The sequence below is a fragment of the Corynebacterium sp. ACRPE genome (assembly GCF_022347435.1).
Classification (GTDB): domain Bacteria; phylum Actinomycetota; class Actinomycetes; order Mycobacteriales; family Mycobacteriaceae; genus Corynebacterium; species Corynebacterium tuberculostearicum_D.
The window spans coordinates 1-41,162 of sequence record NZ_JAKRNA010000019.1 but is presented as its reverse complement, the minus strand read 5'-3'; the positions used below and the strand labels follow the sequence as shown (position 1 = coordinate 41,162).

The 41,162-nt window shown below is 59.3% G+C and carries 38 protein-coding genes and 3 pseudogenes; 26 read left to right on the top strand and 15 right to left on the bottom strand.

Annotated elements, in window-relative coordinates; all coding sequences use genetic code 11:
* Positions 1 to 758: 758 nt before the first annotated feature.
* The 4 genes from MHY13_RS09300 to MHY13_RS09285 all read right to left on the bottom strand — a co-directional run bounded on the left by MHY13_RS09300 (position 759) and on the right by MHY13_RS09285 (position 3,889).
* Positions 759 to 1,337 carry an LURP-one-related/scramblase family protein gene (locus tag MHY13_RS09300; protein ID WP_239282949.1) on the bottom strand — a complete coding sequence of 193 codons (579 nt, stop codon included), beginning with the start codon at positions 1,335 to 1,337 and terminating at the stop codon, positions 759 to 761.
* Between the two features lie 28 nt (positions 1,338 to 1,365).
* Complete coding sequence (locus MHY13_RS09295; RefSeq protein WP_239282948.1) at positions 1,366 to 2,562, bottom strand: HNH endonuclease signature motif containing protein; 1,197 nt, start codon at positions 2,560 to 2,562, stop codon at positions 1,366 to 1,368.
* Positions 2,563 to 2,657: 95 nt separating this feature from the next.
* The gene (locus MHY13_RS09290) at positions 2,658 to 3,458 is read right to left on the bottom strand and encodes a PrsW family intramembrane metalloprotease (RefSeq protein ID WP_239282947.1); all 801 of its coding nucleotides are present in this window, start codon (positions 3,456 to 3,458) and stop codon (positions 2,658 to 2,660) included.
* The gene (locus tag MHY13_RS09285; RefSeq protein WP_239282946.1) at positions 3,455 to 3,889 is read right to left on the bottom strand and encodes a hypothetical protein; all 435 of its coding nucleotides are present in this window, start codon (positions 3,887 to 3,889) and stop codon (positions 3,455 to 3,457) included. The genes MHY13_RS09290 and MHY13_RS09285 overlap by 4 nt, the downstream gene beginning before the upstream one ends.
* Positions 3,890 to 4,007: 118 nt before the next feature.
* Between MHY13_RS09285 and MHY13_RS09280 the strand changes: the two genes are divergently transcribed.
* The 3 genes from MHY13_RS09280 to MHY13_RS09270 are packed head-to-tail and all read left to right on the top strand — an operon-like array spanning position 4,008 to position 5,495.
* Positions 4,008 to 4,373, top strand: coding sequence for a heme transporter (locus MHY13_RS09280; protein WP_204610588.1), 366 nt, complete (start codon positions 4,008 to 4,010; stop codon positions 4,371 to 4,373).
* Positions 4,373 to 5,212, top strand: a complete 840-nt coding sequence (locus tag MHY13_RS09275; RefSeq protein ID WP_204610586.1) for a hypothetical protein — start codon at positions 4,373 to 4,375, stop codon at positions 5,210 to 5,212. Before MHY13_RS09280 ends, MHY13_RS09275 begins: the two co-directional genes overlap by 1 nt.
* Entirely contained in the window at positions 5,190 to 5,495 is a 306-nt protein-coding gene (locus tag MHY13_RS09270) for a CHY zinc finger protein (protein WP_204610585.1), read from the top strand. Before MHY13_RS09275 ends, MHY13_RS09270 begins: the two co-directional genes overlap by 23 nt.
* 22 nt (positions 5,496 to 5,517) lie before the next feature.
* Here the strand turns inward: MHY13_RS09270 and MHY13_RS09265 are convergent, their stop codons facing one another.
* Together MHY13_RS09265 and MHY13_RS09260 are read right to left on the bottom strand one after the other, a co-directional pair.
* Complete coding sequence (locus MHY13_RS09265) at positions 5,518 to 6,078, bottom strand: hypothetical protein (RefSeq protein WP_239279309.1); 561 nt, start codon at positions 6,076 to 6,078, stop codon at positions 5,518 to 5,520.
* A 22-nt stretch (positions 6,079 to 6,100) separates the two neighbouring features.
* The gene (locus MHY13_RS09260; protein ID WP_239282945.1) at positions 6,101 to 7,411 is read right to left on the bottom strand and encodes a M20/M25/M40 family metallo-hydrolase; all 1,311 of its coding nucleotides are present in this window, start codon (positions 7,409 to 7,411) and stop codon (positions 6,101 to 6,103) included.
* 78 nt (positions 7,412 to 7,489) lie between these two features.
* Between MHY13_RS09260 and bioB the strand changes: the two genes are divergently transcribed.
* From bioB to MHY13_RS09245, 3 genes are read left to right on the top strand one after another with little or no spacing between them, the layout of a single operon-like run.
* Positions 7,490 to 8,470 carry a biotin synthase BioB gene (gene bioB / locus MHY13_RS09255; RefSeq protein WP_005326317.1) on the top strand — a complete coding sequence of 327 codons (981 nt, stop codon included), beginning with the start codon at positions 7,490 to 7,492 and terminating at the stop codon, positions 8,468 to 8,470.
* The gene (locus tag MHY13_RS09250) at positions 8,470 to 8,742 is read left to right on the top strand and encodes a hypothetical protein (protein ID WP_239282944.1); all 273 of its coding nucleotides are present in this window, start codon (positions 8,470 to 8,472) and stop codon (positions 8,740 to 8,742) included. Before bioB ends, MHY13_RS09250 begins: the two co-directional genes overlap by 1 nt.
* Positions 8,743 to 8,752: 10 nt before the next feature.
* Positions 8,753 to 9,676, top strand: a complete 924-nt coding sequence (locus MHY13_RS09245) for a Sir2 family NAD-dependent protein deacetylase (RefSeq protein WP_239282943.1) — start codon at positions 8,753 to 8,755, stop codon at positions 9,674 to 9,676.
* Here MHY13_RS09245 and MHY13_RS09240 read toward each other — a convergent pair whose 3' ends face one another.
* Entirely contained in the window at positions 9,677 to 10,666 is a 990-nt protein-coding gene (locus MHY13_RS09240; protein WP_239282942.1) for a triacylglycerol lipase, read from the bottom strand.
* A gap of 301 nt (positions 10,667 to 10,967) precedes the next feature.
* Here MHY13_RS09240 and MHY13_RS09235 point away from each other — a divergent pair, with 301 nt between their 5' ends.
* The 8 genes from MHY13_RS09235 to MHY13_RS09200 all read left to right on the top strand — a co-directional run bounded on the left by MHY13_RS09235 (position 10,968) and on the right by MHY13_RS09200 (position 18,218).
* On the top strand, positions 10,968 to 11,273 hold the full coding sequence (locus MHY13_RS09235) for a helix-turn-helix transcriptional regulator (protein WP_239282941.1): 306 nt from the start codon (positions 10,968 to 10,970) through the stop codon (positions 11,271 to 11,273).
* Positions 11,266 to 12,414 (top strand): MFS transporter, encoded by a 1,149-nt coding sequence (locus tag MHY13_RS09230; protein WP_239282940.1) that lies wholly within the window; start codon positions 11,266 to 11,268, stop codon positions 12,412 to 12,414. Before MHY13_RS09235 ends, MHY13_RS09230 begins: the two co-directional genes overlap by 8 nt.
* 478 nt (positions 12,415 to 12,892) lie before the next feature.
* Positions 12,893 to 14,296 carry an AMP nucleosidase gene (amn, locus tag MHY13_RS09225; protein WP_239236572.1) on the top strand — a complete coding sequence of 468 codons (1,404 nt, stop codon included), beginning with the start codon at positions 12,893 to 12,895 and terminating at the stop codon, positions 14,294 to 14,296.
* Between the two features lie 73 nt (positions 14,297 to 14,369).
* Entirely contained in the window at positions 14,370 to 14,882 is a 513-nt protein-coding gene (locus MHY13_RS09220) for a phosphoribosyltransferase (RefSeq protein WP_204610574.1), read from the top strand.
* A gap of 21 nt (positions 14,883 to 14,903) precedes the next feature.
* Entirely contained in the window at positions 14,904 to 16,385 is a 1,482-nt protein-coding gene (locus MHY13_RS09215) for a SulP family inorganic anion transporter (RefSeq protein ID WP_239282939.1), read from the top strand.
* A 286-nt stretch (positions 16,386 to 16,671) separates the two neighbouring features.
* Entirely contained in the window at positions 16,672 to 17,172 is a 501-nt protein-coding gene (locus tag MHY13_RS09210; RefSeq protein WP_179387230.1) for a ferritin, read from the top strand.
* Positions 17,173 to 17,254: 82 nt separating this feature from the next.
* Positions 17,255 to 17,608 (top strand): hypothetical protein, encoded by a 354-nt coding sequence (locus MHY13_RS09205; protein ID WP_204610572.1) that lies wholly within the window; start codon positions 17,255 to 17,257, stop codon positions 17,606 to 17,608.
* 13 nt (positions 17,609 to 17,621) lie between these two features.
* Positions 17,622 to 18,218, top strand: coding sequence for an HAD-IA family hydrolase (locus MHY13_RS09200; protein ID WP_204610571.1), 597 nt, complete (start codon positions 17,622 to 17,624; stop codon positions 18,216 to 18,218).
* Here the strand turns inward: MHY13_RS09200 and MHY13_RS09195 are convergent.
* Positions 18,201 to 19,334 (bottom strand): ROK family transcriptional regulator, encoded by a 1,134-nt coding sequence (locus MHY13_RS09195; RefSeq protein WP_239282938.1) that lies wholly within the window; start codon positions 19,332 to 19,334, stop codon positions 18,201 to 18,203. The two genes, MHY13_RS09200 and MHY13_RS09195, sit on opposite strands and share 18 nt — an antisense overlap.
* Before the next feature lie 108 nt (positions 19,335 to 19,442).
* Between MHY13_RS09195 and MHY13_RS09190 the strand changes: the two genes are divergently transcribed.
* Positions 19,443 to 20,012, top strand: coding sequence for a TIGR00730 family Rossman fold protein (locus MHY13_RS09190; protein ID WP_239194666.1), 570 nt, complete (start codon positions 19,443 to 19,445; stop codon positions 20,010 to 20,012).
* Positions 20,013 to 20,081: 69 nt separating this feature from the next.
* The gene (locus MHY13_RS09185; protein ID WP_204610566.1) at positions 20,082 to 21,752 is read left to right on the top strand and encodes a DUF885 domain-containing protein; all 1,671 of its coding nucleotides are present in this window, start codon (positions 20,082 to 20,084) and stop codon (positions 21,750 to 21,752) included.
* On the opposite strand, the gene MHY13_RS09180 is transcribed toward MHY13_RS09185, so the two are convergent.
* Positions 21,749 to 22,840, bottom strand: coding sequence for an AbrB family transcriptional regulator (locus MHY13_RS09180; RefSeq protein WP_204610564.1), 1,092 nt, complete (start codon positions 22,838 to 22,840; stop codon positions 21,749 to 21,751). The two genes, MHY13_RS09185 and MHY13_RS09180, sit on opposite strands and share 4 nt — an antisense overlap.
* Positions 22,841 to 22,953: 113 nt before the next feature.
* Between MHY13_RS09180 and MHY13_RS09175 the strand changes: the two genes are divergently transcribed.
* Positions 22,954 to 23,724 (top strand): TSUP family transporter, encoded by a 771-nt coding sequence (locus MHY13_RS09175; RefSeq protein ID WP_204610562.1) that lies wholly within the window; start codon positions 22,954 to 22,956, stop codon positions 23,722 to 23,724.
* Here MHY13_RS09175 and MHY13_RS09170 read toward each other — a convergent pair whose 3' ends face one another.
* Together MHY13_RS09170 and MHY13_RS09165 are read right to left on the bottom strand one after the other, a co-directional pair.
* Complete coding sequence (locus MHY13_RS09170; RefSeq protein WP_204610560.1) at positions 23,725 to 25,992, bottom strand: ATP-dependent RNA helicase; 2,268 nt, start codon at positions 25,990 to 25,992, stop codon at positions 23,725 to 23,727. It abuts the gene before it with no gap.
* The gene (locus tag MHY13_RS09165) at positions 25,993 to 26,658 is read right to left on the bottom strand and encodes a sugar O-acetyltransferase (protein ID WP_204610558.1); all 666 of its coding nucleotides are present in this window, start codon (positions 26,656 to 26,658) and stop codon (positions 25,993 to 25,995) included. It abuts the gene before it with no gap.
* Between the two features lie 184 nt (positions 26,659 to 26,842).
* Here MHY13_RS09165 and MHY13_RS09160 point away from each other — a divergent pair, with 184 nt between their 5' ends.
* Complete coding sequence (locus tag MHY13_RS09160; protein ID WP_239282937.1) at positions 26,843 to 27,160, top strand: hypothetical protein; 318 nt, start codon at positions 26,843 to 26,845, stop codon at positions 27,158 to 27,160.
* 94 nt (positions 27,161 to 27,254) lie between these two features.
* Here the strand turns inward: MHY13_RS09160 and MHY13_RS09155 are convergent, their stop codons facing one another.
* A complete protein-coding gene (locus MHY13_RS09155; RefSeq protein ID WP_239282950.1) occupies positions 27,255 to 27,464 on the bottom strand; it encodes an ASCH domain-containing protein in 210 nt (69 codons plus the stop codon).
* A gap of 91 nt (positions 27,465 to 27,555) precedes the next feature.
* Positions 27,556 to 28,750 (bottom strand): annotated as a pseudogene (locus MHY13_RS09150) (IS3 family transposase).
* 683 nt (positions 28,751 to 29,433) lie between these two features.
* On the opposite strand from MHY13_RS09150, the gene MHY13_RS12295 reads away from it, so the two are divergent.
* The 3 genes and pseudogenes from MHY13_RS12295 to MHY13_RS12290 all read left to right on the top strand — a co-directional run.
* Positions 29,434 to 29,679, top strand: coding sequence for a transposase (locus MHY13_RS12295; RefSeq protein ID WP_367398080.1), 246 nt, complete (start codon positions 29,434 to 29,436; stop codon positions 29,677 to 29,679).
* Positions 29,651 to 30,046: an IS3 family transposase gene (locus MHY13_RS09145; RefSeq protein ID WP_239282936.1), complete on the top strand. Its 396-nt coding sequence runs from the start codon at positions 29,651 to 29,653 to the stop codon at positions 30,044 to 30,046. The genes MHY13_RS12295 and MHY13_RS09145 overlap by 29 nt, the downstream gene beginning before the upstream one ends.
* 12 nt (positions 30,047 to 30,058) lie before the next feature.
* A pseudogene (locus MHY13_RS12290) lies at positions 30,059 to 30,535 on the top strand (IS3 family transposase); the annotation flags it as partial.
* 83 nt (positions 30,536 to 30,618) lie between these two features.
* On the opposite strand, the gene MHY13_RS09140 reads toward MHY13_RS12290, so the two are convergent.
* Both MHY13_RS09140 and srtB read right to left on the bottom strand, forming a co-directional pair.
* Entirely contained in the window at positions 30,619 to 30,813 is a 195-nt protein-coding gene (locus tag MHY13_RS09140; RefSeq protein WP_239282935.1) for a hypothetical protein, read from the bottom strand.
* A gap of 39 nt (positions 30,814 to 30,852) precedes the next feature.
* Positions 30,853 to 31,842, bottom strand: a complete 990-nt coding sequence (gene srtB, locus MHY13_RS09135; RefSeq protein ID WP_239282934.1) for a class B sortase SrtB — start codon at positions 31,840 to 31,842, stop codon at positions 30,853 to 30,855.
* Positions 31,843 to 32,372: 530 nt separating this feature from the next.
* Between srtB and MHY13_RS09130 the strand changes: the two genes are divergently transcribed.
* The 5 genes and pseudogenes from MHY13_RS09130 (at position 32,373) to MHY13_RS09110 (ending at position 40,512) form a co-directional block, all read left to right on the top strand.
* Positions 32,373 to 33,995, top strand: a complete 1,623-nt coding sequence (locus MHY13_RS09130; RefSeq protein WP_239282933.1) for a SpaH/EbpB family LPXTG-anchored major pilin — start codon at positions 32,373 to 32,375, stop codon at positions 33,993 to 33,995.
* 99 nt (positions 33,996 to 34,094) lie between these two features.
* On the top strand, positions 34,095 to 35,033 hold the full coding sequence (locus tag MHY13_RS09125) for a class C sortase (protein WP_239282932.1): 939 nt from the start codon (positions 34,095 to 34,097) through the stop codon (positions 35,031 to 35,033).
* Entirely contained in the window at positions 35,026 to 35,871 is an 846-nt protein-coding gene (locus MHY13_RS09120) for an adhesin (protein WP_239230898.1), read from the top strand. Before MHY13_RS09125 ends, MHY13_RS09120 begins: the two co-directional genes overlap by 8 nt.
* Positions 35,872 to 35,876: 5 nt before the next feature.
* Positions 35,877 to 38,993, top strand: coding sequence for a SpaA isopeptide-forming pilin-related protein (locus tag MHY13_RS09115; protein WP_239282931.1), 3,117 nt, complete (start codon positions 35,877 to 35,879; stop codon positions 38,991 to 38,993).
* Between the two features lie 305 nt (positions 38,994 to 39,298).
* Positions 39,299 to 40,512: pseudogene (locus MHY13_RS09110) on the top strand (IS3 family transposase).
* Positions 40,513 to 41,162 lie beyond the last annotated feature (650 nt).

Sequence of the window (41,162 nt, the reverse complement as noted above, 5' to 3'; positions counted from 1 at the left end):
ACAACCAGGAGATCGCCGCGTGAATACCCTCACCCCTTATCCCCGAGATGGCCCCTAAACCACCGCCATGAAACTAACCCCAGATTCGAAAACAGATACACCACTACCCAGGACTTGACCGCTGAATTGTCAGAATCTTGCAAGCTAACTATTGGGACAATCGTTCCATTACTAATTTGTAGTTCACTTGCCGCCGCAACAGACTCAGAGGAAGCGCAAGATGAGGCGTCCTGCGTTGCGTTTCGTCTATTTCGGTATTTTTTAAGAGACTGAATTGAGAGTGGAAAGGAAATGGAAGAGTTTACGGTCGGGGCTAGAGCAGCGGCATGCAGAGCTTGCAGTGAATGCTGCTCGTCTGTGGTGTGACATGGTGCTTACAACTTACAGTTCTGAAACCGCACCTTGGCGTTCCGAGGAGCCGGAAGAATAAGACTGTCAATCCAGTTGCGGAATGTCGACCGATAAACCTCTGGGAGATTTTATAAAACAAATGTTCTAATGCTCGTCTGGTCCTGCTGGCGAGTTTTTCATGTCCACAGTATGTGCTAGATAAGGGAAGGAAACGGTTTAGCGGTGATTCTGTGGCCTAATTTGCGGCCGATTGAAGCGCCTTAGTAGCGGAATTAATACTCGGGAGATTCCATATCCGCAGCTCGGGAGACACTTTTTGAAAAGCCATGCTGAGCTGCCATCGTGAACATCACACCACCAAGACCGGAGATGGAAATACTTTTCCACTCCGGTTCTTTTTGTGTGTCCTAGTCGCTATTCTTTTGCTTGGTGCGCAGCATATCCATGCTCATCACGGCGCCGATGATGGCGGCGTGATGTTGCTCATTGAGGCCCGGCGTGATGCGCAGGCGGTACGTGTTTTTGCCCATGAAGAAATTGCCCATGCCAGTCCATTCGTTAGAGACGTCAGCAAGCAGGCGATCTTCTGAGGTGATGGAAAGGTTCCAATCCCAGAAGTCGCCGTGAATTTCGACGTCGGCAAAACCCTCCATGGTCAAGTCCAACTTTGTCTTGAGCATGGAGAAACGCTTGGTAATGACGGCCATGGGCTTTTCGATTCCCGGCAAGTGCACCTCGTAGGTATCCCGCAGAAAATTCGGCGGGTCCGAAATCGTCATGCCCGTCTGTAGCGGGTTGCCTTCAGCATCTGTGAGTGCGACCTCCAAGCTGCGAGAGGATTTAAACACCATGTCTTTGAGGCTGGTGGACTGAAGGATGGTGCCCACAGGAGTGCCGTCTAGATCGGTGATCATGAACTGATCGTTGAGGAAGGACTTAGTCTGGGTAATTACGAGCTCATCTAGCGTGAACAAATTTTGCGTCATACCAGCCACTGTAGGGAAGCTGGTGGTTTTATTCCTCCTCCCTAGGGGTGGTTTTCTGCTGGCGCATGAGTTCTTGCGCCTCTTCATATGCTCGGGCGCGGTGGGCAGTCATGGTTTGGGCGAAGGTCTGCACCCAGTTCTTGTTCTTCTGCGCCAATGGGCCAGAGGGTTCGGTGGTGGTCCAGGTGCCGTCCTCAAAAAGCCAGATGATGTCGCGCGTATGTGGGTCCATGACATAAAAGGCTCGGCCATCGGTTTTCACGTTGTGGTGGTGCTGGCATAAGCAGGCGAGGTTTGCCGGGGTGGTCGGCCCGCCGTCCGCGTGGTTGATGCGGTGGTCCTTCTGGCAGGCGGATGCCGGGCGGTTGCAGCCGGGGTAGCGGCAGGTGCCGTCGAAACCTTCCAGGTACGCGGCCATGGCGGCGGGAGTGACATAGCCCTTGACCTCGTGGTTAGGGTCCATCTCCCGGATTTTAGTGTAGGGCAGCGCATTGGAGCGCGCCGGGTCGAGCCAGCCCACCGACTCAATGAACGCCGGGGAATTGGGCACGTCGGTGGCCTTGTAGGCGTTGAGGATGATCTCGGGGGCTTGGGTGCGGCCGGTGAGGAGTGCAACGGCGGCGTCGGCAAGCGAGCAATCTAGCTCCAGCGCGGTCTGCCGGACGCACTTATCGACGCTCGCGATAACCGCCGGGTCCGCACTCAAAGTCACCGCCGAGGTGTTATCGCCCCAATTTTCCATGGTGTAGCGCGGCTGTGTAGGGCCCTGGGTGACGGCCAATGTGTCATCGGCGAGGTTGATGAGCTCGTTGAGTTTGCGCTTGATCTGTGCCTGCGTACGCATGGTCTGGTTCGGCCGGGTAGGGGTGAGGTAGTCGGTAAGCTGCTCATCGATGCGCGCCACTACCTCCGGTGTGGGGTTACCCAAGCGGTTGAGGGACTTATTGATGGCAATAATCCGGTCGAGGTCTAAATGATAGAGGCGGTGCTGTAAGGCCTGCAGCTCAGGCAGCTCCTCCAAGCGGTGCAGCGCCATGAGGATATGGCCGATCCGGCCTTCGTTAACGCCGGTAGTGCGGTAGAGGGATTGGGTAACTAATTCGAAATCAGAATCGAGATCCGGGACTTGGCTCACCCAGAACTCGTACTCCGCCTTTCGCATCTCAAAGGCTAAGCGTGTGGTGGGGTCGGTGGTGTTGGTCGTGGAAAAGTAGGGTTCTTCCATGGCGCATAGTACCTAAATTATCGTGTGAACTGGTGTACGATTCACACCTTATAACACCCCTCGGACACGAGCCTTTTTCTCCACATTGAACCAGCTCAGGAGCTATATTCCGGATCTTTAGTGGGGAGGGAATTTTCGCTGCTTTGTGCCGCGTATTTCTTGTCCTGCTTGCGTATGAATCGCAGACCCCAGATAATAAGCGCCCACGTGATGAGGACGATAACGAGGAAGGTCGCCGGCCATTCACCCACAATCATGGTCGCGCCATTGAACAAGGTATGCAGGGCGATAGCGGCCAGCCAGAATCCGGCCACCTGCCAGTAGCCGTGGCGCGCGCCCACATAGAGCTTGCCGACGCCCCACGCCGCAACCCCCGTATACAGCGCATGGCCAAAGGCGCCAGTGAAGATTCGCCCGGTACCAGTAATGAGCACGCCCCAGAGATCGCCGTCCAGGTCATCGATGGCCGCGTTCAGGATGAACGGCACGTTTTCCATGGCATCGAAGCCTAGGCCTACCGCCATGCCGATCGCGGCGGCCTGGTAGGGATGTCGCACGTTTCCAAAGGCCGCAATAATAATGACGACGCCGAGGAGCTTGATGGTTTCCTCCGGAAGCGGCGAGTAAAAGGCCGCGTCCAGGTAGGTAAGCCCCAGCTTGTCTGAGATCCCCACCATTTGGTCGTTGAGGCTTACCACCACCGGCTGGGCGAGCGCACCCCATAGGATGCCCTGCCGCATCGGCCGCGGCCTAAACCACCAGAATCCCAGTCCAAGCGTCAAGCCAGCGCAGATGAGCGCACCGATGAGCCCCACCTCGGTAAAACGGCGATCAACAAAGAAAAAGCCGGAAACTACCAGACCGAAAGCGATAGATAGCCAATATAGATTCTTCATGCCTTTTCTACCTCCTGGGCGAGTTCTTCAGCGCGCGGTCCGCGCAGGGAGAGGAACGAGGTGGGGCCATCGCCCTCGATGCTGATGGCTACGAGGTCGCCATCGCTAAGCGTGCGCTTATCCCCGTCGCGGTCGATATCTCCTTCCGGCATGGCCGTACCTTCACCCATTGCCCGGAGGTACCGGCGGGTGGCTTGGTCCTTGTCCTGTACGCCGACCTCTTTAGCGCGGATCTGGGTGCCGTCACAGTCCCAGCGCGGCTCGGCAGTGGTGGAGCCATCTTCTTCGAGGCAGGACAAACCGGGGATGCGAGCCGAGCCGGCCTGCACCTCAGAGGTGGGGTTGTCATACATGTCTGGCAGGAGCGCATTGGTGCCGTAGATGGCACCAAATATCACGCCCGCCGCGAGGATGAGTGGTGTGCTTTTCATACACTCAACGCTAGGTATGCCCTGCTCAGCGCGGTATCCTCCGCGGGGAGGATTAAGCCGGACATAGGGAGGATTTCTCCCCCATAAGTTCTGCCAAGCCCTGTGATAGGTTGGGTGCGTGTTTGAGGAGCTAGCGGAAGAAGCAGAAGCAAAGGACGAGCCCACCCGCGTGTGGTGGCAGTGGTGGGCACCCGTCGCCATGGCCGCGGTCTTTGTTGGCCTTCCGCCCGCGGTCTATCACCTAGTCTCCGGCGTAGTTCTGCTCATCCTCATGGCCGTGCTGACGGTGGTCATTGCTCTTGCCGACGGCGCCACCTTCCGCGCCTCCTGGACCATCTTTAGCGTGGCAGGGTTGGCCTATTTTGCCGCCATGTCCCTGTACTTCAACGAAGGCACCTGGATATACCTCCCGGTATTTGTTTTCCTGGCATGGGCCGCGAGCAGGCTGGGCGCCGTGGTGGGCTCTAAGGCAGGGAAGAGTTAATGGAAACGTGGCGCCTAGAGCACCCCGAAGTGGGCACCATCGAGGTGCAGCGCGGGTATGATGCCGAGTTCGCGGAGATGGGCCAGTGGCCTAAGAAAGCGAAGGACTTCACCCCGGTTCCAGGCGATGCCACCCTGCCGGAACGCCTCCGGCTCTGGCGGAAGAACCCGAGCCCACGCTTGCAGATTGTGGTGAACGGTCAGGTACGCAGCCGCCACGATCGGCCGCGTGCGGGCCGCTATTCACTTAAGAAGAAGATCGAAAAAGACCTCACCCTGCTCGAGAACTCCGCCCCGCGAACCAAGCCTTACCTAGATATCCAAGCCTCCCCCTTTGGCGAGCTCCTCGACGTCTACTACCGCAATGGGGAGGAGGCAGTCGCCCTCGATCCCCCGGCCGGCTCCGTGGGGGAAAAGCGCCGCCACGCCATGGAGGAAAGCTCCTTTAAACGGGTGCTGTATCCGCTTTTGGGTGGCTTGGGAAAGTCCGGCTGGGCCATTGGCGTGATCGTGCTAGGCCCGATCATCAGCCGCATTTTGTCCCGATTGCTGCCGGATTGGGAGCTGCCGGAGATTAACCTGCCGGATATCGCGCTCCCGGTGCCGGAGTTTCCGCAGATAGAGCTGCCGGTGCCGAATCTCGACTTCAACATCGACATCGATCTGCCCGACTGGCTCGTATTCCTCATGGATTACAGCAAGGTGTGGGTGCCGATCATCATTGCCATTGTGGTGGGCATTCAGGCAGTGCGCAATGCCAAAAAGTCTGAAGAAAAGAAGCACCAGTGGCAGCAGAATGGCGCGTATGCTGACGGCCATGAAGATTCACGGCGCGATTGATGCGGAGGGCCGGTGCAAGCATTGGCATTCCCCGCTGGACGTGGTGGCCAATAAGTGCGCCACCTGCGGGAAGTATTTTGCCTGCGCGCTGTGCCATGCCGAGCTCACTGAGCATGAGTTTGGGCCCATGCTTGTCGACGCCCCCTCGGTCCTCTGCGGCGCTTGCCGCACCGAAATGAACTATCACGCCTATTCCGCCGCGCCTGCCTGTCCCTACTGCGGGCATAAATTTAATCCCGGCTGCAGTGCGCATGCCGGGATCTATTTTCAGCTAGACCGCTAAGCGGTCCGGCCAAGTCAGTGTCTTAGAAGGAAGACAGCTGCTGCAGCTGCTGGATCTGCGGGATCTGTGGCAGCTGGAACTGGGATACGGCGTTCTGGGCAATCTTGGCCGCGTCCGGGATGCGGAAGGTCTGGCCCAGGAAGGGGACGTCGACAGTCGGCTGGCCAGGGATGGTGCCCAGCTCGATGACCTTGGCGTTCTTGGCTGGCGCTGGGGCAGGGGCCGGTGCCGGCTTTGGCGCAGGAGCATTGCCGCGCTGGCCGCCGGTGTTGACCGGCTTGCCCTGACCGGTGGTGCCGTTTAGGCCGCAGCGGGCAATGGCCTCATCCATGCGGCCGATGGCGCCGCGGACTTCGTTGCCGCGTGGGTGCACGGTGGCAACGGCGAGGGCCTGGGACTTCTTCTGGTTGTAGTCAGCGGAGTTGGTCCAGTATTGCTGTGCCTGGGAGCAGGAAATCTGGCCGGCAGGCATCTTGTCGAGGAGATTATCAACGGCGTCGGCATGGGCAGCGGCAGGGGCGGCAAGGGTTACGGTCAGGGCGGTAGCTGCAGATAGCAGCGCGGACTTACGTGCAAAGCTCATGCCAGACATCTTGCCACATTTGTTACGCCTGTGACAGGCCTAGGAAGCGATTGACCAGGCTGCGGTAGGCACGCACGGTGAGCTCGAGGTCCTCTAGGTAGAGGTGCTCGTCGTGGCTGTGCAGCTGCGAATTGGCACTAGCCATATCGCGGCCCTCGGCGTGCATGGCAAAGCCATAGGCATTGCCGCCCTTGCGGCGGGCGAAGCGCAGATCGGAGCCGCCGGTGGCGTGAACTGGGACAACGTCCTTGTCGGGGAAGAATTCCTTGGAGGTGGCCTCAATGGCGCGCCAGAGCTCGGTATCGGTGGAAGATTGCGTGGCATCTTCGGTGATGAGGTGCTCGATTTCTACCTCATCGGCTATGTCCCCGAGGGCGCTGCGCAGGAAGTCATCCAGATCCTCCTGGGTCTGGCCGGGGAAGGGGCGCACATCCATTTCCAGGTAAGCGTGCGAAGGCAGCACATTGATGGCGCCGCCCGCGCGCAGGACGGTCTCGGCGATGGTGGTGTGGCTAAAGGCGTGGGCGTAGGCGTCGAGGTTGCCGAACTTGGAGTAGTCACCCGTGCCGTCGATAAGCTCCTGCTCCGTCTGGGGATCAAACTTGAAGGTGCGCACGAAGCCCTCCCAGATCTCATTGGAGGCCGTGGGCGGCTCAGCGGTGGCGATGCGGCGAGCGACCTCACCGATCTTCACGATGGCAAAGTCCTTGCCATAAGGCGTGGAGCCATGGCCAGCATCGCCATGTACGTGCAGTCGGCGCTGGCCAGCGCCCTTTTCTCCCACGTTGAAGCCCACCGCGCCGGGCAGGTGGCTGCCGCCGGTCTCAGACAGGCAGTTCTTCCACGAAAAGGCATCGGGGTGGTTCTCGGACATAAAGCGCACGCCAAGGCCGCCGCGGGCCTCTTCATCGGCCATGCCGACGAAGGCGAGGGTGCCGCCCGTGTTACCGGTGCGGGCGACCTCGCGCGTGACGGCGGCCATGGTGGCGGTAATAAAGAGCATGTCTACGGAACCGCGGCCGTAGAGCTTGCCGTCCTCGATGAGGGCCTCAAAAGGCGGCTTGGTCCACTTCGGCTCGTCTACGGGGACGACGTCCGTATGGCCCATGAGGGTGAGCGGTTCCTTGTCCGGATCGCCGGGGACGGTCACCACGATGGAGACGCGGCCCGGGTGGGACTCGAAGCGCTCAATCTGCACGTCTTCGCCCGCGAAGAATTTTTCCAGGCTATCCGCATTGCGTACCTCGTGGCCGGAATCCGGGGTGAGGTCATTAACGCAGGCATTGCGGATAAGCTCTTGGAGGAGGGAGAGGGTGTCATCATAAAGCGTCATGCCCCCGAGGGTAGTTCCGCACAGATTTATATGTGGTTTTAACCAAAGTTGAACGCCGTTCAAGTATGGTTTACCACCATGAGCATCGTTGACATCGCCCGTGAGAAAGCCCTGGAGCAAGGCAAAGGCCTCAACCAGGAAGAGCTACTGCAGGTATTGCAGGTTCCGGATTCCCAGCTGGAGGAGATCGCCGATATTGCCCACCAGACCCGCCTGAAGTGGTGCGGCCCGGACGTATCGGTGGAAGGCATTATCTCCATTAAGACCGGCGGCTGCCCAGAAGATTGCCACTTCTGTTCCCAGTCCGGCCTTTTTGAGTCCCCGGTGCGCGCCGTGCGCCTGAACATCCCGGAGCTGGTGGAGGCGGCGCAGAAGACCGCTAAGTCCGGCGCCACCGAGTTCTGCATCGTGGCCGCAGTGAAGTCCCCGGACGATCGCCTGCTGGACCAGGTGGGCGAGGCGATTGCCGCAATTAATGACGCCGTCGATATCGAGATTTCTTGCTCGCTGGGCACCCTGACCCGCGAGCAGGCGCAGCGCCTGAAGGATATGGGCGCGCAGCGCTATAACCACAACCTGGAGACCTCCCGCTCCTTCTTCCCTAATGTGGTCACCACCCACACCTGGGAGGAGCGCAAGCAGACCCTCGACTACGTGCGCGAGGTGGGCATGGAGGTCTGCTGCGGCGGCATCATCGGCATGGGCGAGTCCCTGGAGCAGCGCGCCGAGTTCGCCGCGCAGCTGGCAGAGATTGATCCGTGCGAGGTACCGATGAACTTCCTTGATCCGCGCCCGGGCACCCCCTTCGCGGATCGCCCGCTGGTTCCCTTGGGTGAAGGCCTGCGCGCCGTGGCGGCGTTCCGCCTGGCCATGCCGTCTACCACCTTGCGCTTTGCTGGTGGCCGCGAGCTTTCGCTTGGCGACGACGGCACTGAGCGCGGCCTGCTCGGCGGCATCAACGCCATTATCGCCGGCAACTACCTGACTACCCTGGGCCAGCAGATTGAAAAGGATGTGGATATGTTGCACCGCATCGACCTGCCGATTAAGGCCCTGTAGTGCCTGGTTTATCCGAGCCAACATCCGAATTGGCTGCAGCCGTTCTTTCTGGGGACGAGCCGATTTTCCATCCGAATACCGGCAAGCCGATCGAAGAGGTCTTCACGCTGCACCCCGCGGCTGCAGCCGGCCTCGACGTGCCGCGCTACTGCCAGATCTGTGGCCGCCGCATGGTGGCCCAGGTGCGCCCCGATGGCTGGCACACTAAGTGCTCGCGCCACGGGGAGCTGGATTCGGAGTGGCTTTATGTAGAGCACCTGCCCGAAAGCTAGCATCGGGGGCATGGATCCCGCCGTCTCCCTTGCCCACCAGTCTGCGCTGCGTTCGATCGCCCGAGTGGTCGAAGAATCGGCGCCGCATACGGAGGAAGGCAAGGCCTTAGGGGACGTGGTCAAGCAGCTGCGCGAGGGCCCCGTAATGGTGCTGACCGGGGCTGGGGTATCTACGGACTCGGGCGTGCCGGACTATCGGGGGCCGCGCGGCTCGCTCAGTAGGCACCGGCCGATGACCTATCAGGAATTTCGGCATGACCCAGCCGCAAGCCATAGGTATTGGGCCCGCAGCTTTGTGGGGTGGCGGGTCATGGATTCCGCGGTGCCGAATCGCACGCACTACGCGCTCGTGGAGCTGGAGCGCGCCGGGCTGGTCAATGGTGTGGTTACGCAAAACGTGGATGGCCTGCATAAACAGGCGGGAACCGCGAACCTGGTGGCGCTGCATGGCGATATGGAAACCGTGGTGTGCTTGATGTGCGGGCACCGGGAGGCGCGGCCGCACTTCGACGCGCGCCTAGCTGCAGCGAACCTGGGGTACCTGGAACGCCTCGTCGTGGAAGCGGATCAGGTGAACCCGGACGGTGACGTGACGCTCGCTGAAGCAGACGTGGCAGCCTTCCGCATGGCAGGGTGTGAGCGCTGTGGTTCTGCATTGTTGAAGCCGGACGTCGTCTACTTTGGCGAGCCCGTGCCGGCCGAGCGCCGCGATGCTGCTTTTGCACTGCTGGGCCAGGCGCGCTCGCTCGTGGTGGCCGGCTCTTCGCTGGCGGTTATGAGCGGGTACCGCTTTGTGTTGGAGGCAAAGAAGCAGGGCAAGCGCGTGGCCGTCATCAATGGCGGGCCCGGTCGGGGTGATCAGAAAGTGGATACGCTGTGGCGCACCCAGGTGGGACCGGCCTTTGACGCGGTGCTGGATGAGCTGGGGCTATAACTAGCGCGGGATGCTCTCCACCAGTTCCAAAATGGTGCGCACGATCGCACGGACGCGCTTATCCATCGGCATATCCTCATGCATGACGATTGCGAGGCGGTCGAAGTCTTGGACATAAATATTGCGGACCGTGCCCTCTGCGACGCCGCGGGGGTCGAGAAAGCAGGTCTCGGGCGGGACAACGACGGCGTCGGACCGCGTGGCAATGCAGGTATAGCTCACGCCGGATTCCAGATCGCCGTCCCGGTTGGTTTCGCGCAGAGCCTCACTGCCGACGACCTGGTCCATGCCCGCCGGCCCAAACCAGCCATCAATGATGGAGCGCAGGACCGCCTCTTGGCGCGGGGTGCGGATGAGGCGGCTGGCGATGCCGCCATAAGTGGTGCCGTGATTCGGCGCGCTAATGCACATCAGGTGCAGGACATTTTCTGCCCCGCCCTCCATACGCATCCAATAACGGGCAAGCAGCCCGCCTTGGGAGTGGCCGATGAGAATAACCTTGTCTGCGCCGGTGGCTGCGCGGACGGTGTCGATATAAGCGCCAAGTTGGCGTGCGGATTCCGCGAGCGGCTGGGTAGCGCGGTGCCCATAATCAGGGGCGAAGACGGCCCAGCCGTCTTGGCGCAGTTCATTGCCGAGGATTTGCCATACGCCTTTGGTATCGCAGGTGCCGTGGATGAGGATGACCGGCCAAGGCCGCTCCGCAGTAGGACGCGCGCCCCAGTCATCTTCGAAGACGCCGCGCGGCTTGATTCGTGCGCCGAGGGGCAGGGTGGCGGCGGCATCAGCATCGAGCGCGGTATCGCCTGGGCTGGTCTTGCCCTTCTGGGCTTTGATGAGGTCCGCGATTTCGGCCGCGACCTCCTCGCGCAGTGCCGTGGCCTCGGCAGGGGAGGCGACGCCGCGACGCGGGGAATCGGTCAATTCCTTCTCGTTGGCACGCCAGAATTTGCGGAGTTGCTCGGAAATAGTGGATTTCAACTCAGCCATGGTTCCGGATTGTACTCGTTATTGCAGGTTAACTGCGCTTTTGCCAGGGGTGAAGAAATTTATGGGCAAACCCTTGACCATCCTACGAAAGGTTTATAAACTTAGGCTTGCCTAATCACGGGCGGTGCTTGCAGGAGGGTGCGCTCCACTCCCTCCTTGGGTGCCGAGAGATTAGTCATGGGGAGAAGGCCCGCTGATGTGCAGTCGGCGGGCCTTCGTTTATGCAAGAAATCTTGCACGAATATCTCGAATGGCTTAGTGTGGCTAATCGTTCAAGAATTCTTGCACGATTGGAGTTGGAATGAGCCCCCGAAATTATGAGCATCCGGCCACCGAGGATTTAGAATTCGTCCGTGTATTGGCTGCAGTAAGTGATCCCATCCGGTTGGAAATGGTCAAGCGCTTAGCGGACGGCGAGGAGCACGATAGCTTGACGCTTGCTGACGACCTGCCTCGGTCGACCCTGACTTACCACACTCGGCAGCTGCGTGAAGCCGGTGTGACGTGGACAAGAAGCCAGGGGCGCACTTGTGTCATCTCTTTGCGCCGAGACGATCTAGACGAGTGCTTTCCAGGTTTGCTCGACATGGTGATTTCTAATGCTTAAACAGCTATGGCCGTTAGTTTTGGGCAGCGTAGCACTCGGGTTGGATGCGTATGTTATTGCTGGGCTGCTGCCTCAGATTGCCGAAGACTTGGGTGCAAGTGGCAGCGTGATTGGCCTAGGTGTTACCGCTTTTACCGGTGCTTACGCAGTATGCGGCCCACTATTATCGGGTAGGGCGGGCAAGGATCCGCGAAATGGACTGCTGGGCGCTATTGCTGTGTTTTCTCTGGCCAATGTTGTGACCGCTGTATCCCCTACGGTGGGTGTTTTTATAGTCTCGCGGTTGATTGCAGGTGCGGCAGCAGGAATCTATTCGCCATTGTCCGCAGCGGTAGCGGGCATGTCGGTCACAGCGGAGCGTCGCGGACGTGCGCTGTCATTGGTGCTAGCCGGTTTGGCGGTGGGAACTGTTGCGGGTGTACCAGCGGGACTGGGAGTGGCCAAGGAGTTAGGCTGGCGGGCTGCCATTGCATTGGTATCGGTGGTTGGCATGGCGGCGTTGGCAGGTATAGCGATACGTAAAACGAGTGCTGTACCAGCTGTGCCTTCTTCCTCGCTAGGGCAGCGACTCCGAATCATTGGTCGGGTGGATAATTTTCTAACGGTCTTGGTTACTTTCTTCGTGGGAGTCGGTTCGCTGGGACTGTATACCTATATTTCCGTGGTGCTCGAACGAGTGCAGGTAGACACCATTCCTGGTATGTGGATTTGGGGAATTGGCGGTGCAGTTGGTGCATTTGGAATCGGGCGGGTGCTCGATAAGGTAGATAGTTCTCGCAAGCTAACGACCATAATCATTGTTTTGCTTGCTGCTGATTTTGCAATGTTGTTGCTATTTCCCTCGAGCCGCATGGTGGCACTGGTGTGTCTTTTTGTATGGGGGCTTTTGGGATGGTCTTCCATGGCGCCGCAACAGCATTCGCTGCTCAGTGCAAATCCTGATGAAGGTGCGACTGCCGTTGCTGCTAATGCGTCCGCGAATTATCTGGGTTCGGCTGTTGGCTCCGCAGTAGGTGGCCTATTTTTGCCCTCCTACACGGGAATCTTATTGGGGGCGCTATTCGTAGTCTTAGTAGGAATCGTCTGCAGTATCGGAGTGGGAGCCTTGTCTTTCCCTAAGCCTAGGGACAATGAGAATTAGGAATCTCACGGATCAAAGGCAGGATGCCTGTGTCGGCAGAGGCGCATATACTTCTCGTGGTGCAGTGTGCCGATAGGGTCCGGCGGACCGCAGTTCTTTGCGAGTTAACCGTGGCAATCTGCTTGCCGAATACGGGGTTCGAACTTCATGGCCTCTGAAATGACGTTCGTATCGACGATGGTCATGGGAACTCATAGTCCGCGCCTCATCATCGCGTGGTGGGAGGTGAATCTCAGCAGGGGCTTCGCGGGAGTTCTCATGGAGCGCTACCCCAAACCTTCTTCGGTGGAATTGTATCGCTGACTACCGTACGCACTTCTGCCTCCATGTAACGGATATCGTTTTGGTTCGTTGGCTTTCGTGCGCCTTTCTTTTTGGCAATGGTATCAGCAGCCATATTGCCGAAGCCTTGAGGAAAAGAAGGAATGAAAAGCGCAGACCGCTGCCGTGCTGCTAAGTCCCCGCTACACTCACGTCTATGACCGACCTGCAGCATGTCCACTCCGTTGATGAGGCGGTAAACCGCCTGATTGAGCTCTATGAGAATTCCTGCAAGCTTGCGCGCAAGACGCTGGAATCAGGAAACCTGGATGACTATCGCTACGTGGTTTATCCGAAGGTCACGGTGGATATCCGCAAGTGGCAGCCTATCGATCGTTCCGAGCCCTTCGGCTACGTCAACGAGGCTGGCAAGTACTCGGCGGTAATTTCCAAGCCGCACATTATTCGGGACTACCTGCACGAGCAGCTCACCCGCTTGGCGGGCAATTATCCTTGCGATATCTTTGTTGGCCAGTCGGACCAGCGCATCCCGCCGGAATACATCAAGGACACCGCCACGGCCCCGCAGGAACGCGGGCCCATTCCGCGGCCCACGTTGGATGAGGTCAACGATGCGATCATTGATGGCGAATGGGATGCCTTCCATGGCGAGGAAAAGCCGCTATTCCACTTTGGCGCCCAGCGCTTCGATATCGCCTGTGCGCGCATCGAGCATTACACCGGTATCGAGGTCGATACGGTGCAGAAATACATTCTGTTTACTAACTACGCGATGCACACCACCGAGTTTGTGAAGTTTGGTCTGCGTGAGCTGACCAAGGAAGACTCGCGCTATACCGCCTTGGTGCTGCCCAATGGTGAGACCATCCACCCCAACGATGCGGTGGACCTTGATGTGGACGGTTTAACGTTGACCTCCCGGTACCAGATGCCCCGCTTTGACCTAATTACTGCCGGCGGCGATGGCATCACGATGATCAATATCGGCGTAGGCCCCTCGAATGCAAAGACCATTACGGATTGCTTGGCGGTGCTGCGCCCGGAGGCATGGATCATGATTGGGCACTGCGCCGGCATGGACGGCCGCATGCGCATCGGTGACCTGATTTTGGGCAATGCCTATCAGCGCAATGACCACATCTTGGATCAGAAGGTTGCGGCGACCTCGCCCATCCCGGCGATTCCGGAGGTACAGCGCATGCTCGAGTCCGCGGTAAAGGCGGTATACGGCGACGATAATTCGCTCATGCGCACTGGCACGGTGCTCTCCACCGATGATCGCAACTGGGAGTGGCGTACCAATCGGGATCTGTGGGAGTGGTTGCGCACCTCCACCGCGGTGGCAGTGGATATGGAATCGTGCACGCTTGCGGCCAATGGCTACCGCTACCGCGTTCCTTATGGCACGCTGCTGTCGGTCTCTGACCTGCCGCTGCATGCGGTGCCGAAGCTGCCGGCGCAGGCGCAGGCCTTCTACTCCAATTCGAAGGAAGCTCACGTGATGTGCGCGGTGCGCGCCATGGAGCATCTGGCCGAGAATCCGGAGCGCTTGCGCACCCGCAAGCTGCGCCGGACTTTGGGCGAGGTTCCATTCCGGTAGCTGCCTTTCCTTTGGCAGGCATCGCTCGTTAAACTACAAAGAAAGCCCATGACGCAAAAGGAGCCACACAATCGTGACTGAAAATTGGATCCACCCGGACCGGGAAAACCTCACCTGGGAGGTCTTCGGCGAGGCGAGCCGTAACCTGTCGGAACAGATTGTGGAATCTGGCTGGTTCCCAGACCTTATCGTGGGCGTCGCCCGCGGCGGCCTGATCCCAGCCGGTGCTATCGGTTATGCCATCGGTGTCAAGGCCATGGGCGCTATCAATGTGGAGTTCTACACTGACATCGGCCAGACCTTGGATGAGCCTGTAATTCTTTCCCCGCAGCTGGATACGGATTCGCTAAAGGGCAAGAAGGTCCTGGTTGTCGATGACGTCGCGGACTCCGGCAAGACCCTCGATCTGGCGGTTAACCTGCTCAAGGAAACCGCAGATGATGTGCGCTCGGCCGTCATTTACACCAAGCCGAAGACCATTTTTGAGCCGGACTTCTCGTGGAAGAAGACCGATCAGTGGATCAACTTCGCGTGGTCCGTGCTGCCCGTGATCACCGCGGATGGCTCGTTTAAGGAAGGCTCCTAAAGTCCACTAGGATGTGCAGGCGTGATTAAAGAACAGCCTGCTCCTACCGGCGTCATCGCCAGTTTCCGCTATGCATTTTCCTCGCCTGCGCGCCTGCGCAAGGAGGTCTTCGGCGGACTAGCGGTGGCGCTTGCTTTGATCCCGGAGGTCTTAAGCTTTTCCATCCTCGCAGGGTTGGATCCGCGGGTGGGATTGTTTTCCTCCGTGGTGATGGTCATGTCCATCGCCTTTACTGGCGGCAGGCCGGCGATGATTTCCGCCGCGGCCGGTGCGGTGGCACTGGTGGTCTCTCCGCTCGCGCATGAGCATGGGCATGACTATGTGGTCGCTGCAGTGCTCTTGGCGGGAATCATGCAGGTGGTATTGGCCGCGGTAGGTGTGGCCAAGCTCATGCGCTTTATCCCGCGCTCGGTGATGACGGGATTTGTGAATGCGTTGGGCATCATGATGTTTACTACGCAGCTGCCGCACCTTATAGATGTGCCGTGGATGGTGTATCTGCTGGTGGCCATTGGCCTGGCTATCATGCTGGGGCTACCGCGGTTGACCACGGTGATTCCCGCCCCGCTGATCACCATTCTGGTGGTCAGCATCATTGCGGTGGCGGCTGGGTGGAAGGTGCCCGATGTGGCGGACCAGGGCGAGCTGCCCACCACGCTGCCGGGGCTTTTCGTGCCGGATATTCCGTGGAACCTAGATACCCTGCAGCTTATTGCTCCGTATGCCTTTGGCATGGCCTTGGTGGGCCTGATGGAATCGCTGCTGACGGCCAAGCTGGTCGATGACATTACGGATACCCACTCCGATAAGACGCGCGAGTCCTTTGGCCAGGGCGTGGGCAATATCCTCGCCGCGGCCATTGGCGGCATGGGTGTGTGCGCCATGATTGGCCAGACCATCATCGGTGTGAAGGCATCCCAGGCGCGCACGCGCTTGTCGACGTTCCTCGCGGGCGTCTTCCTCCTCATCCTCTGCCTGCTCTTTGGCGAGACCGTCGGCCGCATTCCGATGGCCGCGCTGGTGGCGGTGATGATCATCGTGGCCGCAACGACGGTGGATTGGCATTCGGTTCACCCGCGCACGCTTAAGCTCATGCCGCTATCAGAAACGCTCGTGATGCTGGTGACGGTGGTAGGAACGCTGGCCACGCATAACTTGGCGGTGGGCGTGGTGCTCGGCGTGGTGGCAGCCTCGATCGGCTTTGCCCGCCGCGTGGCCCACCTGGTGGAGGTGAAGCACGTAGGCGATGCCGAGTATGCGGTGCGCGGCCAGCTTTTCTTCGCCTCCTCCAATGACTTGGTCTACGCCTTTGACTACACGCTGGATACCCAGCGCGTGGTTATTGATATGTGCAAGGCGGAGGTCTGGGATGCTTCTACCGTGGCGACGCTGGATGCGGTACAGAAGAAGTACGCCGAGCGTGGCATTGAGGTGGAGTTCCGTGGCTTGGGAGGCGCGAGTGCACAGCGCCTGCATCGCCTGAGTGGCCGCCTGGGTGATTAAAGTCACACTCGCACCCTAGCGTGCGGCGGCTTAAACCTTAGCCGCCGAAGTGGCCGCGGGGTTCGCGTAGGTATAAGTGCGGGGTATCCGCGATGACCTCGCGTTCTTAGGGCAACTTTGCCCGCGCTTGGGCGCTAGCTTTGTCTTGGCTAACTTAGGTTATCCAATCTAAAAAAGCATAATGACGTGCAAGTTTACTTAAGTAGGCCTTGCTGGATCGCGGGAGAATCTTCGGTAGTGTGGTGCTTAGCACTAATTAATTTCCCCACACAGAAAGGTTTTTACGATGGACGAGAAGCTGCAAACCCTGTTGAATGACCAGGTTATTAGCGAATACGGCGCTTCCATGGTCTACACCCAGCTGGCCTTCGAGATGGATAACCTCTCCTTCCCGGGCATGCGTGATTGGTTCATGGGCCAGGCTGCGGAGGAGCGCGAGCACGCCGAGAAGATTGCGGACCACTTGCTCTCCCGCGGTTACCGCGTAGAGCTCAATGACATCCCGGTTGGCTCCGTCAAGGCCGCTAACCCGCAGGATGCCTTCCAGGCTTCCCTCGAGCACGAGCAGAAGGTGTCCGAGGAGATCCGCACCATCGCCCGCGCGGCGCTAGACGCACAGGATCTGGAATCCCGCCAGCTCGTTGACTGGTTCCTGAGCGAGCAGGTGGAGGAAGAAGCTACCGTTTCTGAGATTCTGGACCAGATCAAGCTGGTGGGCAATGACGGCTCTGGTCTGCTGCGCATCGATGAGCGCCTGGCTGGCCGCCCCGATGGCGGCGCTGCCTAAGCGCGCGTGGGTGAATAACAAACCCATCAAGATTTAGCTCAATCCTCCCATGGCACTGCGGTGCGGTGGGAGGATTGTTTCTATGTCAACGCAACGCAAGGCTTCGTGCGCCATAACCCTGTTAGTTCTGGCGCTCTTTCTCATCGTGGGAGCGGCAATCATGTCCACGCACATGGCCTTGGGGGTATTTCTGACCACTGCGGCGCTGATGCTCGGCCCATTCGCCGGGCTCGCCCTGCTGGTTTATGGCGTCGCCGGAAAGCGTGGGGTAGTCACGCGCTCGCTCTACAGCCTCGGCGGCATGCTGCTCCTCGGTGCCATCGGCGGCATCTTCGCTCTGTCCATGGACCAGGCTCCTGCGATGCTGCCTCTCTTTGTCGCTGGTGCGGGCGTGGGGATCGTAGCCGTGCTGACCCAAGCGCCGAAACGCGCCTAAACTGGCCCCCGTTATGCCCAAACTCCTCTTTGATATGTACGGCGTGCTCATGCGCCCGGCCACCCCAGAAAGCCATGCGGACTTGGAGCGCCTCCTCGCGCCGCCAGATGCAGAGGCGATGTGGGAGGCCTACGGGTTTTATCGGCCAGACTACGATGCCGGCATCTTTAGCGATAGCCACTACTGGAACGAGGTAGCGGCCCGCGCCGGGCTAGGGGAGGTTCCCGTCGCGGAGGCGGTAGCGTGCGAAAACAGCGGCCTACTGGAGGCGGATCCGGAGATGGTGGCGCTGGTCAAGGGCCTTATCGGGGAAGGCTATAGCGTGGGCATCTTGTCCAATATCCCCACCACGCTGGCGGGCCAGGTGCGAAAGAAGCAGCCGTGGCTCGAGGACTGCGCGGCGGTGACGTTTAGCTGCGATATTGGCGTGGCCAAGCCGCACCCAGAAGCCTATCGCGTGGCCGTGGATGCGCTCGCCGCGCAGCCGAAGGATACGCACTTTTTTGATGACCGCATCGACTACGTGGAAGGCGCGAACTACTGCGGGCTCAACGCCCACCTCTTCCGCGGCATCGACTCGGTACGCGAGGTGCTAAGCGTGCTGGAGTGAGCGGCCCAAATCCAGCGGCTGGCGCAGTAGCTGATCGGTGGCCACGGTGCGGGCTACCGCGCGGACAATCTCCTTATGGCCGGGGATCATGCGCAGCTGCAACTCTTCGCCCGCAGAGGCGCGGACGGTGGCGGCGAATTGCTTGGGGGCCTTCGGGTCGTCGGTAAACGCGCCGCCGGCGATAACCACGGTGGCCGGGGAGTGGGCCTTGACCAGTTCCGCGGTGATGGCGCCCAACTGGCGGGCGCGCTCGTCCAAAATGGCGCGGACGGCGGGGTGGGAGTCGGCTGCCTGGGCGGCGTCGGCAAGCGAGGCTGCCTCCACGCCCTCATGGCGTATCGCCTCCAGGATGTGCTGGGTGGCCAGCAGGTGCTCGGACGCGCCGTGGCCCAGCAGCTCGGAGTGAGTCGCAGGCACGGGAATAATGGGGCTGACCTCGTCCTCTACGGAGAGGGCGGAGCCGATGGAATCGTCCGCGAAGAGCACCAGGACGCGCTCGCTGGTGCCAATCTCGGCCGCCTGGGTTTCGGAGCCGAGGATGGCCGGGATGACGGAGGAGACCACCACGGGTACGCCGAACTGGAAGCGCAGGCGCTCGGCAATGTCCACGCCGTGCCAATTGAGATTTTCCGCGGTGACCAGGCCGTTATCATCCACGGTGCCGGAGGTGGTCACGCCGAGGGAGACCAAGCGGTGGTTCAGGTTGGTCATCATGCGGTTGATGCCGGCCATGATGTGCTCGAGGAAGTCATCCTCGCTGAGGTTAGCCACCGGGGTGGTCAATTCCTCTTCGCTCAACGTGCGGCCCTTGATGTCATAGAGGCCGATGTAGGTCTGTTTGGTGCCCACGGAAATGCCGCCGAGCGCCCAGTCATTATCGGCCGCCTCGAGCGGAACGGTGGGCCGGCCGCGCCCGCGGGACTGGGTGAGGTCGGTGCGTTCCTGGATGAGGCCCGCGTTGAGTAGGGAAGTAGTAGCGCGCGTGATGGTGGGCTGGGAAAGTCCGGTGGCTTCCACCAGCTCGCTCCGGGTGATGATCGGGTTCAGGCGCACCAAATGAAGGCACTTTGCGGCCGGTGTGCGGGGGCGCGTGAACACTGGGCCAGGTTTGATCATAAAAAGAAGTATAAATATTCCAGACTGCTTTGTCTAATCTCATAAACTCACCATGTACCGAATGGTCTAAAGGTGGTGGTGGGCGCGCAGATATCTATGCTGGAGAGCATGCAGTCAGTAGCGGTTTATTGTGGTTCAGCAACAGGAAACTCGCCGGCCTATACGCAGGCGGCACAGGAATTGGGCGCGGAGCTGGCCCGACGCGGCCTGACTCTGGTTTACGGCGGCGGCAATATCGGCCTGATGCGCGAGGTGGCAGAGGCCTGCCTGGCCGCCGGCGGCACTGTCACCGGCGTGATGCCGCAGTCGCTGGTGGACCTGGAGATTTCCCACCCCGGCCTGACCACCCTCGAGGTGGTCGGCTCCATGGCTGAGCGCAAGACCCGCATGGAGCAGCTTGCTGATGCCTATATTTGCCTCCCCGGCGGCGTGGGCACCCTCGAAGAGCTCACCGAGGTGCTCACCTTGCAGCAGCTGGGCCACATCCGCGGCCCGGTAGGCCTTGTTAATACGGAGGACTTTTGGCGCCCGTTCTATGCCATGTACGCCGCCATGGCCGAGTCCGGCTTCATCCTGCCGCGTTTTGTCGACGCCTTGGTGATGGAGGAGAAACCGCAGGATATCCTGGATAAATTCAGCGGCTGGAGCTACCCCGGAACAAAGTGGGACAACGATTAGTTAACAAGTTCGCAACTTCAGCCCGCCCGGGTGGCCTATAGGCGATACTTAGGGATAGACTTCCTCGTTATGAGTTCTGAGCAGACCGCTAAGCGCCAGCCCTCTCTACTGGACGCTTCGTGCGATAACTTCGTTCACGACCTAGCCGAGCTTTCCCCCACCGATGCCACCGCGTGGGGCATTGACGGCTACGAGGGCGAATTGCAGGATTTCTCCCCCGAGTACTTCACCGCCATCGCAGACCGCACCCGCGAAATGGTCGCGGACCTGGATGCCCTGGATGACACCACCGATGAGTCCGATGATGAGGATGACTTTGATGACGTGGACTATGTCACCGCGGCCGTCCTGCGCGATCGCCTCTGCCTTGACCTCGATCTGCACCACCACAGCGAGGATGTACGCTGCCTGAATAACATCGCCTCCCCGGTGCAGACCATCCGCGATACCCTGCTGCTCATGCCGCAGGATACGGACGAGGACCGCGATGCCATCCGCTCCCGCCTGTCCAAGGTGAAGACCTCCCTGGCCGGATACCGCAGCTCCTTGGAGGAGGCGGCCTCCCACGGCATGGTGGCACCGCACCGCCAGATCTCTGAGGTCATTGTGCAGTGCGAGCGGCTTGCCGACGCCGACTCGATGCTCGAGTCCCTCGGCCTCGACGCCGACTCCGCCGAGGTGCAGCAGGCCAAGGAGGCCTTTGGCGAGTTCTCCGATTGGCTCTCCAATGAACTGCAGCCCCAGGCGCCCACCAAGGACGCCGTGGGCCGCGAGCGCTACGAGCGTTTTTCCAAGCTCTTTGTGGGCGATGCCGTCGACCTCGACGAGGCCTATGAGTGGGGCCTGGACCAGGTGCGTAGCCTGCGCGCGGAGCAGGAAAAGATCGCCCACGAGCTCTACGGCTCTGAGTGCTCGGTGCGCTCGGCGATGCGCAAGCTCAACCACGAGGACCGCTACACCCTGCGCGGCACCGATGCGCTGGTGGAGTGGATGCAGTCCACCGCCGATGGCGTCATTGCCGAGCTCAACGGCAAGGAATTCGATATTCCGGAGGAAGTAGAAGAGATCGAGTGCTGCATCGATCCAGCCGGCACCGGCGGCATCTTCTATACTCCGCCGAGCGATGACTTCTCCCGCCCGGGCCGCATGTGGTGGTCCGTGCCAGAGGGCCAGGACACCTTCCACACCTGGCAGGAGCTGACCACCGTCCACCACGAGGGCGTGCCAGGCCACCACCTGCAGCTCGGCTCCGCGCTGGTGCAAGAAGATCTCAATCTGTGGCGCCGCGCGGTGACGTGGAACTCTGGTCATGGCGAGGGTTGGGCGCTCTACGCCGAACAGCTCATGGCCGAGCTGGGCTACATGGACGATCCGGGCTTCCGCATGGGCATGTTGGATGCGCAGCGCCTGCGCGCCGCCCGCGTGGTCGTGGACATCGGATTGCACTTGGGCAAGCAGTTGCCGGATTGCTCGACGTCCGGCGTGTGGGACAAGGCGCACGTGAAGACCTTCATGCGTGAGAACACCGCTATGGATGATGCGAACCTCAACTTTGAGGTCAATCGCTACCTCGGCTGGCCGGGCCAGGCGCCGTCCTATGCATTGGGGCAGCGCCTGTGGCAGGAGACCCGCGCCGCGGCCGAGAAGCAGGGCATGAGCGCGCGCGAGTTCCACTCCGAGGCCCTCGCCCTTGGCTCCGTGCCGATGTCCGTCCTGCGCGAGGCCGTCTTGGACAACTAGCGGCGCAGCAGCCGCTGGGCCAGCCGCAGCAGCTGTGGCAAATAACCAGCGACGACGAGCACCCCGATGAGACGGGTGAGCTGTACCGCGATGACCGCTGGGCCCGCCCCGCCCTCCGCTGAGAGAGCGAGCACCGTTTCCAGCGCGCCGGGGCTGGTGGCCAGGTAGGCCTCAAAGTAGGTGATGTGCAGCCACATGGTCAGCGGCCAGGCGGTGGCCGCGCAGATGCCGATGATGACCACGATGAAAAGAACCGTGGCAGGCAATTGCTTGGCAAAGGCCTTGAGCGCGGGCAGCGAAAGCCCGCCACCGCAGACCCAGCCGATGGACAAAAACGCCATCACTTTAAAGGCGTAGAGCGGCTCGAGCGTGTGACCCTCCGGCAACACGAAAGAGGCTAGAACCGTCAGCAGTAAGGGGCCGAGCACCGCGGCGGCGGGGAGATGGAGGAACTTGCCTACCTTTTCTCCTATGCAAGCAATGACAACCACTAGGGCAACTATCCACCACGTGGTTTCCCCGTCGACTGAAAGATCTGCCCCCTCGCCGGCGGGCGTGTCCAATAAGACGACCACGGCGGGTAGCGATACCGAGACTACTAAGAGGCGCAGGTATTGGGCGAGGGCGACGTAGCGGAAGTCGGCACCGAGTTCGTCGGCAAGCGCGGGCATCAGCGAGGCACCACCGGGCAACATGGACAAAATTCCTGTCTCTGAGGACACATCGCGCGGCTGCGCGCGGTGTAAGAGTTGGCCGCCGATAACGCCTACCATCAGTGTGACAAAGGACATCGTCAGGGCGGCAGGCAGGAAGCCAAGCAATTGGCCCACCGGCACCACGGTCAGCGGGATCGCAGCCATTATGCCGATAAATCCACGCGACATGCTATAAAAACTGCGGTTCACGCGCAGATCTTCCCCAGTAAAAAGCGCCATGGCGCCGGAGGAGAGGATCGCTGCCAAGATCCAAGCCGCAGGTACGTGCCACATGCTAAAAAGCCAGCCCAGTACGACCGATGCCGGAACAACAATGGCCCACCGTGCCACGGTATGGGCACTAAGCCCGGTGCCTTCCTGCTGTGCGGCCATGCGAGCCTCCTAGTTCTGCTGCGACAAAAGTATAGTGCCTCTTTCTGCTCTACTACGGAGAGGGCGGTAGACGGGTTATCACCTTACATCATTCAAGATTTATGATCGGGGGCATGGAAATCGATGTGGTGCAGTGGATAATTCTCTTCTTTGGTACCGCGGCCGCGGGGTGGGTCGATGCGGTCATTGGTGGTGGCGGATTGATCCTGATCCCGATGCTGCTGGCGGTCCTGCCGGGCCTTGCTCCGGCCGCCGCTTTGGGCACTAGCAAGCTCGCCGCGGTAACCGGCACCGGCTCGGCAGCTGTGACCCTTGCGCGCAAGGTGAAGCTGGACAAGGCAGAAATGGCGCGCTTCATCCTTATCGCGCTGGTCTGCTCCGGGTTGGGGGCCAGCGTGGCCTCGAGCCTCGATAAAGACATCATGCGCCCCATCATCATCGTGCTCATGGTGGCCGTGGGCGTCTTCGTTGCCTTCAAGCCAGATTTTGGCAGTAGCGACTCGGCCGGTACCCGTGGTGGTTGGCGGACCGTCGTGGTCTTGGTGCTCTCCGGCATCATTTCCTTTTATGATGGCATCTTCGGTCCGGGTACCGGAATGTTTTTGATCATGGCCTTCACCTCTATTTTTGCGCAGAATTTCTTGACCTCTGCGGCCATGGCCAAGGTAGTCAATACCGCTACCAACTTAGGTGCGCTTATCGTATTTATTATTGGCGGGCACGTGTGGTGGACGCTCGGCATTGTGCTCGGCGTAGCCAATATCGCCGGCGCACTTCTCGGCGCTCGTACCGTACTTGGTGGCGGTGCCAAATTCATCCGCTACGCCTTGCTTACCCTGGTCGTGGTCATGAGCTGCTACCTGGGCTGGCAGCAGTGGGGTTAGCTACATCCGGTTTTTAGTGCGCGCGGTAGCAACGGCATTCCACGGATCCTCGGGCCATGGGTGCTTGGGGTAGCGCCCGCGCATATCGGCGCGCACACCGGCATAAGGGCCGGACCAGAAGCTGGCAAGATCATCGGTTACCGCGAGCGGGCGGCCGGCGGGGGAGAGCAGGTGGAATTGCACACGGTGGCCGCAGTATTCGGGGGATTCGGCCAAGCCGAAGCATTCCTGCAGCTTGATGTGGACCACGGGGCGATCGCCGGACCAATCGATGGCGGCATCACGGCCGGAGGGAACCGGAAGGCGCTCGGGAGCGAGATCGTCCAGATGGGTGGCTTCCGGCCAGGGCAGAAGGCGTTGCAGCGCGGGGTACATGTCGAGCTTGGCAGCGGGAGTGCCCTCCGCAATGCGGTGGAGCTCGGGCCCGAGCCACTCGGCGGGATCCGCGGAATCGACATCGGGCCACGGCTTGCCATAGTGGGCGTGCAGGTGGCGCAAACGGTCTTTTAAGTTTTGGGCTTTCTCGCTGAAGGTGAAAAGCCCCAACCCTTCCTCGCGGATGCCGGCGGCAAGGGCTTCCTCGGCCGCGGGGCCGGTGACCTTGACTGGGGTTTCAGAGAGCGTGATGGCGCCCGCAGCCTTGACCTTGACGCCGCGCACGCGACCATCGCGCAGGAAGGCGCGGGTCTCCTCGGTGACGCCGATGGTCTCGAGGGCTGCGGTTTCCTCGATGCGCGCGGCCGAGCGGATGATGGCATTGCCCGCGTTGGACAGGGATACCTCCGCGATGGCGAGCCACGGGGCGCCGGCCAGGCCCGAGTTGTCCAGCAGCCGTGCGCGGGTGCCGCTGGCCAGCAGGTAATCCTCGCCCACGCGCTTGGCAACCTGCTCGGGAAAGGCGGTGGCGACGACCTCGCCGGGATCGGCGGGGCCGAAATCGTCGACGAGGCGGGCGAGCCGCTTGACCTCTTTTTGAGGTGGGCGGTGACGGGTGAGGTTGGGGGTTAAGGGGGCGTCGGCAAGCGAGGCAATAATGGGCGCGGCCTGACTGCCGTGCCGGAGCAAGGAGGCGCCGAGGCGCGGATCGGTGGGCAGGAGGGCGAGCTCCTGCGTGGCACCAATGCGCTCAAGGGTGGCGTGCGCGGCCGCAAGGGCCGGGGCTGGCGGCGGATCGAGCAACGGGAAGTCCGGGCCTGCGCCCCAGCAGTCCAGAAATAGCGCGGCCTGGGTCAGATCCGCGGACAAGATCTCCGGGGTGGTATGCGGAGAAAAGTGCTGGTAATCATCCTGCGAGTAGCAGCGAATGACGGTGCCAGGCGCCTCACGGCCGGCACGACCAGCGCGCTGATCGGCACTCGACTTCGAGGTAGACACCGTCACCAGCCCGGACATGCCACGCTGCGCATCGCGCCGGGGAACGCGGGAGAGCCCGGCATCCACCACTACGCGCACGCCCGGCACGGTAAGCGAGGACTCCGCGATGGAGGTAGCCACGACGATGCGCCGCTCCTCGGTATACAGCGCGGCGTCTTGCTCCGCGGTGGTTTGCTTGCCGTGCAGCGGGAAAACATTATGGCCGTCCAGCGCCTCGCACACGAGGTTCACCTCGCGCACGCCGGGCACAAAGACCAGCGTTGATTCGTGCTGGCGGGCTGCTTGCTTGGCGACGTCCCCGTAAAACTCCCTCGCCCCCGCCGCCCTGCCCGGCATGGGGGCGTAGTGGATATCGAGCGGGTGGGTGACTGCCTCGGTGACGTGGACGGGGGCGTCCATGAGCTGGGAAAAGCGCTGCGCATCCACGGTGGCGGACATGGCGATGACGCGGAAGTCCTCGCGTAGCTCGGCTAGTTCCAGGCACATGCCCAGCACCAGATCCGTATCAAGCTGGCGCTCGTGGACCTCGTCGATGGCAACGGCGGCTACGCCCTCGAGCTCCGGATCCTTCAGCAGGCGGCGCAGCAGCACACCGGGCGTGACGAACTCGACCTCGCTGCCCTTGCGGGACTCGCCGCGGATGGCAAAGCCAACCTTGTCCGGGGTGCCGCTGAGGGTACTCAAGCGCTGCGCGGCCGCACGCACGGCCACACGGCGCGGGGCGGTGACGATGACCTTGCCGCGCCCGGCGGCATGATTGGCTAGCGCCGGTGGCACGAGCGTGGTTTTACCCGTACCGGGCGGGGCCTGAATAACTACGTTTCCGGTGCTCGGCAGCGATTCGATGGTCTCGGCTACGGGCAAGCCCGCGCCGATTCTGGCGAGATCAAACATCTAGTTGGCGGCTCCAAAACCTTCCACGGGACCGTTGAGATCCTGGCGCTCCCAGGCGTCCTCGTTATTCTCCAGCTGGCGCACCACGCGGCCGGGAGTGCCGAGAACCAGCGAATTATCCGGAATATCGGTGGTAATAAGCGTGCCTGCGCCGACGACGCAGTTCTTTCCAATGCTGATCCCCGGCAGCACGGTGACATTGGCGCCGAACCAGGTGTTGTCCCCGATGGTGATGGGCTTGGCAATCTCCCACCCACCGGCGCGCATCTCATGATCATTGACCGGATGCCCCACCGTAATCAAGGAGCAATTGGGGCCCATCATGACGCCATCGCCGAGTGTCACCTTGGCCTGCGCCAAGATGGTGGCACCGAAATTAATGAAGACGCGCTCCCCGCACACCAGATTGCATCCATATTCCAGGTTCAGCGGAACGTGCAGGCCCGGCACCGCGGATTCCTCCGGCAGAATCTCGCGCAGGATGCCCTTCGCGCGCTCCGGGTCCGTATTCTGCAGCTCATTGAGCTGCTTGACCATGCGAAAACCGCGCTGATGCTCTTTCTTCGCCTCCGGCATGCTCGGCAGGAACCACTCCCCGCCGGTCATCCGCTCCCATGAGCCGTAACGCTCCAAGTCCTGCCGCCTCTGTGCATCCATGGGTGTCATTGTAGAGGGCGAGTGGTGCTTAATAGGCACCTGCGAAATTCACTTAGGTTTCCGTAAATCACAAACCCCACAGGCCGCTTTTGCTAGTTCGATAAAAATCGTAGCCAACATTGGCAAAGCGGTTGCTAATTCTCAGAGTTAAGGTTGAGTGCTAGTAGAAGGCGCAAACACAACGAGTGAACATATGGAAACAGATTCAAGAAAAATCGTCGATAATATTTTGAGCGATATGGCGGAACTCAATGACTGGATCAGTATTGCTGATGCAACTGGGGCGAACGGGAAAAACTCGTTTGATGCTACGTATGACGATGTCGTTGCCATCCTTAGCGCAGTCAAAAACTTCTCAGCAGTGACGCTTGGAAAGCTCGGCGGAGGATTTCACGACCTTCCGGATAGTTGGTCTCCTAGGGAAATAGCGAGCGAAGTGTTTTCCTCCCCGGATCCTACCGCTGAGATGATGGAGTTCTGGATAAGGGAATTAGAAGACCCCCAGCGTTAGCCCCCGCAATCTTCACACCGCAAGTACGACGCTATGGATTAGGCGAATTCTGCACGTGGGGAGGAGGGTGATTTCACCTTTTGTCCTGGATGGATTATCGCAGTTGGAACTCTACGACGTCTACTTCGTCATCGTCACCTAATCCGGGATAGTGAGTATCTAGCGCTTCCTGAAGCTCGGAAAGAGAGCAAAAGCCGTCATTTCGAGCTTGCTTTTCCGACAATTCACTTCGCTGGGTCGAGACAACGGCTGTGACCTGTGCAGGAATGGTGACGACCTCTCCGGATTCTTTCTCGAAGACAATTTGGACACTTCCTTCATGGAAGGGATCATCTACCCGGATGGTTTGTTGCTTTTGGGCCTGACCCCCGGAAAGTGGACACGTCGGGGGTTAGCTATGCTGCTTTGGCTAGTGTAGCTGAAGTCTCGGCTTCAAAGACATCAGGGGCTACATGATTGCACCAGGAGTGGCGCCTGCGGGTGTTGTAGCGCATGCACCACCGGAAGACTTCCTGACGGCAGATAATGGGATTGTCAAAGACTTTCCTATCACGCAGCACTTCCCGCTTTAAAGTAGCGTTAAACGACTCTGCCAGGGCATTATCGGAACTAGTTCCTACCGCTCCCATGGACTGGCGCACACCCAACGACGAGCAATAGCTCCTAAAGGTTTGTGAGGTGTACACACTGCCGTGATCGGAATGAAAAATAGCCTCATCAAGACTGCCACGCACACCGTGCGCGTGGGCTAGAGCATCGATGACCAGCGAGACACGCATGTGGTCTGCGAGTGCATAACCTGCAAGTTTCCGTGAATACGTGTCAATGACTGTAGCCAAATACATGTTCTTGCCTCCCCTGCACGGCAGGTAGGTAATATCGCCGACATACACACGGTTCGGCTCGTCAGCGGTGAATTTGCGGCCTACTAAATCTGGCATGACACGGTAGCCAGGCTTACGCCTGGTAGTGACACATCGGCGGCGCTTGGTAAAGCCTTGAAGTCCCATGGATTTCATGATGCGTGCGACTTTCTTGTGATTTATCGGGCCAAAGCTCGTATCGGCTTTAAGCCTTGCAGCGATGCGTTTAGCCCCGTAAAGACCATGCTCATCATCAAAGATGGTTGTGATCCTTGCACCAAAAACGGCATCGGAACACATCTTTAACCTGCGCTTTTTACGGGTGTGGACCCATTTATAAAACGAGGAACGATTGAGCTTTAACACGTGGCACATCCGTGTGAGCCGAGTACTCGGTTCTGGGTCATAGACAAACTGGAAGCGGATCACCAGTGAGTCTCTTTAAGCAAAATACTTCGCGGCCTTGCGCAGGATGTCACGTTCTTCGCGCAACTTTGCGTTTTCTTTTGTCTCACTGGCGGATCCGCTCAGAATCAGTCGTCGCCTGGGCCTTGTCGCGCATGGTCTTCGTGCGGGCACGTTTGCCGGTGCCGTACTGCTTAAGCCAGGAATAAAGTGAAGAACGATTGATTCCTAGCTCTGCTGAAGCCGCGTGAAGTGAGAGGTCCTCATTGTTTTCGTAGAGGGCCACAGCATCACGTTTGAACTGTTCGGAGTACCTAGGCATGGTGGTAGATTACCTTTCTTCCCAACCCAACCGAGCTGGATATCAGGTGTCCACCAAAAAGGGGTCAGGTCCCTAGGCCCAAAACGTTAAGAAATGATCCGGTTCATCGATGAACACCGGAATCGTTTCTCTGTCGAGTTCATTTGTAAGACGTTGAAGAATAACCGGGCTGGTGGGTTTATCACCTCGCGTGGGTATCGCTACTCCAATGCCCGTGGATTACGTGCTCGTCGCCTTCGCGGCTGCTGTACTGATTGAACGCATTAGAACTGGTCATCGGGATAATTACGCCGCCTACGGTGTTCGGAAAATGGGGCATGGCCTCCGCCGCGACGGAATTAATATCGGTCGTGAACACACTGCTTAGTTGATGCGCCTGGCCGGTGTTTCTTACAAAGGCAAAGGCAGATCACCTATCACAACCGGTAAGCCTAACGTGCCTGATCTGCGCCCAGACTTGGCCGAGCGTGAAGGCAAAGCCCAGTATCCGAACACACTGTGGGTGGCTGACATTACGTATGTGCGCACGAAGAAAGTGAGCTAGCACGGGTTTGATGGAGGGTAGGAAGTAACGGAGGGTTTTTCCTATGCCAGCACAGAAGAAGTACCCGGATGAGCTTCGCCAACGTGCCGTGCGCTTGGTGTTAGACGCTTAGTCTGATCGCTCGACTGCGACGGGAGCGATTGGCCGCGTCGCCGAGCAGCTCGGGATCAACAAGGAGACCCTGCGAGGGTGGGTCAACCAAGCCAAAGTCGAGGCCGGTGATAAGCCAGGAACGACAACGTCGGATGCCGAGCAGCTAGCTCAATTGGAAAAAGAGAACCGAGAGCTGAGACGCGCGAATGCGATTTTGCGGTCAGCATCGGCTTTTTCGCGGCGGAGCTCGAGCGCCCCTCTCAGTGGACATCGGCTACATCACCGGCCATAAAGATACCTTCGGCGTCGAGCCGATCTGCCGGACTTTGAAAGAAGCCGGCATCAAGATCGCGTCGAGTACATACTACGCCTGTATAGCCCATACCCCCAGCAACAGGGAGGTACGCGACAGGATTCTCATGGACTACCTGCAGAGACTGTTCACACAGAATTTTTACGTCTACGGGGCACGCAAACTGTATGCCCTCATCAACCAAGACCATCACCTGGCCACTCATGGTCAAGGGCCTGTGGCTGGCTGCACCGTCGAGCGATTGATGAAAAGAGTCCACATCCAAGGCCTGATGCGTAAAAAGAGTCTGGATACAACGTATTCAGCAAAGAGAGACAACTGTCCGAAAGACCTGGTCAACAGGTAGTTTAAGGCTGATGACCCCAACGTATTATGGGGTGCTGATTTCACTTACGTGCGCACCCTATCCGGCCGAATCTACACCGCGTTTATTACCGACGTGTACTCGCGCAGAATCGTGGGCTGGAAGCTCAGCGACACCATGTATACCGAGCCGGCTGTTGACGCACTCAATATGGCCATAGCCGACCGGCTCCGTCAGGACCAGCGCGTTGACCAGCTTATTCACCACAGTGACCGAGGGGTCCAATACCGCGCTATCGCGTACGGAGCAACCCTTGACGACAACCAAATTGTCGCATCCGTCGGCAGTAAAGGAGACTCCTATGACAATGCCCTATCAGAGGCTATAAACAGCTTCTACAAGGGAGAATGCATCCATAACGTCAGCATGCATCCCAAAGGCTTCGCCACACTCGACGAAGTCGAGAAAGCCACCGCCAACTGGGTCGGCTGGTACAACAACCACCGACTCCACTCAGCCCTGGGCCACACCAGCCCGTCGACTACGAGACCGCCTACTGGAACGCAATCTCCACCACGAACGCAGCCGCCTGACCCAACCCAAAACCAGAAAAACTACGCTCTAGAAAACTCGGGGCTTGACAGGGTGCGCGCCGGGGAGACGATGAAAACCCGGGGATCCTGCACCGGGCGGGATGCGGCGAAGGCTGGCGCGGTGGCCAGGGTTGCGGCGGTGTCCACCGCCAGGGCGACTGCGCCGGTGGTGGTGAGGCGGCGGGTAGTAGAAGCCTGAGAGGAGGATGAGCTCATGAGTTCATGATGTTAAGCAACGCACCAGGCAAAAGCTCGTTAACTCTCCGTGGTGTCCCCAGTGCCGGAGGTTGTGGGGCCCTCCTCGCCTTCCTGCTTGCGGAAGTTCTTCCACCACCAGCGGATCAGCAGCAGCACGATGATCGCCGCGGCAGCGAGGATGGCCCACATCCACCACTGCCAGGTGGTGCCCTGCCCGTCGAAGACGGACTCTTCCTGCGGGTCCATCGGCACGCGCTCGGCGGTGATGATCAGTCGGTGGGTGTTGATGCCATAGGGGGTGCAGGTGATGAGCGTGACCAGGTCCTTATTCGGCGTGCGGCGCAGCAGGCTGGTCTTATCCGGGGTGACGACCTCGATGTCTCGGACCTCGTACTTCAGCTTTTCGCCCGCCGCGGCGACGTAGACCGGGTCGCCCTTCTCGATCTGGTCGAGGTTGTCCCACAGGGTGGCGTTCTGCAGTCCGGTATGGGCAGAAAGCGCGGAGAGTCGGCCCTCTGGTGGGGCGGGCAGGATAGCGCCATCTTCGCCGAGCTCGCCGGGTGCGCCGACAGGCAGGTCCGTGCCGTAAAGGTGGCCGACCCCGCGGGCCAGCACGCGGTCGGAGGTGCCGTGGAAGATTGGCAGATCGGACTTGATGGAGGGCAGCACAATGCGGCCCATGGCCTCGGTCTCATTCAGGACGGAGAGGTAATTCAGGTAGCGCTGATACGCCGGGGAGCTCTCGTCGTCGGAGCTGGTCCACGCATCGCTGGGGTCGATGTCCCCGAGGCTAGCGTTGTATTGCTGTGCCTCCTCCCGGGCCTTGTTGAGGACTTCTGGGGGTACGCCCTTTTCTAGCTGCGAGTAGGCCTCGGCGGCGCGGGACTGCTGGTAGTTATTCCACTGGGTGGCGAGCACCGGGTATAGCAGTACGCCCAGGCCGGCGAGGATGAGGGCGACGGCAATGATTGCGTTGGCGTTCAGTTTCTTATCTCGGCGGTGCGGGGTCGCGTCCGTCGTGTTCGGCGTTGGGGGTTGGTCTGTCATAGGCCTTAACTCCTACTGAGGGGTTGGGGCTCGCTCCGGTGGAACGTGGAGAGTTGGAGTCTATTCTTCACTGCGAGGTTACAAAAGGCGCAATTTTTGCTGTGAGATGCTTATCACTTATCACCCTAATGTGGGGGGAAGGTATTACTGGTGTGCATAGAGCGAAAAACTGCTCAACAGTCCAGTTCAGGGACGATTTTGAGTGGCTCCAGCCGGGTTTGTGTTGGGGGCAATAACGCATGTCTCAATCGTTTTAGCTGTAGGAAGTGCCGAATATGTACCACTGGCTATAAGCTAATTATGTGCGATTCACTAGGTGGGGATCGCGGGACTGAAGCCCGAGAATTGGTGGCACCACAACAAAAGTGATCTGTCAACAATGGGGTTTTGGCGCGTGTGGCCACCAGCGAATTTTAAGGTGTCGTGACCGAAAGGGCGGCAAGCTTAAAATCAGCTAACCGGAGTGGGTCGCTGAACGTCGAGGGGTGCTACGCGCTCCAGTCACTACTGATGTAAAGGAATTCACTCCAGTGAAGAAGAACTCTCTGACCATTCGTTCGGTCACTTTCGCCGCCATTGCTGGCCTCTCCCTGGGCATCGCTGGCCCGGGTTCGATCGCTGTTGCTCAGGAGAACACCATCAATCAGACTGCTGGTGACTCCCCGCTGGTGAACCAGGATGCCGAGGGCTCGCTGACCATTCACAAGTTCGGTAATCCGACCGATGAAGGCCAGCCGTCTGGTACTGCAGCTGACGTTGAGGACGTTAAGGCCAATGGTGGCGAGGTGCTCGAGGGTGTTGATTTCACTGTCTACAAGATCAATAAGACTGCAGATGGTGCTACCGACATTGACGTCACCACTAACGAGGGGCTGCTGGCCGCTTCGAAGCTGAAGGCCGGTGACTTTTCACAGGGTGCTGCACTCAAGGATGGTCTGCCTGACGGTGTCCTGACCGAGGTCGCAACTGGTACGACCGGCCCAGATGGTAGCTGGAACGTTGGCAAGGACCTGGCTCTCGGTGCTTACCTGGTTGTTGAGACCGGTCCGAAGGAAGGCTACGACCCGGCTGTTCCGTTCATCGCTTTCGTGCCGATGACCAGCAATGGCAAGGTAGGCGAGGAGACTCAGGGTACTACTTGGAACTACGATGTCCACGCGTTCCCGAAGAACTACAAGGACGAAGAGCCGACCAAGACCGTCACGGACAAGGACAAGAACGCCGGCGACGAGAACCTCATCTACACCGTCACTGGTACTGCTCGCCAGCTGAAGCCGAACACGGAGCGCACCCAGTTCCGTATCACTGACCAGATTGACCCGAAGCTGGAGATCACTGGCGTTAACGTGACGGCCGCGGGCAAGGAGATCCAGCCCGAGCAGGATGTAGACGGAAAGTTCTACGAGGGTAACTACGTCGACGTCGCCCTGAAGCCTGAAGTAGCTAAGACGCTGAAGGCGGGCGACAAGGTCGAGGTAACGATCACCACCAAGCTGAAGGCTGAGTTCGCAAAGGACACCGACATCGCGCCGAATAAGGCTCTGGTCTTCCAGAACAACCCGGACGGCTCGGAGTCTGACAAGCCTAAGGAGACCCCGGAGGTCAAGACCTACTGGGGTGGCCTGCAGTTCAAGAAGGTCGATGGCGACCGCAAGGCTCTGGAAGGCGCCGAGTTCCAGATTGCTCGCCAGGCAGCTGGCAAGCAGTGCTCCGAGATCGACACCACCAAGAAGGGTTCCTGGACCCCGGTCAACGGTCAGCAGGGTGGAAAGGTTAAGACCACCTTCGTCTCTGGCCAGGACGGCATGGTGAAGATCACCGGTCTCCACGTCAACGATTTCGAAGACAATGCCGAGGTTACCGCTGGTGACCAGTCCCACTACTGCCTGATTGAGACCAAGGCTCCGAAGGGCAAGGAGCTGCTGCCGGAGGCACTCGAGTTCAAGCTGGTTGCTACCTCGACTGACCCGGAGCGCGTCTACGAGCTGGCTTCCGTCCAGGTCGGCGCAAACAAGGGCGAGGTCGTTAACTCTGACGACACCACCCCGAACCTGCCGATGACCGGTGGCATGGGTGTCGGCATCCTGGCCGCCATCGGTGCCGCCATCGTGGCAGCCGGTGCATGGTTCGCACGCCGCGGCGCTAAGAACTAATAGCCCGCTGAACCGGTAAAACCTGGCCCTCAAAAGCAACTGCCCGGGCCAGGTTTCACCCAAAGCACGGCCAAGCAGAACCAGCCCCAGGAGCACCCCGTGGATCAGACCCTCAGCACCGACGTGGAACCGGAGAAGGAACCGCGCCGTGCCAACAGCGCCAAAACCAGTCCCGTGCTGGCCGCGGTGCTCGTGATCCTTGGGGTGCTCGTGATGCTGTACCCGGTGACGTCCACCCTGTGGAACAACTACGTCGCCACGAAGGTCGCGCAAGACTACGCGGAACTCGAAAAAAGTACTCCAGAAGAAGTCAAAAACACGCAGTGGGATAACGCCCACAAATACAACGAGAACCGAACCACCGGCCCCATCCTCGACCCCTGGCTCGCCCGCTTCGACGAGAACAACCCGGACTACCAGGAATACCTGGACCAACTCGACGCGAACGACGCGATGGCGCGCCTCATCTTCCCAAAGATCAAGGCCGACCTGCCGATCTTCCACGGAACAGATAGCGACACTTTGCAACGAGGCTTGGGCCACCTGTTCGGCTCCGACCTGCCGGTCGGCGGCAAGGGCACGCACTCGGTGATCACTGGCCACACGGGCCTGGCGAACTCCACCATGTTCGATCACCTCAACAAGGCGGAGAAGGGTGATGCCTTCTACGTCCAGGTCTCCGGTGAGAAACTGAAGTACGTGGTCGACCAGATCAAGGTTGTGCTGCCCACCGAAACTGAGAACCTCCGCCCGGAGCAGGGCAAGGACTACATCACCCTGATCACCTGCACCCCCTACGGGATCAACACGCACCGCCTGCTGGTGCGCGGCCACCAGGTCCCGCTGGACCCGGCGGATCACGAAGTTTTCGACAAGAACCACGGTGCCGGGTGGCAGTGGTGGATGTACGTCCTCGTCGCAGCGGCAGCGCTGGTGCTGACCCTGCTGCTGCGGTGGCTGCTGAAGCAAAAGCGGGATCGCGAATCCCAGGAAACGACAGAAACGATGAATGACGAAGGGGCTGGCGCAGATGACTAGCCAAGCACGCGCGGCGCGGACCAGCCGCAGCCTCGTGGCGGCCATCGCCCTCAGCGCTGGCCTGCTCGGCGGCGCACACGGTGCCGTCGGTATCGCCGACGCAGCCAAGGTTGCCGGGCTCAGTGATCAACCCGGGGTGTCCCGCGACTACGGGACCGACACGCTGAGCATCACGCTCTCCCCGGGCAATGGGGACCCGGTCAACCCTGCCACGGGCAAGGTCGCGGGCGTGACCATCAAACTGGAGCGGCTGCAGGGCATCGACCCTGAGAACGCCGCGGATAAGGCGAAGGTCCGCAACACCAGCGCAGACAAGATCGCTGACTGGCCGACCGACCGCACGATCACAGCCGTGACCAACGATGCCGGCCAGGTCCGATTCCAAGGGCTCGAGAAGGGCATCTACCTGGTCACCTCCCAGGCACCGGCTGGTGCCGCGGCGGGAGAGTACCGGGAGATCAGCCCCTTCCTCGTGGCGGTTCCATTCCACACCGTTGCCGATAACCCCCGACCAGTGGAAGGCGTGATCGTGGCGAAGACGAACACCACGGTTCCGCCGACCACCCCACCGACCGAACCTCCGGAGACGCCGCCGTCGACCCCACCGGGGACGCCACCGACAGCACCATCTACCACCCCACCCCCAGGGGACACCCCACCGGGCGAGACCCCGCCACCAGGCGAAACCCCCGTGCCGGGCGATGAGAAAGAACGTGAACAGGGCGACCTGGCGATGACTGGTGTACAGATCATCGGGCTCGTCCTCGCCGCGGTGGCGCTGATGGGCGCCGGGCTGTTGATGCTGTTGATCACGAAGAAGCGAAAGCAAGAAGGGTAGCGACGATGAAAACAAAGTTCATGGGAGTAGCGGCCGCGCTGACCGTTGCGCTTGCGTTGGTTTTTGGCGTCGCTGTCCTAGGCGCGCTGCCCAGCCTTCCCGCGCCGACCGCGCAGGCACAGCAGGCGACGACCATTCCGGTGAGCCCGGCGAAACGGGACTTTAACAACACCACCACTGTCAACAGCTATACCTTCACGGTCGACGCCGATGCCACGATGAATAGCTTCGACTTCACCGTTACCGGCAACTACTTTCTTATTGGCTACGATCTTAAGGTCAACGGTGCAAGCGTAAAAAGCGAGACTCTAGCTGCGTCGCAAAAACTTCCGTATTCAAAATCAATCACCGGGCTGAATCGCGTTCTAAAAAAAGGCGACACCATTGATCTGCAGTTGCAATTCAACAACCCTAGGGTGCAAGGCTCGGTGACGATTACCCCGAAAGGCACTTTGGGCGGTGGCACCACGCAGCCAGAGCCTGACCCTGACCCGGAGCCGGGTACGTCCGTGACTCCCGCAGCGCCAACTGCAGTTGATCCAGCCACCGCTCCCTCGTGTGTAGAGAAGGGCTACATCAACATTCCAGACACGAAGGGTGTTGACTACTTCATTGGTGGCGAGCGAAAGCCCGCTGGGCAGCACTTCTACGAGGGCCAAAAGGCCACCGTTAAGGTTACGGCGAAGCCGCAGAACGGATACCAGTTCGCTGCCGGTGCGAAGACCGAGTGGTCCTTCGACTTCAGCGGGGAGGTGAAAGACTGCTCAGATTCTTCTGAAGACCCCAAGCCACCGGCGGTCGAAGGGCGTCACTTTGATGCCATCGGCCACGAGTTTGCAGTTAAAGCTGACCCAGTAGATCCGACCAAGCCCAATGCCTTTACGGCTAAGGTGACTGCGGAATCTCACATGAAGTACGCAACCGTGCGTATCGAGACTGACGCGACTTTCTTGGATCCGCAGAAGTACAACCTCACCCTGGATCAGATTGAGCCAGGTGTGACCTTGCAGAAACGCAACGTCAATATTGGCAACGGCTTCATCACCATGGACGTTGTTCCGGTAAAGGATGGTAAACCGGTTGACTCTGCCGTTGTACCGAAGGATGCGGTATTCACCTTCACTAATAATCTCTCGGAGAACAAGAATTTGAAGGTCGGTCTTGATGTGTATGGCGCGAATGAGAGCACACCAAAACCACCAGAGATTATCTCTCAGCCGTATGGAGCTCAGTGGGTTAACGGACGTGTCCCTAACCCGCCGATGCCACAGCGTTGTGGTCTGCGCATTGCTTTGGTGGCCGACCTATCGACATCGCTCCGCTACGCAGATACTAATGGCTTCGAGGCATCCAAAAAGGCTGCGAATGCATTTATTGATTCCCTGCAGGGCACCCCAGCTGAACTCGGAATCTATAATTTCGCAAGTGGCGGTCCGGCTAATCAGGCTGGAACGACACACGGTCAGAACCCACCCTATATTTCAATGCTGTCGGAGCAGGGCGTCCAGCGAGCAAAGGACGTAGTTAAGAACTGGAGTTATAACGAAAATAACAGTGCTACGAACTGGGAAGCGGGCCTGAAGCAGGTCAAGGATCACGACTACGACGTGGTGTACTTCATCACGGATGGTATGCCCACGACCTCCTCGACAATCAAGAGCAAGGGCCTCGGTGGTGAATTCGTTCAGGCTAGTGCTCTCAACGACGCGATTAAGGCAGCCAACGAACTCAAAGCTGCCGGTACCCGTGTTGTGCCAATCATGGTTGATCTGACGCTTGGCGGAAATACGGGTAAAGATTGGGTTGTTGAGCAAGACTATGTTCTTAAGGACATCAAACGCATCGGTCTGAATGCCGAAGTGCCGCAACAACCTGGTGTCTACTACAAAATCAACTCCGGGATTCAAGCCGCGCGAGAAGCAAACTACAACGACAAGGAACGTAAAGGAACTAACGAAAGCGGCGAGCTCATTATGGCGAACCTAGAGAGAGCTGCGAAGCTGGCGCCGAATCGGGCACTGCAGGTGTTTGAACGGTTGCCTAATGGGAAGTCAGAGACAGTCACTTCGAACATGTCGAGGTGGACCTACGGTGCACGTGGTGTCAAGACCATGGGCGAGGATATCTCGGGCACTGGTGACACGGTGAAGGTGTCTAACTACAGCAATCTTGCGGAACAGATGAAAACAATCGCCCAAGACGTAACCACACGATGCAATGGTGCGGTGACCGTCAAGAAGCGGATCGTTGACGAAAACGGCAAGGTTCTTGAAGACGGTGCCCCAGGCTGGGAGTTCACCCTCTCTGCCGGTAGCCAGGACATCATCGACCCAGGTAATGGCGAGCTCGTTCGGAGGTCGCTGAAGGCAACGTCCTCGGCCGACAGGGACCTTGGCACTGCCTCCTGGAACATCATGAGCGAACAAGAGCAGCAACTGACTCTGGTAGAGACACAGCAACCGGGTTTCAACCTCTATAAGAGGAATGACAAGAATGCCGTGTGTACCGAAACCCGTGACGGGGTAACGAAACCGGTTGAGGTCACAAATGACGGTGAGTTCGGTTTCAAGGTCAAGATGAGCGAGAAAGATAAGAAGCTGTCTTCGGTTTCCTGCGTAGTTGATAACTACAAGCAGCCGGAAACTCCGCCGGGCAAGCTGACCTTCAAGAAGGCTCAGTACGACGGCGATAAGATCGTGGAGATGTCTGGGCTGGGTGGCGCGACCTTCAAGATCTACCCGTCCAAGGGAGGCCAGCCGGACTACAGCGCTGGAGAGCTCTACACCATCAAGCCCGGGCAGGAGTCTATCGAAGTGAAGACGACCGGTACGTTCTTCCTCGTTGAAACGAAGGCTCCTAAGGGGCTCAACCTGCTGGCCCAGCCGGTCGAGTTTCAGATTTCAGTGGATGAGCAGACTAAGCAATATAAGATTTCTGCGGTCAGCACTAGCAGCGGACAAATCCAAGTGAGTGGCCAAGGCGATAAGATGATCCTGCAGGTGGCGGACACCACTGCCGGTAAGCTCCCGAAGACCGGCGGGTACGGCGTGGCCCTCGTGGGGCTCATTGGTGCCGTGCTCGCAGGCGCGGGCCTCCTGCTCGGCCGCCGTAAGACCGCCTAAGCGGTAAAACCAGGCAGGGGAGTGGCGCGTGCATCGCGCCACCTCACCTAGGTAGTAGGCACATAAAGGAGGGGCGGGCTCAGCACACAACGCTGAGCCCGCCCCTTTTTCCTTGGGCTGCGTGCCACGGGCATGATCTCGATGCCAAGAACCGCTACCCCCGGTGGGCACTAATCGCTGCGTCACGCCAGAAGCAGAGGCAAGCGTTCAGAGGAGATGGACACCGGTTGAGGGCAAGCAAAGAATAAGGTTACCCTCGTTTAGCGGACACCCTATTAGTACGGATCTTGTGCCTGTAGGAGCGGGTGTTCATTGTGAGTTCGTCAGGGAAGAAGTACACCCCGGAGTACCGGCAGGAGGCCGCCAGACTGGTCATTGAGTCCGGGCACCCAATCGCTCATGCGGCTAAGGAAATTAACGTATCAGCCACAATTTTAGGCAGGTGGGTCACACTCGAGCGGGAACGCCAAGGCTCGGTAGATGGCCGCAGTGATGCCGATATACGAGCCGAAAACGCTCGCTTGCGTCGTGAGTTAGCTGAGGCCAAGATGGATAATGAGTTCTTGTCAAAAGCCACCGCCTTCGTCGCTTTGAGGCAACGCGATCGGACAAATTTGAGCTAATACAGCCAGAGCAAGGCGAACTACAGCATAAAACGAATGAGCAGGTTATTAGAGGTTTCCCATTCTGGCTACTATAAATGGCAAAAGGCTCAAGCAGTACGACATCGTGGTGAAATCAGCGTCAGAGATTCCTCGACCAGTTAGACAGGAAAATTCATGACATCTGGGAAGATTCTGACGAAGTCTACGGTGCCCCACGGATTAGTGCAGAACTCTCTGAGGATGGGGTCTAAGTCAATCGCTAAACCGTGGCCAAACGCATGCGGATGATGAGTATTGAGGGCATCTCACACAGGGCGTTTGTTCCCGTAACGACAATTCAATCCAAGCAGAAGTTCACGCTTGTAGACCTGGTAAAACGCCTATTTGATCAAGGGCAGCTTAATCGAGTGTTGATGTCGGATTTTACCCATCTGCGCACGAATGAGGGCTGGCTGTACCAATGCGTTATCCGCGATGGACACTCCCGCCGAGTCCTGGGCTGGTCCATGGATAGCGTGCAGGATTCTTACCTGGTTGAACGTGCACTGCGCATGGCTTACACCCTGCGTGGTGAAGTACCCGACAGCGTGGCCTTCCACGCCGATCGAGGTACCCAGTTCACAAGCGAACAGCTGTGGCAGGTCTGACAAGAACTAGGGATTGCACAATCGGTCGGCCGTACTGGTGTCTGCTTTGACAATGCGATGGCCGAGTCGTTCTGGTCGACATTGAAGACCGAATTTTACGATCGGAAGAAATGACAAACCCGCAACGAAGCCCGGAAGACGGTGGCTCGCTGGATTGAGATCGTCTATAACCGGCGCCGTCGCCACTCGTCCATCGGGATGGTAAGCCCCGTCGATTTCGAAGCCCAGCTCGCTGATCAAAACGGTAATAAGAAGGCCGCTGCTTAACTCCTAAGCAGCTTAACAACGTGTCCACGACTTGCGGGTAACCCCACTACCGCTGACGATGGTCAGCGGCGAGGGCCGAGTCTGCGGGGTATTTCCCAGCAGAAGTTAAACGCTGCCACCGATTACATGATTGATGAGTTAATGAGCCAGGGCATGAGCGAGAAGGAAGCCTTCGAGTATTTAGACCGTGAGTTGGAAGAGGCTATCCCGGATGATTTCTGGGAAAGCACCGACTAAGGACTAATCCTGTTCCGGCTCCGGTGTGATTAGAGTTCGGCGTCCTAATCGTCTTCATGCTGTGCTTCCAGCTCTGGTGCCTTGTTCTCACTCTGGGTGTCGTGTGCGTTATCCACGGTCTGGTAGCCGGTAGGAGCCTCCTCGCCTAGTTCGAGGCTGGTGAGAAAGTCGAGGTTGTTGTGTTCCTACGGGCCGTGTGCAGTGGTGGTCTGGGGCACTTCAATAGGCCATTTGGAACCAGATAAACCAGCCGGAGAAACCCGCGTGAGGCGCCCTAGGCTTGGGCCTATTGGGTCAAGTCCTGGGTAGTGGTGTATCTGTTTTCGAATCTGGGGTTAGTTTCATGGCGGTGGTTTAGGGGCCATCTCGGGGATAAGGGGTGAGGGTATTCACGCGGCGATCTCCTGGTTGTT

Coding starts and splice junctions, on each gene's coding strand:
- MHY13_RS09190 (WP_239194666.1), top strand. CDS start 19,443: ATGCAGTCAGTAGCGGTTTATTGTGGTTCAGCAACAGGAAACTCGCCG.
- MHY13_RS09265 (WP_239279309.1), bottom strand. CDS start 6,078: ATGAGCTTTGCACGTAAGTCCGCGCTGCTATCTGCAGCTACCGCCCTG.
- MHY13_RS09230 (WP_239282940.1), top strand. CDS start 11,266: ATGCTTAAACAGCTATGGCCGTTAGTTTTGGGCAGCGTAGCACTCGGG.
- MHY13_RS09290 (WP_239282947.1), bottom strand. CDS start 3,458: ATGAAGAATCTATATTGGCTATCTATCGCTTTCGGTCTGGTAGTTTCC.
- MHY13_RS09195 (WP_239282938.1), bottom strand. CDS start 19,334: ATGATCAAACCTGGCCCAGTGTTCACGCGCCCCCGCACACCGGCCGCA.
- MHY13_RS09120 (WP_239230898.1), top strand. CDS start 35,026: ATGACTAGCCAAGCACGCGCGGCGCGGACCAGCCGCAGCCTCGTGGCG.
- MHY13_RS09245 (WP_239282943.1), top strand. CDS start 8,753: ATGGATCCCGCCGTCTCCCTTGCCCACCAGTCTGCGCTGCGTTCGATC.
- MHY13_RS09165 (WP_204610558.1), bottom strand. CDS start 26,658: ATGACACCCATGGATGCACAGAGGCGGCAGGACTTGGAGCGTTACGGC.
- MHY13_RS09175 (WP_204610562.1), top strand. CDS start 22,954: ATGGAAATCGATGTGGTGCAGTGGATAATTCTCTTCTTTGGTACCGCG.
- MHY13_RS09285 (WP_239282946.1), bottom strand. CDS start 3,889: ATGAAAAGCACACCACTCATCCTCGCGGCGGGCGTGATATTTGGTGCC.
- MHY13_RS09160 (WP_239282937.1), top strand. CDS start 26,843: ATGGAAACAGATTCAAGAAAAATCGTCGATAATATTTTGAGCGATATG.
- MHY13_RS09170 (WP_204610560.1), bottom strand. CDS start 25,992: ATGTTTGATCTCGCCAGAATCGGCGCGGGCTTGCCCGTAGCCGAGACC.
- MHY13_RS09235 (WP_239282941.1), top strand. CDS start 10,968: ATGAGCCCCCGAAATTATGAGCATCCGGCCACCGAGGATTTAGAATTC.
- MHY13_RS09180 (WP_204610564.1), bottom strand. CDS start 22,840: ATGGCCGCACAGCAGGAAGGCACCGGGCTTAGTGCCCATACCGTGGCA.
- MHY13_RS09205 (WP_204610572.1), top strand. CDS start 17,255: ATGTCAACGCAACGCAAGGCTTCGTGCGCCATAACCCTGTTAGTTCTG.
- MHY13_RS09270 (WP_204610585.1), top strand. CDS start 5,190: ATGAAGATTCACGGCGCGATTGATGCGGAGGGCCGGTGCAAGCATTGG.
- MHY13_RS09200 (WP_204610571.1), top strand. CDS start 17,622: ATGCCCAAACTCCTCTTTGATATGTACGGCGTGCTCATGCGCCCGGCC.
- MHY13_RS09240 (WP_239282942.1), bottom strand. CDS start 10,666: ATGGCTGAGTTGAAATCCACTATTTCCGAGCAACTCCGCAAATTCTGG.
- MHY13_RS09300 (WP_239282949.1), bottom strand. CDS start 1,337: ATGACGCAAAATTTGTTCACGCTAGATGAGCTCGTAATTACCCAGACT.
- srtB (WP_239282934.1), bottom strand. CDS start 31,842: ATGACAGACCAACCCCCAACGCCGAACACGACGGACGCGACCCCGCAC.
- MHY13_RS09185 (WP_204610566.1), top strand. CDS start 20,082: ATGAGTTCTGAGCAGACCGCTAAGCGCCAGCCCTCTCTACTGGACGCT.
- MHY13_RS09140 (WP_239282935.1), bottom strand. CDS start 30,813: ATGAGCTCATCCTCCTCTCAGGCTTCTACTACCCGCCGCCTCACCACC.
- MHY13_RS09295 (WP_239282948.1), bottom strand. CDS start 2,562: ATGGAAGAACCCTACTTTTCCACGACCAACACCACCGACCCCACCACA.
- MHY13_RS09260 (WP_239282945.1), bottom strand. CDS start 7,411: ATGACGCTTTATGATGACACCCTCTCCCTCCTCCAAGAGCTTATCCGC.
- amn (WP_239236572.1), top strand. CDS start 12,893: ATGACCGACCTGCAGCATGTCCACTCCGTTGATGAGGCGGTAAACCGC.
- MHY13_RS09115 (WP_239282931.1), top strand. CDS start 35,877: ATGAAAACAAAGTTCATGGGAGTAGCGGCCGCGCTGACCGTTGCGCTT.
- MHY13_RS09275 (WP_204610586.1), top strand. CDS start 4,373: ATGGAAACGTGGCGCCTAGAGCACCCCGAAGTGGGCACCATCGAGGTG.
- MHY13_RS09210 (WP_179387230.1), top strand. CDS start 16,672: ATGGACGAGAAGCTGCAAACCCTGTTGAATGACCAGGTTATTAGCGAA.
- bioB (WP_005326317.1), top strand. CDS start 7,490: ATGAGCATCGTTGACATCGCCCGTGAGAAAGCCCTGGAGCAAGGCAAA.